The sequence below is a fragment of the Cerasicoccus sp. TK19100 genome, assembly GCF_027257155.1.
GTDB classification, from domain to species: domain Bacteria; phylum Verrucomicrobiota; class Verrucomicrobiia; order Opitutales; family Cerasicoccaceae; genus Cerasicoccus; species Cerasicoccus fimbriatus.
The window spans coordinates 1-42,529 of record NZ_JAPWDU010000012.1; the positions used below are offsets into that span (position 1 = coordinate 1).

The window sequence follows — 42,529 nt, forward strand, 5'->3', positions numbered from 1 at the left end:
CATCATCATGCTCAACGCCATCATCAAAAACCCAAACTATAAAATAGCATGAGCCAAAACAAAGACAGTTGCTCCAGCGGAGTGGCACCAAAGTGAGCCACGTGGTTGAATCAGCCTCGTGGATTGCGCAGTCAACAACCTTGCCATGGCGGCTCCAGGTTCCTTACTTAATACACCAGACACCCTTGGAAGATTCTGGCAGCTTTTGGTTGATTTCGTGCATTGGCTGGGCTAGTTTCGCGAAAAATCCGAAACGCGCCCCATGACGAATAAACAACGCCTCGACGAAATCGAGAAATTCATCCGCGAGCATAAATACGCCGACCTGCACACGCTCGGGACGAAGTTCGACATCTCCCTGTCGACTGTGCGCCGTGCGCTCAACGAACTGGAGACCAACGGTGTGATCCGCCGGCACCATGGCGGTGCCAGTTTGGTGGACGAGGATTCTGCCGCCAGCGACTACGATTTTATTACGCAGGACGACCGTCAATCGGAGGAAAAGCACCGTATCGCGCACAGCGTTGCCGCGAAGATTGAATCGGGGATGACGGTCATTATCGACGGCGGCACGACGAGCTATGCTGTCGCTAAGCTTTTGGTGGAGAAGCGCTTGGTTGTCATTACCAATAGCCTCCCGGTCGCGGCGCTCTTTAGCGAGGTGGGCTCGTGCGAGACGATTGTCACCGGCGGCACGGTTTACGCGCGGCTGGGGATTCTCTACGGGCCGACGTGCGAGCAGGCGCTTGGCCAAGTACATGCCGATATCGCCGTGTGCGGCGGAGCGGGGATCACGGCACAGGGCCTGTGGAACACCAATACCTTCATCGTCTCGTTCCAGCACCGCATGTTCGACTCGTCCGACGAGACCTTCTACGTGCTCGACAGCAGTAAGCACGACCGCCGCGCGCTGCATCTGACGACCCCCTTTAAGCCCAACCTCACCGTGGCCACCGATGCGCCGCCGCCGGACGACATTGCCCAGGCGATCACCGACAACGGTGCCAAGCTGCTCCTGCCCAACTAATTTCTCCCAAACCCAAACCGATTGCCCCTCAATCATGAAGAAAACCCATTGCGCCGCCGTTGACCTCGGTGCCACCAGCGGACGCGTCATCGTTGGTGCCTACACCAACGAGTCGCTCGAACTAACTGAAGTCCATCGCTTCCCGAACGCCTTTCACCGCCTCAACCAGCACGAATACTGGGATCTGGGCGGCTTCTTCAGCCACATTCAAAAGGGGCTGGTCGAGGCGAAAAAGTTGTTCCCCGATCTCGCCTCCTGCGGCGTGGACACCTGGGGTGTCGACTACGCGCTGCTCGATCGGGAAGGCCGCCTCGTGGCCCCCGTGCACGCCTATCGCGATGAGCGCACTGAGCCGATCCGCGACCGCCTGATCGCCAACGGCGAGGACAAGCAGCTCTACAACTGGACGGGGCTGCCGCCGGTAAATTACAACACCGTCATTCAACTGCACGAGTCGCTGACGGCCTTCCCGCATCTGCGCGACGCCGTGGACCGCTGCCTGCTGCTCCCGGATTATTTCAACTATCTGCTCTCGGGCGAGATGGTCAACGAGGTCTCCATCGCCAGCACGGGCCAACTGCTCGACATCAAGTCCGGCGAGTTCTCGCAGGCGACGCTGGACTTCTTTGGCATCCCCTCGCACTGGTTCCAGGGCCCGGCCAAGGCAGGGCAAAAGCTCGGCAAGGTCCGCGACATTCCAGGCCTGGAAAACATCGACGTCATCCTCGCGCCAGGGCACGACACCTCCTGCGCCTTCGAGGCAATCCCGCGCATCGGCAAGGACTTGTTTATCTCCGCCGGCACCTGGCTGCTCACGGGCGGGCTCACCGCACAAGCCGCCTCGGGCGATATCGCCTACGAGCTGGGGGTCTCCAACGAACGCGACGGTCAGGGCGGCTACCGCCCAAACAAAATTCTCCTCGGCCTGTGGATGCTGGAAAAGGTTATGCCGTCCTTCGACGGTCGCCCGACCAATGATGCCGAGTGGTCCGCCCTCATCGAGCTCGCGGACGACATCAGCCGCGCAGACGTCCTGATCGACACCAGCGACCGCTCGCTCTTCAACCCGGAGAACATGAAGGACGCAATCGACGCCAACCTGACCAAGCGCGGCGGCAAGCCACCGGCTGACCTGCCCGGCTACGTGAGCCTGATTTGCGACTCCCTCGGCGCCAGCGTGGCCGACACGGTCACCAAGTTTGAGACGATGACCGGCGAGACCTTTGACAACCTGATCATTGTTGGCGGCGGTTCGAAGAACCGTTTGCTCTGCCAGCGCATTGCTGACTTTGCGGGCATCCCGGTGACGAGTTACAAGCTGGAGGGCACCACGGTGGGCAACATCGGCTACCAGCTGCTCGGCCTCGGCGTCATCGATTCTCTGGACGAGTTCCGCCAGGTCGTCGCGCGCGACATCGCCAAGCACAGCTACCGTCCCAGCGCTTAGCCGGGCGGGATTGGCTGAAATTAGCGTTGATTAGCCACGGGGCAGGGGTGATATATTATATGTTTCCTCTGGCGCGTGGCGCTTTTCTCTATCTGCTTACTTTCGTTTTTCCGTGGGTGTTCGTTATAAAAAGAAGCGATCCAAGCTGCCGCTGATTCTCGCGGCGCTGGTGCTGCTGGTGTTGTTGGCCGTGGCGGCTTTGTGGTTTTCCCAGCAGTGGAAGCCCTCCACCGAAACCGTGGTTGTCGCCGAGACAGAGACCACGAATGAGGACTCCGGGGCGGATGAAGAAATTTCCTACGACGGCCCGCCGCGTAATCTGGAAGAGCTGATCGAGCGTTACGCGGCGACCCAGGGTGGCCCGGAAAAGATCAGCCAGATCAAGAGCTTGCGCTTGCGTGGCGAGATCATTCAGGGCGACCAGCCAATCGAGTTTCAGCAAATTAAGCGTCGGCCAAACATGAGCCGTGTGAGTCTGGAAACACCGTTATTCGAATTGATCACCACCACCAATGGGGACCAAGTGTGGCGGCAGTATGCTGGCCGGCCTGAGATTTTTGAAGTAACCGGCGTTGACCGCGAGCGCGTGCTCAGTGATTCGCGCATCGTTAGCCCTCTGTGGACGGAGCGCGACAATCCCGGCGCGCTCACGATGCTGTCCGACGAAATGGACGACGGTGTGCTTTATCACCGGATCAAGGTCGCGCTGCCCAACCGCCCGGAGGCCATCTACTGGCTAGACCCCGAGACCTATCTGGAGCATCAGATTACCAGCACGAACTCGGATGACAAAGAGGTCGTTACCCGCTTTGGTGACTACCGCAAGCTGGGCTGGCTGACGATTCCCTACAACATCCATTTCATCATCGACGGCGATCCCACCATGGAGATTCAGCTGGAAAAGGCGGAGATGAATATCGGCGTTTTTGAGTCCTTTTTTGACCCGCCGGAGATGACCGGAGGCGAGTGGCCGCCGAAGTCGCCCGCTGGCAGTTAACCGCCAGCGTCGGTGCTCTAATTAATGTCGCCGAGGTAGAGCGGGTCGATATGCAGGCCGCCCTCGCGAATGAACTCAATGATCTTGCGCGGGTAGAAGTTGGCTTTCGGCAGCTCGCTCATTGGGATCCACTCAATGCCGACCTGGTTGCGGTCGCCGTTGGTGCTCAGGTCGATCTCCACGCCTTCGGGCAGACGGCAGAAGAAGACCACCTCCAGTTGGTGAAAGTGCCGGTGCTTGTTGGAAAATGAGTGGTTGCGCCCAATGTATTCGCGGACGTAGGCCATGGATTCGACAATGGGCTCCACGCCAATTTCTTCGCGGCATTCGCGCATGAGAGAGGTGACCAGTGTCTCGCCGTGGCGCTGTCCGCCACCGGGCAATATGTAGAAAATCTCTTTCTCGCGAGGGCGCTTCATCTTGATTGCGAGTAGCTTGCCATCCTGGATGATCACCGCACGCGACGCGCTGCGCACGTTGCGGGAGAGAGGTGGGAAGATGTTGTCGCTGCCAGCGGCCATGAGGGTTACTGTTTACCGCCGCCGCCCTGCTGGCAAGCGCGGATTGAAGTGCGTAGAACAGGAAATGGTAGGGCGCAGTCCCGCTGAGCGGGACAAGCCGCTGCGGCGGAGTGGTATTTGCACAGTGTGCAAATCTATCGGTCCAGGCTTCGACATGCTCAGCCCAGGGCAGGATGCTGGCGGCTTGTCTGGAGACTGCGCCCTACCTTTAGCCAGATTGATTAGCCCATTTGCGCAATGCGCAAATCTATGAGCTCCCACGTTTATTGATCGGGCTGATCATATGCAAATGGGAGCAACCTTTGGTGTCATTTCTGAGTCTGTATTAGAGAGGTTTGGGGTCAGGAATTAAGCTGAAGTAGGTCACGTTGTGTCAGTATTTAGCTCGAGTTATGATGCTGGACGGATGACGCATCACATAGATCAAGGAGAACACTGTAAGGCATCGCAGCGTGGTCTAAGTAGCTCGCTAGGAATTATGTCTTTGATTATTTCTGCCTTTGAAGTATCGGTGTGGGGTTTGTTATTCTTGGTGGGCAAGCGCTAATTAATGAAACTGAATCGGGATCCATGGAGATGATCGCTCGTGGGGAGTGGAATGATTTAAATGCACATTGGTGGAATTCATTTGAGTCTAATCAGAGTGCGAGAGAAAAGATTCTTGAATACTCAAAGGAATGGACTGACATGGGGTGTGAGTTATTCTTAATTGAGAAATATTATGGCTGAAAAAGGTTTCAGCGCTACGCAACTTTTACTGTGTTCCATCCCTTTTGGGTGCATCACTATATATTTTTTTTCTACGGATGTAGTTGCATCTAGGCCGCTCGCTTTGCCTTCGTTTACCGCCTTTATTATCTTATTTTTTGGTTTTTTGTATAAGTTTTTTAAAGGTGGATAATCGAACGAAGGCTGAAGGGGCCAAACGTAGGGATGCAACCGCAGGTTGCTACGCATCCAAGACGGTGCCTTCTTTGATCTCCGGCTTGGGGTCGAGGCTTTGCCAGCGGTTGACAAACGCTTCTTCGCTGTCGGCGAACTTGGGCGTGACCTCAAAGGTGAAGTGCGGCATGCCGTTTTCGTCGGTCTCGATGTTCACGCCGGCTTTCTTCGCCCACTGAGTGAACTCATACACTTGGGCGTCCTTGGAAGTTTGTGGCGAGTCGACGCCTTCCGCGTTCTTGACCGGGGCAAAATCTTCCTCGCGCGTGGTGGCGATGATGACCGGGTTTTTCGCAAAGGGCAGGGCGTCGAAAACGAACATCTCGAACTTCACGCCGTTGGGCTCTTCGGGCTTGAAAGGCTCGCCGTTGGCGTCGAGCGCGGGCACCTTTTTATCGGCGCGGTGGAAGGGCAGGGCGGCGTCGGGATTGTTGCCACCCATGCTTTCCACGAAGTCGCGGTCGAGCACGTGGATGGCGATGGAGCCGGCGATGTAGCGCAGCTCGCCACTGTCGGTAGTCTGCTCAACGAGTTCGTCGGGCATGTCGCTGTATTCGACGACGACGGTTTTGCCGCGCTGCGTGCAGAAGTGGCCAACCTTTTCCTTTGGGTAAGCCTTGGGCAGCATCTTGGAGGACATCTCGCTTTGCGCGTCGAGGTGGAAGCCGATCAGTGCCGGATCGAGGAACTTCACGAGCGGATTATCCACTTGAAAATACGAAATAATGTCGATGCCGGCGGCCTTCATTTTCTCGACCGAGCCGCTGCGAACCAGCGCGCGGAGCGAGCCGCCGTGGCCGTCCGGGCTCATCGCGATCTCGCTCTTGCCAGAGAGGATGATTTTGCCTTCGAGGTCGACGGCGGGCATCAGCCCCTGCTTGAAGAAGTGCACGGTGTCCGCGCCCAGGCCGAAAAAGTCGTTCTCTTTAAAGAAAGCTTCGGTGGCTTCGTGGTTGAGGTTGCTCGTCATCAGGAACCACGGGATCGTGGCACCGTAGCGCGTGCGGGCGGCGACGATCTTTTCCGCGAAGATCTGAAACAGCGTTGCCTGGCGAACCGGGGAAACCGGGAAGGTACCCTTGGGGCCGTCGTAGCCGAGGCGCGTGCCTTGGCCGCCAGCTACCGTGAACGCCGCCACGCGGCCGGCCTTCAGCGCTTCCTCGCCCTTGGTGCGCGCGTCGAGCCAGGCTTGCTGATCGCCACCGCTTTCGGGGCGGGGGATGTAGGGTGCCGGTTCGAGGTCGCTGAGGTCGACGCTATGGGCGTCGCTGTCGCCGAGCACGAGGGTCTCGTTGAGGCGGTCGATTTCGGCAAGGTCGATTTGCTCGGCCTGCTCGATAAGGGAGCTTTTGGCGGCGTCGTCCAGCTCATCCCAGTATTGGAAAACCTGGCCCTGGCCAGCCTGCTTGAAAGAGTTAATGAGGGTCTCGGTGGTAGCGGAGTTCATGAAATCCACGCTAAAGAACCACCCGCGCTCAGGGCAAGCGCAAGGTAGCGAAATAAGTAGTCCTACAGAGTGACAATTCTGCCGCTAAAACTCCACCGCGTCTCCACATTCGAGAATACTGACTGCGACGCCGGTGGCGCTGGTTGCTTTGTCGGCGAAGGCTTCGGGGTCTTGGTCGATCATGCCGGGGAAGGTGTTGTAGTGGATCGGCACGACGTAGCGCGGGCGCAGGAACTCGATGGCTTTCACGGCGTCATCCGGGCCCATGGTAAAGCGGTCGCCAATGGGGAGCAGTGCCAGCTCGATGTCGTGCATGTCGCCAAGCAGCTTCATGTCGCCGAAGAGGCCGGTGTCGCCCGCGTGGTAGAAGCTGGTCTTGCCGGAGGTGACGATGATGCCCGCCGGTTGGCCCATGTAAATCGGGACGCCGTTTTCGTCGGGCGTGCTGGAGCTGTGGTAGGCGAAGGTAAATTTCACGCGGCCAAAGGGCAGGTCGATCCCGCCGCCGGGGTTGACGGGTTCCACCTTCACGCCGTGCTTGGCGTTGAGGTAGCTGGCGAGCTCGAAATTGGCGAGGATGGGCGCGTCGTTGGCGAGGGCGATTTCCACTGCGTCGCCCACGTGGTCCTGGTGGGCGTGGGTCAGCAGGATGTAGTCGCATTGGACGTCAGCGGGAGCGACGTTGCATTTTTCGTTTCCCGACAGGAACGGATCGAACAGGAGTTTGGCGCCGTCCACCTCGAGGAGGCACGCAGCATGGCCTAGGTATTGAAGTTTCATCGCATGGCGGTGTATCACGGAAAAAGCCGGTCGGCAATCTTGGATTAATTGTGTTTATTAAAACGCCCGTTTTGAATTGATTTGAGGGGAACGATTCCTACGATGGGGTCCAATGGCAGCGGTAAACTCCACGATGCTTCCCTTGGGCACACCAGCCCCCGAATTTGCGTTACCTGACGCAAACGGCAATACCGTGTCGCTGGGGCAGTTCGACGGAGCTTCGGCTTACCTGATTGCGTTTATCTGCAACCATTGTCCGTATGTGTTCCACATCCGCCGCGACTTCGCGCGCCTGGCCGAGGAATACCAACAGCGCGGCGTCGCCGTGATCGCCATCAACGCCAACGATGTAGACCAATACCCGGACGACAGCCCGGAGAAAATGAAGTCCCAGATCTTTGAGGCGGGCTACACCTTTCCCTATTTGTTCGACGAAGCGCAAACGGTGGCCAAGGCCTACCGTGCCGCTTGCACGCCGGACTTCTACGTCTTCGATCGCGACCGTTACCTGTGCTATCGCGGCCAGTTCGACGACTCCCGCCCGGGCAACGGCGTCTCCGTGACCGGCAGCGATGTCAGTGCCGCGCTAGATGCCACGCTCGAAGGCGAACGCATCCTCGACGACGTGCAAAAGCCCTCCATCGGCTGCAACATCAAGTGGAAGCCCGGCAACGAGCCAGACTATTACGCGAACGCTTAGCTGCCTCGATTGAGCAGGTAAATGGGTGGCGGCCGATATCCTTATCGGCCACAATGTAGGCAAGGAGTCATGATTGGCTGAGGGCCTAAATTCGCGAATATGGTTTAGCGCGGACTCATCCCATCTTTTCTTTAGGGGCTCTGGCCGATAAGGATATCGGCCGCCACCTTTTTCCGCAAAGGAATGCCCCGATGCCCCCTACACGTGCGACGGTATGCGCACGCGGAACTCAGCGCCATGGTTGACTTTGCCGATGGCGCGGATGGTCCAGCCGTGACGCTCGGCGATGGAGCGGCAGGTGGCCAGGCCAATGCCGAGACCGTTATTTTTGCTGTCGCCGTTGCGTTTGTAGGGGTCGAAAAGGTCCTTGGCTGAGCTGGGATCAAAGCCTTGGCCGTTGTCGCGGACAAAGATTTCCAGGGTGGAGTCGTCCAGCCGCTCGCAGCCGAGGGTGACGCTGAGTGGCCGCTCGTCATGGCGGAATTTGACGGCGTTTTGGAGCAGGTTTTGCAGGAGCTGGCGTAGCTGCTGGCGGTCGGCCTTCATCACGGGCAACAGTGGCGGTGCCACCAGCTCGCCGCCGCATTCGGTGAAGAGCAGGGAGAGGTCTTTTTGCAGATCGCTGATCAGTCTGGCCAAGTCGATGCTTTCGATGTTGAGCTCGGCGCGGTGTACTTGCGAGTGCTGGTAGAGGCTGTCGACGAATTCCACGAGGCGCTCGCTAGAGAGCTTGAGCTCGTTCATCATGCGGCGACTGAAGTCGAGGTTGTCGGCCTCGATTTCGTCGGGCAGCATGCCGAGTCCTTGCACGACGGTGGCTAGCGGTGAGCGGATGTCGTGCACCAGCACATCGACGAAGGCTTCAATTGCGCGGCAGGTGTCCTCGTGTTGGCGGGCCAGTTGGCGCTCGCGGTTGAGGGCGCTATGGATGGAGTGCAGTTCGTGGTTGAGGCGAGTAAAGCGGTTGGCGTCGTTCTGCGTGCCATGAAAGAGAAACAGCATGCGCCCGGCGTAGGTGACGCGGCTCACCAGGCCATGGAGCGCGTGTTTGCCCACGAGGGACTCCAGCCGCATAGGGATCGGGCTGGCAATGGTTTCTGCGGCGGAGATGCTGCGGTGGACCGCACGTGAATTGGCAAGGACGCTTTCCAGGTCGCCATTGACCGGCAGGGTGCCGCCCATTTGTTCCTCAAAGGTGGCATTGGCGAAGTGAATGCATAGCTCGTCGTCGAGCAGGGCGATGGGGCAGCCGATTTGTTCGAGTAAGGCGAACTGTTCCTGAAATGAATTGGCGCTCATATTTTTCCCCGGTGAAAGTGGACACTGGCCTGCGTGGCGACGTCTGGATTTAAGCTCACGATGACGCGACAGCGTTTGTCGCCCCGCGCGATGGCCTCGGTGATCTCGACATTGGCGTAGCCGAAATGTGCGGAGGCCACCTGCCCAAAGACAGACGAAGTCAGGTGGCAGAGTGCCGGGCGGCCCACGGCCAGCTCCGCAAATGGACAGCGGGAGTTGACCAGCACGATGCGATCTTCCTGAATGCTTTCGACGCTGAATCCGCCTTCGATTTTCGCCTTCAGGTCGATGAGCACATCGGCGAGGTCCTGCAAACTCCAGCGGCCGATGTCTTCCGCTGTGGTGTAGTCCTCGTTGATGCGCTTGCCCATCTGCAGGCCAACTATTTTCACGAAGCCCTCCGCTTCGTCGGCTCCGACCACATCTTGCAAAGTCGTGGCCACTTCGGCCACTAGCTCTCGCAGAAACTGATCCCGGTTGCGCCGGTTATTTTGCAGTTCAGGCATGATAGGCTATTATGTAACCAAATTACGCCTTAGGGCACGCCTAGCCTGAGCATTTCTTCGGGTTTTACATTATTTTACATCCCCATGGGGAGGATGGTTTAGGCTGCCAGCAGTGATCGCTTTATTGCTGAGACTACCTGATTGGCCTGATGCACGAGGTACGGAAAAATGGCATTAACCATGCCGGTTACGCGCTTAGCCACGCGTTGATGATTTTACCGCCCACACGGCTGGAATTTGCCAGCGCCGCGACCATGCCGGGGTAGTTCGGCTCGGCATCGCCGATTAGGTTTTGCACGGCGTCTTTGCCTGTGGGTGGCATGGTGAAGTTACTCCCCGCGCGCATCACCAGCACGTGGTCCTGCCGCGCGCGCTCCATGCGCTGTAGCTGGCCAATGGCGTGCATCGTGCCGGTGTCTTCCATGGCCGAGGTGACGAATTTTGACTGGCCGTCGGTCCAGTAGCGTATCCAGTGCTCGGCCCACTCGTTGTGATGCTCGCCGTGCCAGAAGCGCGCGGCGGAGAGCGTCCCGCCAATCGCGACATGAGGTGCCTCGACCGCTGCGGGGAACTCCTGGAAATCCGCACTCTCACCTGCGAGCTCTGGCGGGTTCTCGAGCGCCAGGTCGGCGGTTTCGCTCATTGCCCAAGCCAGCAACTCGGGGTTGATTTGAAAACGCTGATAAGGCCGGCCGAACAAGCCACTTTCCAGGGTGCTCGGGCCATAGGGCTCCTTGGCACCAAGTGGGAAAATGCCGATGGGCCAGTCTTGGGGTGCGCTGCGGAGGTCCACCTCGTGTCCCAGATCGCCGTCGACAACCCAGTCCGCCCAGTAAACGCTGCCCAGCGAGCCCTCACGTGGGTTGACCCCCGCAATGCCGCTGACGAGCCAGTGTGCCGTGGAGAAATCGAACATGCCGCAAAGCCCCAGCGCCATGACGGACACGGCGGTATTGGCCGTGCCGACGCCCGCCACGATGGCGATCAGGCTGCGGTCGGCATTGGCGAACACGTGGTCGAGCCCGGCACCGGGGATCTCAATCGGCTCCAGGCCGAACAAATCTATGTAGGGTGACAGCTCACCGGGCTGGCCACCACCGGGTTCAAACATAGTGACGAGGACCGCTTTTACTCGCTCAGGCATAGGCTGAGAGCATCACGGAATTCCCCCAAAGGCACGCAGAAAAGTTCGCGATTGAGTAGGTGGGTCTGTTGTTTAGCAAAGCCCGCCGTTGGCACCGATGGCGATGCCGCTGACGACCTCGCCCTGCATATTAAGGATGGGGTGGTAGAATTCGGCGATTTCCTCGGTGGTTTGGTCGACGTAGTGACCGATGAAGGTGCGGCGGTAGCGGTCTTGGGTGCGGTTGGGGCCCGAGCCGTGGATCGTGTGGCCGTGGAAGAAGAGTGTCTGCCCGCGCTTGACGGGGATCGCGACAGGCGGGTATTCGCGCGGGTATTGGCTGATGTGGCTGTCCCCGTATTCGTAGGGATTGCGGGCCAGCGTGCCTTTGGCACAAAAGATATCCAGCTTGTGGGAGCCGAGGGCGACGCGCAGGCAGCCGTTGTCTTCGTCGGCGTCATCGATGGGGCTCCACACGCCGATGCACGCGGCGGGCTTGGTGGCGAGGGGGTGGTTGTCCTGGTGCATGGCCTGACCGCTCGCGCCGGGTGGCTTGTAGTAATACATGGTCTGGGCACCCAGCGCGGGCCTCCCAAAGAGCGCCTCGAGCACATGGGCAACACGCGGCTCCAGGAACCACGTTTTCACCTGGCTGCTGAAGCGGTGGGGGTGCAGGGCGCGGACCTGCCGCTGCGCCTTGACCTCCTCCGTGTAGTGCTCGGAGCCGTCAAAGATGGCCTTTTCGTTCTTAAAATCCTCAAAAAACTGCTCCATTTGGCTGAGCTGATCTTCGGTGTAAACGCCGTCAACGAGCACGACGCCGTTCTCGTCGTAGCAGGCTTTGATGGCGGGGGTATCACGGTAATGGATGGGTTTCATTAGTGGCCATAATACCAAAAGCTTGCCTTGGCGTGAATGTTTCCCTTTGCTTTTTGCCTGGATTATCCTGCTGTTTAGTTAAATGAGTCGCACGCCCGATATCCACACCAACATCCAACTTATCGGGCCTGGCGCGATGGAGCGGGGAACGGGCTACACGACCTGGAGACCGGAGGGCTCCGGAGATTGGCTGCTTATTTACAGCCGATCGGGGCGCGGATACTGCGAAACTCATGACGGACGGCGCATCTTGCTAAATCCCGGCTCAGTCGCTCTATGGGAGCTGGGTGCCTATCAGTCCTATGGAACGGATGCGGCTCACGGCACATGGAATATCATCTGGGCGCACTTTAATCCACGGGCGCACTGGCGGCCCTGGCTCGCCTGGGCGGAGCGCGCGCGAGGCGTCCGCATCTTCGAGTTGACCCCTGTCCATCGACCAGCGGTGGACGAGGCGATGGAGACCACGATTCGACTCGGTCGCTCGGGCCTGCCGCTGGCACCGGAGCTCGCGATGAACGCCCTGGAGCGCGCGGTGCTGGAAATCCACAACGCCTACAGCGAGCTGCCCGGCAGCGGGATGGACCCGCGCATTCGCTCCGTCGTTGAGTGGTTGGCCACCTTGCCGCGGGAGGATTTCGACAGCGACTCGCTGGCGCGGCGTTGTGGTCTGTCCGCCTCGCGCTTTGCACATGTGTTTCGCGAGCAGACCGGCACGACGCCTCAGCGCATGCTGGAGAGCAATCGCCTGCGCGTGGCCGCCGAGCTACTCCGCAACACCCGGCTGGACGTGCAGGAAGTCGCCCATGAAGTCGGCTACGAGGATGCCTTTTATTTCAGCCGCCGGTTTAAAATGGCGCACAAAAAGTCCCCCAGCGATTATCGGGGCGGTTAGATATCAACGCATTTGGTTTGATCATAAGCTTTGATTCGCTAAAGTCCGGGCATGCGATACCTCCCCCTGTGTCTGTTGCTGGCGCTGACCCCGCTCTTTGCCGAGCCGCCAATTATCAACGCCGCGTATGTCGATGAGCACTTCGATTCGCTGACCGATGCGGAGCTCGACCAGATGCGCGAGCTGAAGATTATCCTCGCGAGCCGTTCGTTCGGCCTGAACCTCAAGGACGGCCTCAACGCATTGAAAAAGGAAGACCCTCGCTATGACATCATGGACGGCTATCAGCTGTGGAATGTTTTTCGCGCTGCCGGGGATCCGACGATCATCCCGCCCGACGCGTTCGACGAGCACCGCTTTGTGCATTTTCTCGCCACGCCGCACCCGCAGACCAAGCGCATCGGGCAGTTCGAGCAAGTGCTCCGCGAGCCGCCTCACGAGTTCGCGAAAAAAGCCGATGTGGCGGTGTTGTTTTACGCGCAGGCCAAAGGTGACCCCTTCCAGCAATACGCGGACTTCGTTGACGGCCTCGCGCGGGATTACCCGGACCTGACGGTTATTTATGTGACGAGCGGCTTCATGGGCCCGAGCAAGGCCGAGGGTAATGCGCAGGCGGCGGAGTTTAATGAAAAAGTCCGCCAGCGCTACGGCGGCAAGGCGGTCATCTACGACCTCGGTGCGCTGCTTTCCGCCGACCATCGCGACGGTAATTTCATCGCTCCGGAACACACCAATGACCCCGCCGACGTCCACCCCAACTCCTACGCGGGTGAGCTGATTATGGGCAAAGGCTTCCTGCTGGCTCTCCGCGAGTCGCTCAAATACGGCAATGCGACCGACATGGACACGATCAGTGCCCAAAAGAAGTCCGTGGAAACACTGCCCGCCAGCCATCCGGAAATGCAGGCCGTGCGCCGAATCCTCGACGCTAACGGGCTGACTCAAAAACGAGTCGAGGACGCGACCTATGTCACCAACGGCCACATTACGCAGCTCTATTTACAGGAGGATGGCGTGGTCGAGATCACCGACGACATTGGGCAGCTGACTCGGTTGGAGGTGCTGCATTGCTACGGTGACCCGCAGCAGGGCTATCCGTTGCTCAAGAAAATTTCGCCTAAGATCGGCCAATGCCAACAGCTTCGCGAGCTGGTCTTGACCGACAACGAACTGCAAAACCTGCCCGACTCGCTGATGAGCGTCCCCGTCAAGCAGCTCTCGGTCGGCGGCAATCCGCTGAGCCAAATCAGCCCGGAAATGCGCGCCTGGATCATCGCGCATGATCCGAAGTCGGGACTGAAGTAGTGATTGCCAATTCGGCATATTTCGAATTTATGGAGCGCCATGGAGATCTCATACCGAATCACTGAAAATGATTTCGTCGACGGCCAGATGTTTCACTCTGCACATGATGCTGGTAGCTCTAGGCGTCGTTTAATCGTAAGGGTTCTGGCATCTTTATTCTACTTAGGCTTTGCATTCGTTGCTTTCAATAAGGCTGAACCTTCTATTGCTGCTTTATTTTTTGTGGGTGCCATCCTACTTTTTCTCTTCCTGCCCAAGTGGACGCATTGGCGATATCGCAGACACTTCGCCAAGCATTACCAAAGACTCTTCCAAGGGCGCTTAGAAGGTGAATCGAATCGCATCATCATCGAGGAGGATGGTATCCGCACATACGGTTTTGATGGCGAGAGCTATATTAAATTTAGTGGAATCATTGGGCTCAAGTATGATGACAAATTGGGCATGGTTCGCATTAAACCAGGGCAAATGTTTCTTTTGCCGATTTCAGAAATTGGCCAGGAAAAGACCGTGGCGTTCCTGCAGGAGCTTTCCCGTCTAACGGATATCTCGGTGGAAGATCATCGTGGTTGGAAATGGCGATAGGCCGTGCGCTGCTGCCTTGACACTGCATTCCAGGTGGATGGCATAGCGGGATGGTTGGTTATGCGCTGCGCAAGTCTCTGCTGTTGCTGGCGCTGTTTTTAACGGCGAGTGCGCTGCTGTTTGCCGCGTCGCGGCTGGCGCTGGGCGATGGCGTGCTGCTCGCGCAAAAGGCGCCCAACCCGGAGCGCGCGGCACAGATCGAGGCCGAGCTGGGGCTGGATAAACCCTGGCCCACGCAATACGTTGGCTATCTGGGCAACTTCCTCCGGGGCGAGTGGGGCGCGAGTATTTTGAACCAACGCCCGGTGGCCGATGAGGTGAAAAACCGCCTGCCCGCGACGCTGGAGCTGAGCCTGTCGGCGCTGGTTATCGGCGTATTGGTCGGGCTGGGGACGACGCTCATGGGCGAGGCCCTGCCGTGGCGCTGGGCGCGGCGACTGCCCGAGGCATTGGGGGCGCTGGGGCTGACCGTGCCGATCTTCTGGCTGGGCCTGCTGCTGATCATTATTGGCGCGGCCTGGCTGGGCTGGTTTCCCGTTTCGGGGCGGTTTGACTACGTGTTAATTCGGCCCCGGGGGACGGGCTTTTTGATCATCGATTCGCTCACGGCCGGAGATTGGCCAGCGCTGAGATCAACGCTTCACCATCTGGCCTTGCCGGCGTTTTGCCTGTCGTTTTTTCCCGCTGCGGTGGTGAGCGGCCTGCTGCGTGCGCGCATCCAGGAACCCCGCTGGCAGCGCCTCGTTATCGCGCTTCGGGCCAAGGGGCTCTCGCCGGTAACGATCTGGCTGCGCCATGGGTTGCGGCTGCTCGGGGCACCGTTGATTATTGCGCTGGGGACCAGTTTTGGGCTGCTGCTGGGGGGCTCGGTGTTAACGGAGACGGTCTTTGCCTGGCCGGGCATGGGCCGGTATTTGGTGGGTGCCGTGCTGGACCGCGATGTGTTTATTATCCAATACGGCCTGCTGTTGGTGATGTTTCTCATCTTTGCCGTGGTCTGGCTGGCGGAGCTGCTCGCCGTGGCGTTGAACCCGCGCCTGGCGCAAACGGAGGAGGGCAGTGATGCGCGTTAACTGGCTGCTGGTCGGGGTGTTCGCCGTGGCCGCCGTGGGGCTCGCCTGGACGCCCTATGATCCGCTGGCGCAGGACTTCCGCGAACTGCGTTTGGGCGGTTTTGGCGCGGCGCATTGGCTGGGCGTGGACGGCTTGGGGCGCGATGTGTTTAGCCGCCTTTGGCGCGGCCTGGCGAACACCGCCTTTCTCAGTCTCGCGGCGCTCGCGCTGAACTTCGTCGTCGCTGCCTGCATGTTGGCGATTGAGGAAAAAACGGGTAAATTTGGCCGCGCAACCATCCCGCTGATCGCGTCAGTCTGGCTGGGGCTCCCGGTTATTTTCCTGAGCCTGATTTTGCTCGTGTTTCTGCCACCCGGTGGGGCGACGCTGGTGCTCGCCGTCGCCCTCGGCAATGCCCCCATCAGCTACCGGCAACTGCGGATCAACTGGCGCGAGCAGATGCGCGCGGCCTACGTGGAATCCAGCGAAGCGCTGGGCGCGACGGGGTGGGGGCTGTTCCGGCGTACGTTGTGGCCCAACCTCGCGCCCGACGTCGCGGCGCTGGCGCGTTTGGTCTTTGCGCTGTGTGCGCTGGAGCTGAGCGGTCTGGCGTTTTTGGGGCTGATCGGCGACCCGGATTTTCCCGAATTGGGGGCCATGCTGCGTCAAAATCAAGCCTACCTCGCGAACGCCCCGTGGCTCGTGCTCGCACCGGGTTTGGCGCTGAGTGGGTTGCTCTTAATTATCCACTTATGTAGAGGGAAAAAAGGGGCCGATAGCTGAAGCCCTCTATTTTCGAGTTACATTAATCTTGCCTGGGTGGGGGCTTGTGCCTATGCTTGTGGATACTATGAAACTGCTAGTATATTCCTTGTTTAGCCTATCCACGCTGTCTGCCTCTGCGGCATTCATTACCTACCAGAACGGAGTTACGAACACGATCAATGCCGATGGAGACCCTTGGGTGACCGGCACCAGTATGTATCTAAACATTGTCGATGACTACGGCAGTTCGCCGCTCGGTCCCAGTGGTGCGACTGGTAACACCACCGACTTGGATACCTTTTCCCCTGGAGGCGGCGGTTTCGATATTTCCCTGCTGACTTGGGAATTTGGATCGTTGGACTTGTATACCGGCCCGGGTTCCGTAACGCAATCACCTGGACCCGCTTCGCCCGGTTTTGAGGACTACCGCATCAGTGGTGCCGGGCCCAACCTGACTTTTTATTACAATGGCGATGAATGGGTCACGGGTGACCTTACTCGTTTTATTACTGCTGTTGATAACGTAAATGACTTTGAAGCTACCGGTACGGGTGAGGCGACGATCACCAATTTCACCGTGGCCGGCACGGCCTTCTTCAACGAAATTATGTCGCTGACCGGAGGCACCGGCGTGATCACTTTTACGGCCGATGGGTTTAGTGCTGTTCAAGGGCCGGATCCGGCAACTTTTACCAGCGATGGCACGATTAGCATCGTTCCGGAGCCGGGTGTCACCGCCGCAGGCATTGGCGCAATCGTTTTGGGCGCGGTCCTAATCCGCCGCCGCAAGTAGTTACTATCTTAACGACAACAACTGGAAGCGACGGCTCGTAGGAGCCGTCGTTTTTTTTGTCAGTGGCGGCTATCTTAGCCAAACATGTCGCCCTTCCAGCCCCACATGGAGCGCTGGACGTCGTTGAACTTCACGTAAATGCGCTCGGGCGGGATGCTGGCCACGGAATGAACCAGCTCACAGAGCTGCTGGCAGATATCTTTGGTTTTGTTGGCGGGGATGCCGACGGACTTGATTTCGAGAAACGCCGTGGGGCCGGACTTACCGCCAAATAACATGGGAGTATCGTCTTTGATGGAGACCATCATGAACTCTTCGCTTTTGCCGAGACCTTCGGCGACCAGCTTGGAGCTTTCGACGAGTAACTTTTCGCGGTAATCGTCGCTCAGGGTCTGGTTCGTTTGGATATTTAGGTAGGGCATAAATATCAGTTTAACCGCTCTTATAAGAATGTCCAGCCGGCTTAATTTTATACGGAAAATGCGATTTATCGCTTGAGCCTTGATGGACAATTGCTTATATTACATTCAACCAAGGAAACCCCATGTCCGAAACCCGCTTGTTTGAAAAATGCCGGGCTTACGTTACGAGCTCGGCGGATACCCGTGGCGGACTCCGCCCAACCCCGGCCAGCCTGCCTGCCATTACCCTTTCGCGGCAGGTCGGAGCCCGCGGAACGACCATTGCCAAGCTGCTCGTGCAGCACCTCGAACAGGAAGACGCCGTTACCGACCCGCCGTGGACGCTGTTCGACAAAAACCTCATCCATCGCGTCCTCGACGACCATAACCTGCCGCGCTATCTGGAAAAATTCATGACCGAGACCAAGGTCAACGAGCTCCAGTCGGCGATCAACGAAATCGTTGGTCTGCACCCCTCGATGTGGGAGCTGCACGAGAAAGTGGGCGACACAATCGTCCGCCTCCTGGGGCGTGGTCACGTGATTCTGGTCGGGCGCGGTGCCTGTGTGGTGGGTGCAGGGATGCGCAACGTGCTCAATGTGCGCCTGGTCGGCTCGGTGAAGTATCGGCTGCTGCACATGGAGCGGCTTTTCGACCTGTGCGAAAAAGAAGCCGCCGACCGATTGCTCAAGGACGACCGTCGCCGCCGGGAGTTCTTCCGTTCGCACTTTGGCCGGGATATTGAAGACCCCGAGCTTTACCACCTGATCATCAACACCGATATGCTCAGCGACGATGAGATCGTGCGTATTATCGCTTCGGCAGCGCTGCGGCGGGCACGGCCTCAGGCTGCGATTGCGGTTTAGGCGGCGGCTACTCCAGCACGCTTTTGTGGAAGACGGTCCAGTCGTCGATGTTGTTGAGCACGGCGGCGGTGAGCATGCTTTTGTCGTCCTGAATGCCGGCTTCATCGAGGATCTGGGCGCGTGTCTCGGGGTCGTGCTGATAGGTCTCGATGATGCGGTTTAGCGTGGCAATCTTCATGGGGTCGAGCCCGTCGCCGTAATTTTTAATGATCCAAGCTTCGAGCTCGATGTAGGTGGGGCGGTCTTCGGCGATGTAGTGCTCAAACTCCTCCGCTGGCACGCCGAGGGTATCGAGGGTCATCCGGTCAAAGCCGGGGCCGATGCTGTGGTAGTCGTCCTGGAGTTTGTCCTGGGTGCGCAGGGACACCTTGAGCCAGAGGCGGGGCAGGTGTTTGACCCCCAGTGGGCCGCAGGCGGTAGATGGGATCAGGGGAACGTGCTTCATGGTAAGGAGCAGGATATTGGCATTCGCGCGGGCGTCAATCGCGGGTGATGGAATGTCGTAACGATCATTATTTTGTTACGGGCCGTCAGACTAAAAAACGGGTAGGGTAGGCGCGCGTCTCCTGCTAAGTGGCGATCTCGCGCCGCACTCGATGCTGAGGGCGTGCGCGGTTGGCTTCAGCCATCCGTATGTTGGCAATGAATTGCCATTCAGCCTGAAATACATGTCGGCCACTGAAGTGACTGACCCACGCCACGCCAATACCCCGGAGAATTCGACCCTGCATTGAACATTTCTTCGGCATTGCGGTCTGACTTCCAATCATCTACGGTAGAGAATAATGGTTGAACCCACTTTGTTTGATATGCTGTTCAGCAGCGCTTGGGGCGTCTTTTGGGTGCTCCTGCTGTTCAACGGTGCAATTGTCGTCCACGAATACGGCCACTACATCGCCGCGCGCTGGCGCGGGCTGAAGGTGGACCGCTTTTCCCTGTTTGGCCTCGGACGTAAGCTGATCAGCTGGAAGGGCCGCGACGGCGTGGAATATTGCATCTGCGCAATCCCCTTTGGTGCCTACGTGACACTGCCGCAGTTAGCCGAAATGCGCGGTATCGAGGGCGGTACCGAGGACGACGAACGCGACAAACTGCCCCCGATTTCTTACGCGGACAAAATGTATGTCGCCTTCGCGGGGCCGCTTTTCAATTTCATGTTGGCGATTCTCATCGCTCTGGTCGGCTGGTATACCGGCTATCCGAGTGACAAAGGCGCGGAGGGCCGCGAGATCGGCGTCGTGCTTGAGGAGCTGGATAACGGTGCCCCCGGGCCAGCTTACCAGGCAGGACTGCGCGCTGGAGACAGCATTATCGCCGTCGACGGTGAGCCGATTGAGTCCTTTATGGACGTGCCGGAAATGGTCGCCCTCGGCAAAGGCCGCGACAGCGAAGGCAACCCGCAAACGATTTTCACGATCGAGCGTGATGGCCAACAAAAGGATGTTTCGATCCAGCCGGAATTGGTACAGATCAACTCCGGCTCCAAGGACCTGATCCGCCAGATCGGGATTGGTTCAAGCGGCTCGTTGGAGGTCATTGGGCTTCAGGATAATTCTCCGGCGAAGGCAGCGGGACTCCAGTTGGGTGACACCGTCCTTTCAGCCGACGGTGAGAAGCTTTACAGCGTTGAACAGCTTTCCCAAATCCTGGGGAAGCGGCGGGGCGAAACGATCCCTGTGGTCGTGGATCGCGCCGGTCAGGAAGTTACTTTGAATATCGATGCCTTGCCAGTGCCGACTACGCGCCCGGTTGCGGTAGTCACGCTGCCTGGCGGAGAGGAGCCCGCCTTTGAAATTATCCCGCAATACCCGCTCGATACCAAGGAAGATCCTTCGCTGCCAGAGACGGCTTCGCTGCTGGCGGTCTTCACCATGGAGTCCGGAGAAAAGATGTTCCAGAGTGACGGCGATTGGACGATTGAGTCCGTCAATGGTCAGCAAGTTGGTTCGCTAGCGGCCTTACAACAGGCCTTTGCACAAGCGGCTGGTGGCGCGATTGCCTTGGAGCTAACCAACGGAAAAGGGCAAACGCGTAAACGCGAGCTGCCTGCGGAAACGACTTTCGCGATCACACCGCCCAACGAGCGTGTGATGCTCGGCTTTATCACTGCGCGGCAGATGGTGCTCATCCATCAGAATCCGCTGGTTCAGTTTCAAGAGCACATTGAGCGCACCTTCCGGACGCTTGGCAGCTTGCTCAGCCCGAAGTCAGACATCGGGGTGCGCCACCTTTCCGGCGTAGTCGGCATCACGACCAACCTTTACAAGATCGCCCAGTGGGACTGGCGTCGCGCCATCTGGTTCGCGGTGTTATTGAACATCAACCTCGCGATCTTGAATCTCTTGCCAATCCCCGTGCTCGACGGCGGCCATATGACCATTGCCACGATCCAAAAGCTCAGCGGCCACAAGTTGCCGGCTGGCTTCATCTTTGGTATGCAGTATGCGTTTATGTTCCTGCTGCTCGGCGTGATGTGCTACGTGATGTATTTCGATACGATGCGCGAAGTCGGCTACCACGAAGAGCGTCAGGCCTACGAGCGCACGCAGAGCAAGGAAATCCGCTGGGAGTTCCGGCCGGATCGGTATGAGAACTAGGCGGCCAAAGGCCGCCTAGGAAAAAGGAAAAAGATTAAAGGAAAAAGTTTCAGTTTGGTGGATTGGATAAAGAATTTCCAGATGCCAGCACCAACACTAGCTGCTTTGCCCGCATCCTACGCCCTGACCCTTTTTCCTTTAATCTTTTTCCTTTAATCTTCCGCGCCGCGACCCGGCGCGCGGCTACAGAATCTTCCCGGGCTGCAAATCCTTGGCCTTCGGGTAGCGCTCGCCCCAGCCGCGGGCCTGCTTCATGAAGGTCTCCACTTGCGGATGCGCGGCACCGGTGGCTTGTCCGGCAGTGGTCAGGATGTGCTTCAGGTATTCCGGGCTCAGGCCAAGGCGCTCGTCCTTGCCGAGGCGGTCGAACAGGTCATTTTCCGAAATGACGCAGCTACGCAAATCCTTGGCCGTGGCGACGGCGTGCTCCTTGATGACCTCGTGCGCGGTCTCGCGGCCCACACCGTTTTTCACGGCGGCCATGAGCACGGTAGTGGTCAGGAGGAAGGGCAGGTAGCGGCGGTTCTCTTGCTCGATCATCGCCGGGTTGGCACCCATGTTGTTGAGCACGGTGAGGAGCGTTTCAAAGAGGCCGTCGATCGCGAAAAACGCGTCGGGCAGCATCACGCGGCGGACGACGGAGCAGGAGACATCGCCCTCGTTCCACTGGTCACCGGCGAGCCCGGCAGCCATTTCCATATAGCCGCGAAGGATAACGTGGAAGCCGTTGATGCGCTCACAGGAGCGGCTGTTCATTTTGTGCGGCATCGCGGAGGAGCCGACCTGACCAGGCAGGAAGCCTTCGCCTGCGAGCTCGTGGCCCGCCATCAGACGGAGCGTCTTGGCAAAAGAAGACGGCCCGGCGCCGAGCTGGTAAAGCGCGCTGACGACCTCGAAGTCCATGCTGCGCGGGTAAACCTGGCCGACGTTACTCAGGCTTTGCGGAATGCCCAGGTGCTTGACGACTTCGTCTTCCAGACGTGAAACCTGGCTGGCGTTTTGCTCGAAGAGATTGAGCTGATCCAACTGCGTGCCAACGGCACCCTTGAGCCCGCGCGCGGCGTACTGGCGCATGGTCTGCTCGTGGTTTTCGATGGCGCGGAGCATATCCTCGCCAAACATGGCCAGGCGCTTGCCAAAGGTGGTGGTCTGCGCGGCGACGTTGTGCGTGCGGCCAGTGATCACGAGGCCCTTGTATTCCTCGGCGCGTTTGGCAAAGGCCAGCAGCGAGGCCGCTGCCTTGGTCGCGACGAGCTCCAGCGAACGCCAGACTTGCAGCTGTTCGACGTTTTCCGTGAGGTCACGGCTGGTCATGCCCTTGTGGATGTGCTCCCAGCCGGCGAGTTCGTTAAATTCCTCAATGCGCGCCTTCACGTCGTGCTTGGTGATGGCCTCGCGCTCGCGGATGGAGTCGAGGTTCACCTGGTCCTTGACTTTCTCGTAAGCTGCGATGGCTTCAGCGGGGATGCTCAGACCGAGGCCGCGCTGGGCCTTCATGACGGCGATCCAGAACTCACGCTCCAGGACAATGCGGCCCGTGGCGGACCAGATGTCCTGCATCGCTTGAGATGCATAACGATCAGCTAAAATATTCGGAATGGGTGCGCTCATTGGCCCCACGATTCACGCCTTGGCTGGATGAATCAAATTCTTTTCCGCGAACTAGCGTTTTTTACCGGTTTTTGTGCTGCGCAGACCCTATTTTGCTGTGGGGCCATTTAGGAAACCGATCGCAGCAGCACGTAATTTTGCTTTCTCAGGATGTTGCGATAAATGGGAAGGACGAGGTTCTTGGCGATGCGGGCCGGCTTGCCCCAGGCGAACCAGTATTTGTATTGTAGGCGCAGGGGCAGGGCGACTTCCTCCATGCCGGCCTGGGCGGCCATCACGGCGAAACTCTCACGGCGGTAGCAGTTAATGTGCTCCAGCGGAGCAACGGCGTTGAGCGAATTGCGGTGCTTCCGGGGTGCCTGCCAGTCCATGGTTTCAAGGCTACGGTCGATGCCTTCGGCGTCCGGCACGCTGATTTTAATCACCCCGCCGGGCTTGAGCGCCTTTTTGAGGTGGCGCAGCGTCTCAAGGGGCTCGGGGATGTGCTCAAAGACCTGTTCGGTGTTGATGAAGTCGAATTGCTGGCCCGGAATCTCGTTCCACGTGATGGTTTTCAGGCCGTTGGCGTGTGCGTGGTTGATGCGGGCTTCGGAGAGCTCGGCACCGGCGGTTTGGCAGCCAAAAGCCTTGGCCATGAGCAGCCATTGCCCCCAGCCCATGCCGAAGTCAAAAAACGCCAATTCCGCCGGCTTGCGCCCAAAGTAGGCGATGAGCTGCAGCATCTCCTGCGCGTGGTGCGCGTAGAGATCGAGGTTATCCTGCTGACGGTGGCGCTCCCGGGCCTTCTCCGGGTCGATCCATTGCTCATACAGGCGCACCATGAGCGCGTCATTGGGGATGTTCTGCTGAAAAAGCCCCCGGCATTGCGCGCATTCGCACAGGCGATATTCGGCACCTTGCATGATGTCGAACTCGACGCCGCCGATCTCGTCGTAGAGCTTAAAATAGTCACGTAGCGGCGGCTGATCAAAAGGTGCTGCATGCACCAGGCGAAACTGACTGCCATGGCAGATCGGGCATTTTTCGCGCTGGTCGAACCAGCTGTCAGTCGCGTGCATGGATCGGAACGCTAACGATGGCTGCGGTTAAATCAAGCCCGTCGCAAGCGGTTCTGTCAGGATTCCGCTAAGCGCCTAGAGCACTTTCACTTTAAATAGTCCGCTCAGGTGGGAGCGAAAATGAATGCAGCGCAAGGCGGAGCCGATTGAGCGGGCTGGCCTGGCCTGAGCCTGTGGGAAGCCCGTGATTGAGGCTCCAACGCCGCGACCTTTCATTTGCGCCCGAAGCTTGTAACCGTGTGCTTTTGTGCGCCAGCAGCGTTACTCGTCGCTCACGGGCTTCCAGCCCGCTTTGCTCCTCGTGCCTTGCTGGACACGCAAAATCACAGCGGCCTGAACAGACTATTTAAAGTGAAAGTGCTCTAGCAGAGCGAGGGCAGCGTGTCGGGGTCGTCGACATCCCAGTCGCCATTGGCGATGATGACGCCCTGGTAGCCGTTGATGCGCTCCAATTCCATCATGTAGGTCCAGGCGGTGCCGGCGGAGGTGCCATCTTCCAAATACACGCTGACTTCGACGCGCTCGTATTCGTTTTCAGATGGGCAGCGGCCAGGCTCGTAGTCCTCCAAGGTGTCGAAGCCGCGCAAAACGGCCTCGTCATGCAGAGTCAACAAATAGCCGTGAGCCCAGCCGTCTCCCGCCGCCATGGCGGGATAGCCAACCGGCAGCGCATAGAGGTTTCCTTTCACTTTTGCTTTTACCGCATTGGAGACCCGGCCTTCGCAAAAGCGGTGCCAGTAGTATCCGCCCGGCTTGAGGGTGCCGTAAACAAAGACTCTTGGTTGTATTTTAGAACTCATCCCCTGCAAACGCATGTCTATATGAATAGGCTATATAGCCTAGTTAGTCAATTCATAGTTTCTTTATAAACAACACCTGAATTTCCCTACATGATACCTTGGATTTTTAATTTTCGCTATTACTTATTTTCGGCCTCTTTATAATCGGTAGTTTCAGCATGGAGCAGGACCAGGCGCTGCATGGATCGCTCTTTTGATTGGCCCAATCCGAGTGGCATGATCGGGATAAATGCTTGGCGTGGCTGGCTTTCCTCTTGGTTAAAGGTGAACATCAATGCGCCACCATCGGGGATCATGCTCGTCGCGAATACCCTTCCTTGCCCGGTTTCATTTTCTCCGGCCAACGAGGGCGATGTATGGGCTAATTTAAGCTCAATTTCGTTACCCATAAGGCGGGGGATAACACTCATTTGCGTGACCGCTGGCGGGCGTGGGCGGTTAGGGTCGAAATAGGCGGGCTGTGACTGCAATGCAATGCGGGCGGGGAGGTTATTTTTTGTGATCACGCTTTGCTGGCCGGTAAGTTCGGCCTGACTGCTGCCAACGAGCAGGGGCAGCAGGCGGTCGTAGTCGTTGGGGCTGAGGCCGTTACGCCCTGCAATGCCGAGCTTGACCAGGAATGCCGTCTCCACGTCGACCGTGGTCACTTCGACGGTGATGTTGGGCTCGGCGCGGTCGAGCTGGTTGATGATCGTGTGTAAATTCTCCTTCAGCTCGGCCGGGTAGGAGACGATGAGGCTGTTCGTGCGGGTGTCGGCGGTGACCCGGGCATCCGGTCCGAGCGCGCTGGCAATCACGGGTACCAAGGACTCGGCGTCGCGGTTTTGCAGCTCAAATACCTCCATTTTCTGGATGCCAAAAAGCTGACTGGTCAGGAAGAGGACCAGCAAAATGAGGGATATACGACGCACAGGCTTGGTTGTAGCAAGAAATGTGAGAATAGCGAGGTTCAGTTATTCACATTGGCTAGGCCGAATTGCCTGAAGCAATGTCTTCTACTATTTGTAGATTCGCAAACGGACTTCATCGTTCAGTCGCTTGGCCGGCCTGCTCTGAACTGTAGGGCTCGCGCTTGCGCGATGCCGCATCCTGCTGGCGTAGGGGCAGTGGCGGCGTCGCGCAAGCGCGAGCCCTACATTCCGAAGTGGTTCTCCATTCAGAAGCAATCGCGGCGTAAAGCCGCTTCTACTGGGCGAGCAAAAATGTGGGAGCGGCTTTATGCCGCGATGCCTACAGCCCAATCTTGACCCGACCACGATAAGCCTTCATCCTGCGCGGTTTTCTCGATTCTAATGAACCGCGTGCACATCAAAACCTACGGGTGCCAAATGAACGAGCGTGACTCCGATGCCGTCGCGGCAATGTTGCGTGGGCGCGGTTATAGCATCGTGGCGGACGAGGCCGACGCCGACATCGTCCTGCTCAACACCTGCTCTGTGCGCGAGCTCGCCGAGCAAAAGGCCCTCGGCAAGGCCGGCCACCTGCGCAAGCGCCGCAAGAAGAACCCGAATTTCATGATCGGCATCATGGGCTGCATGGCCCAAAACCGCGGCGAGAACGTCCTCGACCGCCTGCCGGATCTCGACCTGCTCGTGGGCACGCAAAAGTTCCACGCCGTCCCCGACCACCTCGATGCGCTCATTGCGACGCGCCAGGGGCAGGGGCCGCGCCCGAGCACCATTATCGACCTCGACGCCGAGGAGGGCAGTCAAAACACTATTCGCACCCACAGCAGCGAGCGCCAGGTCAGCGCCTTCGTGAGCATCATGCAGGGCTGCAACATGAAGTGTAGCTACTGCATCGTCCCGAAAACCCGCGGCGAAGAGCGCGCCCGCCCGATGGACCACATCGTCGCCGAGATCGAAGAGCTCGCCGCCAACGGCACGAAGGAGGTCACCTTGCTCGGCCAGATCGTCAACCAATACGGCGTGCGCGAGTTCCCCTTTGTCGACGGCAAGAGCCCGTTCGTCCAGCTGCTGGAGCGCGTCAACGCGATAGACGGCATTGAGCGCATTCGCTTCACCAGCCCGCACCCGGTCGGCTTCCGCGAAGACCTGATCAACTGCTACGGCCGCCTGGAAAAGCTCTGCGAATACATCCACTTCCCGCTGCAAAGCGGCAGCGACGGCATCCTCAAAGCGATGCGCCGCCCCTACACCGTGGAGCGCTTCAAGCGCATCATCACCGCACTGCGCGAACGCTGCCCGGACATGTGCATTTCCACAGACGTCATCGTCGGCTTCCCCGGCGAGACGGAGGAAGACTTCGCGCTCACACGCCAGGCCTTTGCGGACATCCGCTTCGACATGGCCTACATCTTCAAATACAGCGTCCGCCCCGGCACCACCGCCGAGCCGCTGGGCGACCCGATCAGCGAAGAGGTCAAGGCTGAGCGCAACCAGCTCCTGCTCGATCAACTCGGCGAATACTCCCTGGCGCGCAACGAATCGATGATCGGCACGGTGCAGGAAATCCTGATCGAAGGCCCGGCCAAGCGCGGCGAAAACATGTTCGTCGGCCGCAACCGCGGCTACCGCAAAATCATCGTCCCCGCGAGCGAGCGCCTCGTCGGCGAGCTGGTCAAAGTCAAGGTCACCGAAGCCAGCGCCACGACCGTCATCGGCGAGCTGTTGCTGGAAGGCGTGGAAGCGGGCGTGTAGTTTGGCGCGCCTAGTAGTGGTAGCGTAGCTGAGCGATTTCTATCTGGTCTTCGGTGATGCGGTAAACAATCCGGTGCTCCTCGTTTATCCGCCTCGACCACCAGCCGGAGAGCGAATGCCTTAAGGGCTCTGGTTTGCCGAGCCCCTCGTTGCCGTTGCGGTCAATGTCCCGGATTAGCTCATTAATCTTTTTGAGGATCCGCTTATCCGTTTTCTGCCAGTATAAATAATCCTCCCATGCCCGATCGGAGAAGACCTTCTTCACTCGGATAACTCTCTCTCTTGGCCTTGGCCGCTGTTTAATTGCTCAATCGAATCCAGCAGCCGCTTGGCATTCTTCGGGCTGCGGAGCAGGTAAGTGGTTTCCGCCATCGACTCGTAGTCTTCCAAAGACATCATGACGACAGCGTCGGTATTCTTTCGGGTAATAATGACCGGGTCGTGATCCGCGCACACACGCTTGATCGTCTCGGCAAGATTCTCTCGAGCGTGGGAATAGGTAATCGCGTTCATAGTTGTCCAATATGTTGGACGGGTTGCTATTGTCAAATTTTTCCTGTGGAGTAGGAGGGCATGTGAGGAGCGCTAACCGGAGTTGTATCGACAGCGTTGTTCGACCTCTATGTGTTATTTTCATAGAATCGTTTTTGAGAAGCGGATAAGCACTTCCAGATTGCCCTGACTTGAAAGTCCTTCAGAGTGAGCAGCTGATTTTTTTCTCTATTTCTTCGAATCGTAAGCTTAAAGTCTGTTGGTTTGTGCTCCACTCCAAACTTTTCGAGCCGCCAAAGAAGTACTGCCAACTGCTTAGGGGTGAAGGCTTTTCTTTCTCCATAGTAAGATATGAAAGAGTCGATTTCAAAATCCTGATCTAGTGATCCGAGTCTCACAAGTGACGTAAACATCCTTTTCTCTTTGGCGTTTGTGATTAGTTTCCGACGGTCTCGTTGGACAGTTTTTTTCGTGGTTTCCGAGTCTAGCTGGTGACCCTCTTCGTCAACTGCACGAATGTCGAATCGCGTAATGCATTCTGATCCGATTAACAAATCTTTTTGGGTGAAACTGTTTTCTATGGTGAATTGAAATCTAATGTCTTTATGTCCGCAAAGTTCGCAATCGGCTGATGGATACTCGAGGTCGTAGGTATCTCCTGTATAGAACCATTCGGAAAGTGCAGCTCTAATGTCGCTTTTTTCTCTGCTTCTCGGAAAAATCGATGCCTTTACTCGTTGTAGCCAGTTTTCCATTTTATTCCATCTAATGCAAAGGTTGGGGCGCGCCTTAGCTCGTTCCTTGGATCATAATATTCTACTTCTTAGGTGGAGGCAAAAGCTTAGGTAGATATTCCAATGCCTTGGAGTCTTTACCGCTAAAATAAACCTGGGCCTTCTCTCTTAACCAAACTTGGTCAACATACTCTATAAACAATGGAAGCATATCGTTTGGATACTGGTAAGCATCTATATCAAATCCTTCTGGTATCCTATGTTTATATTTTTTCCTGAGACCAACCAAGTCAGGATGATTTTCTTTTAGCCATTTAGAAAATAATTGACCAACACTATTATCAGGTCTCATCTCTTTTCCATGGGAACCCCTGTCTGGTAAAGTGTATCCAATTTGTTCAAAACGGCCATATAGTCTGACAAACAATTCACTGATGACAGAGAAATAGCCGCGATCAGTCCTATCCCAATTATCGTTAAATCTTCTAACGAAAGCTGGTAGTCCGACAGCTCCAGTAGAGTACGATCCAGTCTTTCGTATAGACGGGAGAACCTCTGCTGTGACCCATTTTCTAAAACGCTTAGCCTCCGGCTTGCGACTCTGGAATATCAGATTATACATTCCAGATTCCGAAACGATAGACTGCCTTTGCTCTCTGCCGATGGCGTCGGTAACACCGACGGCATCCTTTTCGTCATCGTCTAAACGCCCCAGTGCATCACGCGAGTTAGCAATGCCGATGGCGTCACACAGGTCTTTGGCCACGAACCATGCTTCACCGTCGATATTGATCGAGCGGACTCGATTGTGGTTTTCGTCTTCGAATATTTGGAGAACTTGTTGCATGGTATAATATTTGTAGAAAAGTGTTATTGATTACGCCTAAAAACATACGGACGGGCGACTAGGAGAGCATGGAGCATAGCTTAAAATGGGTGGATATCTCTTGTTCGTCAAGGATTGAAGATGTTTGAAGTTAATTACCAATATTTTTGAATGTGGGCCCAGATTGTATGTCTTCTGCTTCAAGTATGGGGCCATGAATTGCCGCTATGCGGCGTTTCATTTGTTGATTCGTCTCCCAACATTGCAACCAACACACGCCCATCTCTCACACCAACATAGGCACCTATGTCAGAGTAACCCCAGTGCTTGTACCTGCCGAAGCGTCGGCGACGCTCCGGGGAAGTGTCGGCGATACTTCGAGCTACCGTCGGCGACGCTGGGTCGCGCAGTCGGCGATACTTAATCGGCCCTGTGGGCTGCTGATCGCGCGACTTTTCATACTGAAATCATGCCCGAATGCCCGCGTGAAGGCAAGGCTAGAGCGTGTGTCCCGGAAAGGTTTTCGGGGCGATGGTGGTGTTAATTTTTCGCGTCGGCTTGTTTGGCGGCGTCGGGGTGGAGGGCGTGGACGCCGGTGCCGACGATGTAGCGCTTGCCGCGGTAGCTGGCGATTTGGGCGAACCACCACTTGGGGATGCGGTCGCTGGCCCTGTCCGAGGGCCAAACGGCGAAGGTCCAGAAGCCCTTGGGGTGATCCAAGGCGCCGGAGATCAGCCCATAGACAAAGGCTTCCTGATCCTGGGTGAATTTGCGGTTCACGGAGTCTTCGTAAATCGGGTCGAAGAGCAGTGTGCCGTCCTCGCCGATCACGAAGATGTGCGATTTCTGATAGTCAAACAACCACTCGCCCTTGTCGAGGGAGTCGAACGCTTTCTCGCCTTGGAGCTCAATCAGGGCGACGGCGTCTTTGACGATGTTGTGGACCATGAGGCGCTCCATCTGCCAGTTGTTCTGGGCGGCGCACAGGACGTAGTCCGGCTCGTTGTGCTCGGGCAGGGTGAGAATGTAAAAGTCGCCGTAGCCGAGGTCGTAGGGGTCGTGCTCGATGTGGATATTGCGCACGTAGGTCTTGGTGCTGGCATCGATGGTCTTAATGATCGACGAATGGGCAAAGGGCTTGGCGTTGATTTCTTCCGCCTTGAGCAGGAGGCCGTCGTCCTCGTCGGTGCTCGGGTAGGCGAGGAGTTCGCCGGTCTTCGCATCCAGCAAATACAGGCCAAAGCTGCGGCGATTCCATTTGCCGTTCTTGGTGTCCTGAAACTGCGCAATGGCGGCCTGCGGGTCTTTGCGAACCATCTCGGAGGCCTCCTTGAGGCTGTAAAGGATCTGCGCGGCCGTCATCCTGTTATCCGAATAGGCATCCGAATCCATGAAGATCTGGCTGATCTGGGCCTGAGCGGTCAGCGCAAGGAGCGTAAGCGTGGTGAGCAATAACTGGCGGTGCATGCCTCTATGGTTCAGAGAAAAATCCCCCAGAGACAACCAATCCTTTGTTACATTTCATTGACCGATAGCCCTGCCGGGAGCTCCGCACGGCTCGACTTATCATGTCGAAATGCCGTCGTTAAAAAAGCAGTGTAGGGCAAATCAAGGACGCCGACGCTATCACCCAGCCTAAGGAACCTTGATTGTGTCCAGGGCTTCCACGCTGGCGTAGGGAACGAAGCCGAGTGCGCGTTGCTTGGCGTAGCCGTCGGCGATGCAGGTGGGCTTCGTGGCGTAGTCCACTCCCAGCACGAGCTTACCGGCCTGGCGGATGGCAACGGCGTTGTCGCGATTCTCCTGGCACCAGTCTTCGTCCGCGGGTTGATTGTGCGCGATGTAGAAGACGGACTCCAAGCCCAGGCCATCAATGGCGTTGATGTATTGCTGGTTGGGTTGCGGCGTCCAGTAAGACCACGTGTAAAGCTCCGGGCAGTTCTGCGGGACGATCTTGAAATCGGGGTTCCGGCTCTTGGCGTACTCGGAGATGCGCGCGATCAGGGCCACCATGCGGCGGGCGCGTTCTTCGGAGCTGAGGCCGGTATTGGGGATCTCCGCGTAGGTGGTGACCATGTCCAGATACGCGCCGTCGAACCCCGCCTTGAGCGCCTGATCGATGCGCCCTTGGACGACGGGCCACCAGCGCTCATCCCAAAATTTCACATACTGCTCCTTGGGCCAACCGCCGACTTTGCCCGCCTTGAGCTCTTGGGGGACCGCGTCCCACTCCGGGCGATAGTCCTCGATGGCGCCGATCTCGAAGTAGGCGAGCACGATCTTGCCCGACGCCTTGAGGGCCTCGATCTCCTGGCGCTCAAAGTAGCCGCTTTCGCCATCGCGGGTGAGGTCGATCACGGCGAGGTCGAAGTCGGTCGCGGCAATGGCGTCGAGCCGGTCATCCTGGTAGTTGCACAGCTGATAAACCCAGCTCTTAACCGACGCCCAATCTCGCTCGCCCGCAAATGCGTTGGAAGCAATTGCGACGAACGCCATTACCATGATCATTACCAGCTTCATATTGGCAACAGGGTATGCGCGAAAGCTCGGCCTATAGCAAGGCTGCTTGCTGTTTATGCAGTTAACTGGTGCCGCGTGCTTGCTGGCTTCCAGGCGGTGGGCCAGCTTTGTTGTTGCTTGGGCACTAGGGCCCTACTAGCTGTATGGCAATGTATCAGGAAGTGGAGATCATGGGCGCGTATTTTCCGGGGTGGTTGCTGGCGGCGATTGCGGGCATCGTCCTGAGCGCCGTGAGCAAAGTGGTCCTGGCGAAGCTTGGGCTGCATCGGGTGCTTGTTGCGCCGCTCCTGGTGTATTGCTGTCTGGCGTTTTTGTGGTCCAGCGTGTTCTGGCTGTGGATCATCCGCTCTTAACTGCGTGCTTGAATTGGTATGACTGAAGAAACTTCCTCCAACGCGCCGAGTGCCCCAGAGTCCAAGAGCAACAAGCTGGCCGGTCGGCTGATCAGCGCGCTCGTGTTTGTGGGCGCGGTGCTGATGGCCTTGTATTTGTTGCAACAGCGGGAGCGCTATCCGCAAACCAGCGACGCCTACGTGATGGCGCGCTACATCACAGTGTCGTCCGAAGTGCCGGGGCGCATCAGCGCGCTGCCGGCAAGCGATGGGCTGTCCGTCGAGCCGGGCGATCTGCTGGTGCAAGTCGACCCCGAAAGCTACGCCCTCGGGGTGGCCGAAACGAAGGCGCAGATTGGCGTGCTCGAAGCGCAGATCAACGAAGCCGAGCGCCAGCGCGCGGCCTCGGAAGCGATGGTCCAGATGTCCCGCGAAAACACCGAGCGCACGCTCGCGCAAGAGGCGCTGGCCAAGTCCACCTACGAGCGGATGACGCCGCTGGCCGAACAAGGCTTTGTCACGCAGGAGAAATACGATGCGGCCACCTCGGCCTACGAACAGGCGCGCGCCAGCGTGCTCATGGCCCAGAGTAATGAACTCGCGGCTGAGCTTTCCGTGGCCTCGCTGGAGACGCTCCGTGCCGAGCTGCAAGCCGCGCGCATTGGCCTGCAACAGGCAGAGGTCGAGCTGCAGCGCACGGCGATCCGCGCGCCGTTTGACGGACGCGTGGTCAACTGCGATCTGGCGCCCGGCATGATGGTGATGCCCGGCGAATCGCTCTTTACGCTCGTCGACACGAGTGAGTGGTTTGTCGTGGCGAATTACCGTGAGGGCGATTTGGAAAACATTGCCGTGGGCGATGTGGCTAAGGTGCGCGTGCTTACTTTGCCGGGCAAAGTATTCACGGGTAAAGTGGCCAGTATTGGTCTGGGCGTGCAAACGCAGGACGGCTACAACTTTGGCCCGCTGCCTTCGGTGAAAAATAACCTCAACTGGATTCGCGTGGCGCAGCGATTCCCGGTGCGCATCCGGATCGACAGCCCCGAGCCCGCCGACGCGTTTCGCATCGGCGCCTCGTCCATGGTGACGATTGAAAAACCATGACGGGCCGGCTCACATGGGCCGAGCTGCGGCGCGAGTTGACGCCCTATACCGGTCGCGATTGGCTGGTGCTGCGCATGGTGCTGGCGGTGCTCTTGTCCACCGTGCTGGTGATGGCGTTTCAGATCGAAAACGGCTGGCTGAGCCTTTACCTGTGCTTCGTTTTTGCGAAGCCAACCACGAAGCAAACGCTCGTCCTCGGCACGGCGCTGATCGTGATGGTGCTGCCGATTGTGATCCTCGCGCTGTGCCTGCTCAACTACGTGGCCGATCCGCCGGGGCTGCGCTTGCTGGCGATGACGCTCGTGATCTACGGCACGTTTTACGGCTCCAACATCATGACCGAGGGCGACATTATCCGAAACCTCTCGCTGGTGTTTTTAACGGTGCTCATCCTGCCCGACAGTTATGCGGATCCCGGCATCTGGATCGAGGGCGCGATGTGGCTTGTGCCGATGGTGCTCGCTGGCTTGCTGCCGCTGATGTTTATCACGGTGCTTGTGCCGCCGGAAAAAGCGCTGCCCGCGGAGTTGCGCCCGCCGTCGGCGAAGTATGGCTTCCGCCCGAATTGGAAGACGAATCCCGAGCACCACATCTACGCGCTCAAGGGCACGTTTGCCGCGATGGGGACGTATATCATTTACACCACGCTGAACTTTCAGGCGATCCAGACCGCGCTCATGACGTGCATCGTGTTAGGCCTGCCGACGACCGAGCAAATCATCCACAAGACGTGGCTGCGCATCACCGGCGCCGTGATCGGCGCGAGCCTGGCGCTGGTTGGTGCGATCTGGGCGATCCCGCAGTCCAATGAACTCTGGATGCTGCTACTGGTCGTGGGCGCGGGCAGCGCGCTTGCCGCGTGGGTCACGCTCAGCTCGCCGCGGATTTCTTATGCCGGCCGGCAGATCGCGCTGGCGCAGTTTATGTTGATCACGCATTCGTTTGGGCCGGCGACCGACTTGTCGGTGCTGGTGGATCGCTTGTTGGGAATTTTGCTGGGCAATGTCATGATGGGCCTCACTTACAAATATCTTTGGACTGGAAAAACGCGCAGCGGGGCGGCGCTGCAAAGCGCCTTGCCCGTGCTGGCGGTGGCGGCCATTGCGCTGATGATGACCGGCTGCGAAGGCTCGGCTTCGCTGGCACCCACGACTCCAAGTCGCCCGTGGAAAAACACCACTGCCGAGAGCTACCCGCTGCCGACCAACTACGGCATGGGCGCGCAGATGGTGGAGTTCGATCCCGGGCATGAATACACGCTGAGCGAGCTGGCCGACCTCGCCCAGCGCAACAACCCGAAGACCCGCGTGGCTTGGGAGCGCGCGCGGGCGATGGCGGGCGGCGTAGGCGTGGCCGAGAGCGCTTACTACCCGCAGATTAATTTAATGGTGGCCGCCGGTTATGAGCAGGTCGCCTTTCCGCTGCCGCCGAACATTTTCCAGCAGGGGTATTTTTATTCGGAGATCGCGATCCTGCGGCCGGAGCTGCAGCTCGATTGGCTGCTCTACGATTTTGGGCGTCAGGACGCCATCGTCCAAGGCGCGCGTGAGTCGGCCATCGCGCAAAACTTCGCCTTCAACGAGACACATCAGCAGGTGCTGTTCAACGTCTGCTCGGCCTACTACAAGCTGATCAGCGTGCGCTCGCAGCAGAAGGTGTTGCAGGCCACCTTGGACGAATCCGAGCTCGTGCAACGCTCGACCAAGGCCGGGCTCGAGCAGGGCTTTGCCACCAAGGCGCAGCTGCTGCAGGCGGAGATGTTTGTCGCGCAGTGCGTTTACGACGTGACCGTGCTCAAGGGCGAGCTGCGCAAGGCGCAAATCGCGCTGGCTGAGAGCATCGGCGCCGACCCGGGCGAGATCATTCAAGTCAAGGATTTGGCCGACTCGCCCTTGCCGGAAAACTTCGACCGCTCCGTCGATTCGTTGGTGGACTTCGCCTTGGCCCACCGCCCGGACCTCCGCGCCAAGGTGGCCGAGCTACGCGCCGCCGAGGCCTCGGTGGATCAAGTTGACGCGCAGAATTATCCGGTCATCATCGCCTCCGGTAACGCGGGTCCCGTTTACAGCGCTTTCAGTGCGGACGACACGCCGTGGGTGGACAGCTTTCAGGCGCAATACGGCGTGGGCGTGGCGCTGCAAATGCCGGTCTTCGACGGCTTTCGCCAACAGAATTTAAAGATCTCGGCGCAGGCCGATCAACGCGCGGTCGAGGCGTCGCTGCTGGAGTCGCGCAACGCCGCGGTTAGCCAAGTCTGGTCGGCCTACACCGACTACGAAAATGCGCGCAGTCGCCTGCTCGCCGCCGAAGCGGTGATCAAGGCCAGCGAGGCGTCGCAGGAGGCGGCGTTGGCGTCCTTCAAGCAAGGCTTCGCCGACGTGACCGACGTCCAGGCGCAACAGCTGAGCCTCCTCGAAGCCCGCGAAAATTACAACACCGCGCGCACGGATGTCTTCCTCAGCGCCAGCCTGCTCCAGCTCGCGACCGGCCAGTTGGCGGTAGATCGATTGCAGTAGTGGAGCGAGTAGTCGCTTTATCGCAAAGCCAACTTAATAAAACGGCCGCACCTCGACATCGCCCCGGCAGGCGACCGCCGCCTTGCGTCCCCATGTCAGCGCGGCGTCCATATCGCTTACGTCGAGTACCCAGAAGCCGTCCACGAATTCATCGGTGCTGAGATAGCCACCATCGCTTTCCAGGATTTCGCCATCGGGCTGTAAGCGCAGGGCTTTGGCTTGGTCCAACGGCCGTAATCCGCCCACGAAAACCCGCACCCCAGCCGCGACCATTTCGTCATTAACAGCGTCAATGGTGCGTCGCATTTCAGCGCTTACCTCGGACGCGACGAAGCCTTTGGGCCGGTGAATGGAGACTTGGAATTGCGGCATTGGTGTAGTGTGGTGATGCTCAACCTTCGTTGGCAATAACCTTCATTGTGTTTTCTCGTTTGCTCAAGCAATCTGTGATCTCAATTAATAATGCCCCAACGGGGCATGGGTGCTAGACACTGCGGTAATCGCCGATAAGCCTATCGCCAGCAATCATACCTTCTCCAATGAAAGTCTCTCTATCACCCTCGCTCCAGGTGACACTAAATATCCCTCTTCGGCCTGGTATTCGCTGAATCGATAATCGCGCTGTTCGGCTTTCTACATTCTCTGTCCAAGCTGAATTAAACTCACCAATAAATCCGTTGTCAGCATCTGCGATTGATTCAGGTAGCCTCTTTGCGGCTTCGACATCAATGTCAGTTGATATGTTATTTGAATATTCACCAAGTAAATTACCATTACTCGTGAGTTGAAGGTAAAACCGCCCGTTAACTGCGCACACGATGTTTAATATTTAGAGTTCTTTGTATTCACAAAGAGTGTTTTTCAAATCTGTAAAAAAATGATTTCGATACGTAGATTATCATTAATCTGGTTGGATATGCCATTTCATTGACGTTCGAAATTGCGCCACAGGCCCAAACTCTCCGGTGCAGCGGGACGCTGCCTACCAAGTCTCCACGCACGCCGCGAGCGCGTCGTCGGCGATTTGCAAGGCGGCGTCGATGTCGGCATCGGTGTGGGCGGCGCAGAGGAACCAATTGTGGTGCGGGTGCAGGAAGGCGCCGCGCTTCATGGCCTCGGCGCACCACTGCTGCTGGCGCACGAAGTTGGTTTCTTCGGTGAGGCGGTAGAAGGGGACCGCAGGCGGGCCGGAAAAACGGATTCTGTGCCCGTGCTTTTCACCGATTTTGACGAGGCCGTCGGCGAGGCGTTGGCCGGTTTGCTTGAGGTGGGCGATCACGCCGTCGCGCTCGATGATTTCCAGCGTTTTAAGGGCGGCAGCCATCGGGACGGCGCTGTTCCAATAGCTGCCGGTCAGGAAGACTTTACTCGCCGCGACGCGCAGGTGCTCGGCCCCGAGTGCGGCGGAAATCGGGTAGCCGTTGCCCAAGGCTTTGCAGAAGCAAACGATGTCCGGTGTGTAGCCGTACTCGGCGTGGCTGCCGCCGATATTTAAACGGAAGCCGCCACGGATGTCGTCACTGATTAAGACGATGCCGTTTTCGCGGCAAATCTTCTCGAGGCCTGATAGAAAGCCGTCGGCACCGAATTCACTGTCGGCGAAAACCGGGTGGTGCCACGGGCTGACGATCAGGCCGGCGATCTGGCCTTTGTATCGCTCCACGAGCCCCTGGAAAGCCTTCAGGTCGTTCCACGCAAAGCTGTGGATGTGCTCGCGGTCTTCGTCGATCAGGCCGCCATGGCCCGGCGTGCACCAGGGATCGACTCCGTGGTAGGAGCCTTTGAGGCGGATGATTTTCTTGCGCTTGGTGTGCTCGCGCGCGACTTGGATGGCCCACGTGGTGACGTCGCCGCCGTTCTTGGCCAAGACGCCCCAGTCGGCAAAATCCACCAGCGACACGAGTTTCTCGACGAGCTCCACGAAGCGCTCGGTGGGGTGGTTAAAACAGTTGCCGAGCTCGCGTTGTTTGGCGGCGGCTTCGTCGACCTCCGGGTGATTGTAGCCGAGGATGATCGGCCCGTAGCCGCACATGAAGTCGATGTATTTGTGGCCGTCGACATCCCAGTAGCGGCAGCCGTCGGCTTTGGCCGCGTAGTAGGGGCTGGCGCCGGGCAGACACGCCGCCGGGCTCATGTGGCCGTAGATGCCGCCGGGCGCGACCTTGGATGCGCGCTCAAACAGAGAAAGTGATTTTTCGTAGTGCGACATTATTTCGGCGGATCGATGAAGCCCTGCAAGCGCTCCATCAGGGCGTTGAGGTGGTCGGCCAGTGGGGCCATGCCAACGATTTTTATATCGCCGCGGCCGACAGCGGCCATCGAATCGAGGCGTTCCAGGACGGCCTCGGCAGCGACTTGGGAGTTCTTAAAAATGATGCGCACATCGGCCGGTTTCGGAGGTTGGCCACTGCCGGATTCCAGCTGGTTCGACACGAGCTGAATCCAGAGCTGCTTGCCGTTTTCGCCAATCTGAAACACGGCGACGCCTTGCGGACCGCTGGCCAGCCACTCGCGGCTCTTGCGCTCGGAAACGCAGAGCTGGCACACGCCGCGCATCGCGAGCGCGAGGGACATCGGCGCGAACACGGCGCGGAAATCCTCGTCGGCAAGTTTGGCTTCCTCGGGCTTGAGCCAGGACTCCAGCTCCTTGGTTAGCGCGATGAACGTTTTCATCTTGCCCAATGTGCCGAAGCCGCGCGTCGGTATGGGCGGCGGGCCGCCTTCTTCGAGAAATGTCTTGGCCGCATGGGCGTCACTCAGGAAGAACAGCTCGATCATTGTGCGGCTGTCCCCCGAGGTGTATTCGCAGCCTTTATCGCTGAAAAAGTACCGCGCATGGAGGCCTGAGCGCGTGCGAAAGCAGAGCGAAAATTTATTGTCCTTGAGCAGCGCCTGCGCCTTAGGCGATGCCTTGATCATGCAGTCCAACGTGGGAAACACCGCGTGCAGGAACAGGCGGGTCTGGATGTGCTGGAGGGCAACGACGGACTTCATTACGGGCAGATTGTTTTAAACCGAGCTTGATGGGGCAAGAGAAACCAGCAGACGCAAAATATCCAGCGGGTGCTGCTTGGGGCGGACGAGGACCATCTTGGCCTTGGTTTCGGCGAGCAGGCGGGCGTCGCTCATCAGCGGCTGGACGAGCTTGGGCAACTGCGCGGGCTGGCCCATGACGAGGTCGATGCCGTGCGCGCGCATGAACTTCACCGTGATCCACTCCTGCGGCATGATGCCGCCAAGGCCGTTGAAAATAATCGGGCAGCCCGCCAGAATGCTCTCGCTGGTAGTGCCGGTGCCGGGGCGGGCGACGACGGCGTCCGCGCATTGCAGCAGCGTAAACATCTCGGTGAAGTAGGGGAGTGGCTTGACCTTGATCGTCGGGTGGGCAACGCCCCACACGCGGACTGCCTCCAGCGCCATTTCGTTGCGACCGCAGAGGGCAACGACTTGGGGGCAGACGTTTTTGCGCTCCAGCGCGTCGAGCAGGTCCAAGTGGTTGTTGGCGCTGTTGGCCCCCGTGGCGAGCACGAGGATAAACTGGTCGGGGTCGAGCCCGAGCGTATCGATGATCCACTGCCGCCGCGCCTCGGGGCTGATGGGGTCCGCCCAAAAACCGGGGTTGAGCATGAAGCCGCCCACGTGGTTTTTCGCGTCCGCCATGCCGAGCTCGGTTGCCCATTCGCAGGTCTCCTCGACGGCGCCGATGAAGCCATCGCTCTCGGGGTTGACCCAGTGCTTGCTGAAACCGTAGCCGCCGTACAGCTCGCCGCAGTAGGTGACGCATTTCACCTTGTCCGCGCCAAGGATTTCCTTGGCCAGCGCGAAGAAGCCGTGGTTCAAGTGAGCGTGCGTGCTGACGATGACGTCCGGCTTGACGCGCTCCAGCTCGGCGGCAAAGCGTTCGCGACCCTTGATCGCCGAGGCCTTGCGGTGCATCGCGGCGACCTCCAGAAAATTGAAATACACGTGGTGCAGCCAGGGCGCGTTGAGCTGAATCCAGTTATACGTTTCGACGCCAAATTTATACAGCCCGTCGAGGCTCTCCAGCGTCTGAAAAATTTCCACATCGATGCCGAGGCTAGCAGCGGACTCGTGCTCGGCCCATGCCTTGAGCGACCGGGCGCGCATATCGTGGCCGCCGCCGGTGCTCGATGTCAGGACGAGGAGCTTCACGATTTCTTCTTTTTCTTTTTGGCGGATTTCGCCGCCTTGTCGGCCTTGGGCTTTTTCGCGGCCGCCTTCTTGGATTTCTTCTCAGCGGTCTTTTTCGTTTTCTTGGCGGCCTTCTTTTTCTTCTTCGCCGAGGCCTTCTCGTCCTCCTTTTTCTTCTTTTTGCGGAGGAGCTTTTTCAGCTTCGGGCGGCTGTCTTTGGCGACGATGTAGCCGACGCAATTATCACTGCCGCAGCGGCACGGGTGGTCGAGAAAGCACTCGATGTCGTAGCCGTAATCGAAGGACAGTTCCTCGTCTTTTTTGATGTCCTTCTTGGCGTAGATGAAGATGCGGTCGTCCTCGTTGATGGCCTCACAATTTTCATCACAGCTGTGGTTGATGAACTTGGCGGGGTTGTCGTCGGTGTTGCCGTCGAGGTCGTATTTTTCGTTGAGGTCGAAAATGTAAACCAGGCCTTCGCCGGACTTGCGGGCCTTGGCGTCCCACTCCAGACAGCGCTTTTCGGACTCCGCCTTGGGGACGAGCTCACCGACGTATTCGATGACTTTCTCACCCGCCTTGATGTTCACCCGGGCAAACATACCCTGGTTATGGATGGAGGAGCCGCGCAGTTCCCAGACCGGTTTCTTTTTCTTTGCCATAGTTGCCAGTATCGCGCGCATTGAAGCCGCTGCGGCCCCATTTAACAAGCGCAAATCCCAGCATCCTGCGCTCGACTGAGCTGGCCGAAGTCTGGACCGGAGGATTTGCCCACTGGGCAAATGGGAGGCGGTTTTTTTGAACAGAAGGCAGCAAAGAGAGCTAAGCCAGCATGGCGTGTGAGGATGGGGATTCGTTAAATGAAGATTCCTGTAAATAATTTAGTTCAATCGTCTTGCTGGCTTAGCTCTCTTTGCTGCCTTCTGTTCATTAATTATTTTCGCTGTTTTTCCTGTTTTCGGTGCCAGAGGTATTTCAGGCAATCGTAGATGCCCGCGAAGCGGTAGCCGGAGTCGACGTAGCGCTCGATCACATAAAACATGAAATAATAAAGCCGTGCGGCGCTCCAAATAACTAAGAATATGACCAAGGCCCGCACCCAGATCCGCGCATCCAGCACCACGATCAGCGATGACATCAGCAGGATGACCGCGAACAGCGCGGCCTTGACGAATATCCACCGAGGGCTCAAATCTTGAGAAAGGAGCATGTATTTAAATATCACCACAAAACGGCCGATAACTTGCTTAGATAGAATTGTTCGATGAACTGGCTCGCGCACGTAACCCTCTCGCCGCCGAATTGCGAAATGCAGCTCGGTAACTTGCTGGCCGATCTGCTCAAGGGGCGCAAGTGGCCGGAGATGAGCAGCGATTTCGGTGCGGGGATCAAGCTCCACTACCGCATCGACCACTACACGGATTCCCATGAGTTGTGGAAGCGCAGTTGTCGCCGCTTGTCCGAGCGCGGTTATTTGCGCGGGGTGGTGATCGACGTGGTGTATGATCACTTCCTCACGAAGCACTGGCGAAACTTTGCAACGCAAAGTATGCGTGACTTTCTCGACAACTTTTACCTGGAAACCGAGCAATACACCGAGGGCTTGCCGGACGATGCGCGCTCGTTTGTGAAGTCGGTGGTGGAGAGTGATCGGCTCGGACGCTATGGCGATCCGCTGTCCGTGCATCGCGCGATGGAGCGCATTGACGAACGGCTCTCCGACCGCATTCGCCGCCGCGAAACCACGAGCCAATACATCCCGCTCCTGGCGGATGCCTACGATGGCATTGAAGAAGATTTTCTGGAGTTCTTCCCGCTGTTGATGGAGCACGTCAGTTGAATCCTTTTGGTTTGCGCATCCAGTTGATGCCCTACTGCTTCGTAGCTTATCCGGTATTCCTTTTGAAGGTATTTGGCTTATGACTTGCCAAAAATACTCTACTTGTATAAGGGGAATGTATAATGAAAATTATACCTACTGCTATTGCTATATTCACTTTGGCCAGTGGTTTGAGGGCTGGTCTCGAAATTCGCGTTGATTACGGTTCAACGCTGTCCGGTGGTAACTGGAACAATGTTACCGCGAGTCTTACGGACTACAATTTGGTCGATTATAATACTGGGCTGGACACAGGAATTGTTGCTGGTAGCGGCGGCACGCCAGCCAGCGCTGGTGGATTTTTTTCCAAAGATTGGGTAACTGCCGATGCTAGCACAGACCTTTTCTTCACCACTCAGCATGTTGCCAATATTGCTTACTTTAAGGATGTGACGCCTGGAGTTTACACGTTGGAAGTGCTGCTCTCCGCGAATTTTGCGGATGACCAATACGGCGCCACTTTTACGATTAACGGCCAAGCTCCGAGTAGAACATTTGAAGGAACCGCCGTGCCTTCTGGCGATTGGAACTTCAAGACCGATGGCTTCATCCCGCAGAATTGGCTTATCTGGGATGATATTTCACCCGATTTAAACGACCAATTTATCATCCGAAGCACTAAAGAGCCACTGACCTTTAATTCCACTGGCATCAATGCCGTGGTGATGGCCGAGGTGATCCCCGAGCCGTCTACTTACGCATTACTGGTTGGCGCTTCCTCGCTCGCTCTGGTTGCCGTCCGTTGTCGGAAGCGCTAGGGCTAGCGGACATTCATATTGTATCTTGATTGCTGCAAATACTGCCCCAACGGGGCTACGCAACCATAGCCCAGGGTTAAATCGAACCGCTTGCGGGAAGCGCTACCCTGGGAAACTGGATGCTCGGTTATCTCCCAGCCCCAACGGGGCTGCGCAAGA

At 57.9% G+C, this 42,529-nt stretch carries 43 protein-coding genes; 18 read left to right on the top strand and 25 right to left on the bottom strand.

The window, feature by feature from the left end; all coding sequences use genetic code 11:
• The first annotated feature begins 262 nt into the window (after positions 1 to 262).
• The 3 genes from O3S85_RS20965 (at position 263) to O3S85_RS20975 (ending at position 3,471) form a co-directional block, all read left to right on the top strand.
• Positions 263 to 1,027: a DeoR/GlpR family DNA-binding transcription regulator gene (locus O3S85_RS20965; protein WP_269543171.1), complete on the top strand. Its 765-nt coding sequence runs from the start codon at positions 263 to 265 to the stop codon at positions 1,025 to 1,027.
• A gap of 34 nt (positions 1,028 to 1,061) precedes the next feature.
• A complete protein-coding gene (locus tag O3S85_RS20970; protein WP_269543173.1) occupies positions 1,062 to 2,474 on the top strand; it encodes a rhamnulokinase in 1,413 nt (470 codons plus the stop codon).
• A gap of 112 nt (positions 2,475 to 2,586) precedes the next feature.
• On the top strand, positions 2,587 to 3,471 hold the full coding sequence (locus O3S85_RS20975; protein ID WP_269543174.1) for a hypothetical protein: 885 nt from the start codon (positions 2,587 to 2,589) through the stop codon (positions 3,469 to 3,471).
• Between the two features lie 17 nt (positions 3,472 to 3,488).
• Here O3S85_RS20975 and O3S85_RS20980 read toward each other — a convergent pair whose 3' ends face one another.
• The 3 genes from O3S85_RS20980 to O3S85_RS20990 form a co-directional block, all read right to left on the bottom strand.
• Positions 3,489 to 3,992 (bottom strand): NUDIX domain-containing protein, encoded by a 504-nt coding sequence (locus O3S85_RS20980; protein ID WP_269543175.1) that lies wholly within the window; start codon positions 3,990 to 3,992, stop codon positions 3,489 to 3,491.
• A 949-nt stretch (positions 3,993 to 4,941) separates the two neighbouring features.
• A complete protein-coding gene (locus O3S85_RS20985) occupies positions 4,942 to 6,381 on the bottom strand; it encodes a UDPGP type 1 family protein (RefSeq protein ID WP_269543176.1) in 1,440 nt (479 codons plus the stop codon).
• 84 nt (positions 6,382 to 6,465) lie between these two features.
• Entirely contained in the window at positions 6,466 to 7,161 is a 696-nt protein-coding gene (locus tag O3S85_RS20990; RefSeq protein WP_269543178.1) for a metal-dependent hydrolase, read from the bottom strand.
• Positions 7,162 to 7,273: 112 nt separating this feature from the next.
• Here O3S85_RS20990 and O3S85_RS20995 point away from each other — a divergent pair, with 112 nt between their 5' ends.
• Positions 7,274 to 7,861: a thioredoxin family protein gene (locus O3S85_RS20995; protein ID WP_269543180.1), complete on the top strand. Its 588-nt coding sequence runs from the start codon at positions 7,274 to 7,276 to the stop codon at positions 7,859 to 7,861.
• 198 nt (positions 7,862 to 8,059) lie between these two features.
• On the opposite strand, the gene O3S85_RS21000 is transcribed toward O3S85_RS20995, so the two are convergent.
• The 4 genes from O3S85_RS21000 to O3S85_RS21015 form a co-directional block, all read right to left on the bottom strand.
• Positions 8,060 to 9,160 (bottom strand): sensor histidine kinase, encoded by a 1,101-nt coding sequence (locus O3S85_RS21000; RefSeq protein WP_269543183.1) that lies wholly within the window; start codon positions 9,158 to 9,160, stop codon positions 8,060 to 8,062.
• Positions 9,157 to 9,666: a methanogen output domain 1-containing protein gene (locus O3S85_RS21005; protein WP_269543186.1), complete on the bottom strand. Its 510-nt coding sequence runs from the start codon at positions 9,664 to 9,666 to the stop codon at positions 9,157 to 9,159. The genes O3S85_RS21000 and O3S85_RS21005 overlap by 4 nt, the downstream gene beginning before the upstream one ends.
• Before the next feature lie 187 nt (positions 9,667 to 9,853).
• On the bottom strand, positions 9,854 to 10,810 hold the full coding sequence (locus O3S85_RS21010) for a purine-nucleoside phosphorylase (RefSeq protein ID WP_269543188.1): 957 nt from the start codon (positions 10,808 to 10,810) through the stop codon (positions 9,854 to 9,856).
• A 72-nt stretch (positions 10,811 to 10,882) separates the two neighbouring features.
• Positions 10,883 to 11,668, bottom strand: coding sequence for a phytanoyl-CoA dioxygenase family protein (locus O3S85_RS21015; RefSeq protein ID WP_269543190.1), 786 nt, complete (start codon positions 11,666 to 11,668; stop codon positions 10,883 to 10,885).
• A gap of 82 nt (positions 11,669 to 11,750) precedes the next feature.
• On the opposite strand from O3S85_RS21015, the gene O3S85_RS21020 reads away from it, so the two are divergent.
• From O3S85_RS21020 to O3S85_RS21045, 6 genes are all read left to right on the top strand, one after another.
• On the top strand, positions 11,751 to 12,563 hold the full coding sequence (locus O3S85_RS21020; protein ID WP_269543191.1) for a helix-turn-helix domain-containing protein: 813 nt from the start codon (positions 11,751 to 11,753) through the stop codon (positions 12,561 to 12,563).
• 51 nt (positions 12,564 to 12,614) lie between these two features.
• A complete protein-coding gene (locus O3S85_RS21025) occupies positions 12,615 to 13,868 on the top strand; it encodes a leucine-rich repeat domain-containing protein (RefSeq protein WP_269543193.1) in 1,254 nt (417 codons plus the stop codon).
• A 39-nt stretch (positions 13,869 to 13,907) separates the two neighbouring features.
• A complete protein-coding gene (locus O3S85_RS21030) occupies positions 13,908 to 14,453 on the top strand; it encodes a hypothetical protein (RefSeq protein WP_269543195.1) in 546 nt (181 codons plus the stop codon).
• Between the two features lie 50 nt (positions 14,454 to 14,503).
• Complete coding sequence (locus O3S85_RS21035; RefSeq protein ID WP_269543197.1) at positions 14,504 to 15,526, top strand: ABC transporter permease; 1,023 nt, start codon at positions 14,504 to 14,506, stop codon at positions 15,524 to 15,526.
• Positions 15,516 to 16,289: an ABC transporter permease gene (locus O3S85_RS21040; RefSeq protein ID WP_269543199.1), complete on the top strand. Its 774-nt coding sequence runs from the start codon at positions 15,516 to 15,518 to the stop codon at positions 16,287 to 16,289. Before O3S85_RS21035 ends, O3S85_RS21040 begins: the two co-directional genes overlap by 11 nt.
• Before the next feature lie 67 nt (positions 16,290 to 16,356).
• A complete protein-coding gene (locus tag O3S85_RS21045; protein ID WP_269543201.1) occupies positions 16,357 to 17,064 on the top strand; it encodes a hypothetical protein in 708 nt (235 codons plus the stop codon).
• Between the two features lie 74 nt (positions 17,065 to 17,138).
• Here the strand turns inward: O3S85_RS21045 and O3S85_RS21050 are convergent, their stop codons facing one another.
• The gene (locus tag O3S85_RS21050) at positions 17,139 to 17,486 is read right to left on the bottom strand and encodes a phenylpyruvate tautomerase MIF-related protein (RefSeq protein WP_269543203.1); all 348 of its coding nucleotides are present in this window, start codon (positions 17,484 to 17,486) and stop codon (positions 17,139 to 17,141) included.
• Positions 17,487 to 17,608: 122 nt separating this feature from the next.
• On the opposite strand from O3S85_RS21050, the gene O3S85_RS21055 reads away from it, so the two are divergent.
• Positions 17,609 to 18,331 carry a cytidylate kinase-like family protein gene (locus O3S85_RS21055; RefSeq protein WP_269543205.1) on the top strand — a complete coding sequence of 241 codons (723 nt, stop codon included), beginning with the start codon at positions 17,609 to 17,611 and terminating at the stop codon, positions 18,329 to 18,331.
• Positions 18,332 to 18,338: 7 nt separating this feature from the next.
• On the opposite strand, the gene O3S85_RS21060 is transcribed toward O3S85_RS21055, so the two are convergent.
• Positions 18,339 to 18,776 carry a hypothetical protein gene (locus O3S85_RS21060; protein ID WP_269543207.1) on the bottom strand — a complete coding sequence of 146 codons (438 nt, stop codon included), beginning with the start codon at positions 18,774 to 18,776 and terminating at the stop codon, positions 18,339 to 18,341.
• A gap of 364 nt (positions 18,777 to 19,140) precedes the next feature.
• Between O3S85_RS21060 and O3S85_RS21065 the strand changes: the two genes are divergently transcribed.
• Positions 19,141 to 20,928, top strand: a complete 1,788-nt coding sequence (locus tag O3S85_RS21065; protein ID WP_269543209.1) for a M50 family metallopeptidase — start codon at positions 19,141 to 19,143, stop codon at positions 20,926 to 20,928.
• A 183-nt stretch (positions 20,929 to 21,111) separates the two neighbouring features.
• Here the strand turns inward: O3S85_RS21065 and purB are convergent, their stop codons facing one another.
• The 4 genes from purB to O3S85_RS21085 all read right to left on the bottom strand — a co-directional run bounded on the left by purB (position 21,112) and on the right by O3S85_RS21085 (position 25,308).
• Entirely contained in the window at positions 21,112 to 22,539 is a 1,428-nt protein-coding gene (gene purB / locus O3S85_RS21070) for an adenylosuccinate lyase (RefSeq protein ID WP_269543211.1), read from the bottom strand.
• A gap of 107 nt (positions 22,540 to 22,646) precedes the next feature.
• A complete protein-coding gene (locus O3S85_RS21075; protein ID WP_269543214.1) occupies positions 22,647 to 23,597 on the bottom strand; it encodes a class I SAM-dependent methyltransferase in 951 nt (316 codons plus the stop codon).
• A gap of 362 nt (positions 23,598 to 23,959) precedes the next feature.
• Positions 23,960 to 24,397, bottom strand: a complete 438-nt coding sequence (locus O3S85_RS21080) for a gamma-glutamylcyclotransferase family protein (RefSeq protein WP_269543216.1) — start codon at positions 24,395 to 24,397, stop codon at positions 23,960 to 23,962.
• Positions 24,398 to 24,516: 119 nt separating this feature from the next.
• Entirely contained in the window at positions 24,517 to 25,308 is a 792-nt protein-coding gene (locus O3S85_RS21085; RefSeq protein ID WP_269543218.1) for a secretin N-terminal domain-containing protein, read from the bottom strand.
• Positions 25,309 to 25,689: 381 nt separating this feature from the next.
• On the opposite strand from O3S85_RS21085, the gene miaB reads away from it, so the two are divergent.
• Positions 25,690 to 27,057 carry a tRNA (N6-isopentenyl adenosine(37)-C2)-methylthiotransferase MiaB gene (miaB, locus tag O3S85_RS21090; protein WP_269543220.1) on the top strand — a complete coding sequence of 456 codons (1,368 nt, stop codon included), beginning with the start codon at positions 25,690 to 25,692 and terminating at the stop codon, positions 27,055 to 27,057.
• 10 nt (positions 27,058 to 27,067) lie between these two features.
• Here the strand turns inward: miaB and O3S85_RS21095 are convergent, their stop codons facing one another.
• The 6 genes from O3S85_RS21095 to O3S85_RS21120 all read right to left on the bottom strand — a co-directional run bounded on the left by O3S85_RS21095 (position 27,068) and on the right by O3S85_RS21120 (position 31,605).
• A complete protein-coding gene (locus O3S85_RS21095) occupies positions 27,068 to 27,322 on the bottom strand; it encodes a Txe/YoeB family addiction module toxin (protein WP_269543222.1) in 255 nt (84 codons plus the stop codon).
• The gene (locus tag O3S85_RS21100; RefSeq protein WP_269543223.1) at positions 27,319 to 27,570 is read right to left on the bottom strand and encodes a type II toxin-antitoxin system Phd/YefM family antitoxin; all 252 of its coding nucleotides are present in this window, start codon (positions 27,568 to 27,570) and stop codon (positions 27,319 to 27,321) included. Before O3S85_RS21100 ends, O3S85_RS21095 begins: the two co-directional genes overlap by 4 nt.
• Before the next feature lie 107 nt (positions 27,571 to 27,677).
• Entirely contained in the window at positions 27,678 to 28,304 is a 627-nt protein-coding gene (locus O3S85_RS21105) for a hypothetical protein (RefSeq protein WP_269543225.1), read from the bottom strand.
• 61 nt (positions 28,305 to 28,365) lie between these two features.
• Positions 28,366 to 29,130, bottom strand: coding sequence for a BRO-N domain-containing protein (locus O3S85_RS21110; protein ID WP_269543227.1), 765 nt, complete (start codon positions 29,128 to 29,130; stop codon positions 28,366 to 28,368).
• 519 nt (positions 29,131 to 29,649) lie between these two features.
• Positions 29,650 to 30,576, bottom strand: a complete 927-nt coding sequence (locus tag O3S85_RS21115) for a hypothetical protein (protein WP_269543228.1) — start codon at positions 30,574 to 30,576, stop codon at positions 29,650 to 29,652.
• A gap of 168 nt (positions 30,577 to 30,744) precedes the next feature.
• Positions 30,745 to 31,605 (bottom strand): glycoside hydrolase family 191 protein, encoded by an 861-nt coding sequence (locus O3S85_RS21120; RefSeq protein ID WP_269543229.1) that lies wholly within the window; start codon positions 31,603 to 31,605, stop codon positions 30,745 to 30,747.
• A 167-nt stretch (positions 31,606 to 31,772) separates the two neighbouring features.
• Here O3S85_RS21120 and O3S85_RS21125 point away from each other — a divergent pair, with 167 nt between their 5' ends.
• The 3 genes from O3S85_RS21125 to O3S85_RS21135 are packed head-to-tail and all read left to right on the top strand — an operon-like array spanning position 31,773 to position 35,581.
• A complete protein-coding gene (locus O3S85_RS21125) occupies positions 31,773 to 31,982 on the top strand; it encodes a YtcA family lipoprotein (RefSeq protein ID WP_269543231.1) in 210 nt (69 codons plus the stop codon).
• 18 nt (positions 31,983 to 32,000) lie between these two features.
• On the top strand, positions 32,001 to 33,065 hold the full coding sequence (locus O3S85_RS21130; RefSeq protein WP_269543232.1) for an efflux RND transporter periplasmic adaptor subunit: 1,065 nt from the start codon (positions 32,001 to 32,003) through the stop codon (positions 33,063 to 33,065).
• Entirely contained in the window at positions 33,062 to 35,581 is a 2,520-nt protein-coding gene (locus tag O3S85_RS21135; protein ID WP_269543234.1) for a TolC family protein, read from the top strand. Before O3S85_RS21130 ends, O3S85_RS21135 begins: the two co-directional genes overlap by 4 nt.
• A 33-nt stretch (positions 35,582 to 35,614) precedes the next feature.
• Here the strand turns inward: O3S85_RS21135 and O3S85_RS21140 are convergent, their stop codons facing one another.
• From O3S85_RS21140 to O3S85_RS21165, 6 genes are all read right to left on the bottom strand, one after another.
• Positions 35,615 to 35,953 (bottom strand): YciI family protein, encoded by a 339-nt coding sequence (locus tag O3S85_RS21140; protein WP_269543236.1) that lies wholly within the window; start codon positions 35,951 to 35,953, stop codon positions 35,615 to 35,617.
• A gap of 610 nt (positions 35,954 to 36,563) precedes the next feature.
• Positions 36,564 to 37,790: an aminotransferase class III-fold pyridoxal phosphate-dependent enzyme gene (locus O3S85_RS21145; protein WP_269543237.1), complete on the bottom strand. Its 1,227-nt coding sequence runs from the start codon at positions 37,788 to 37,790 to the stop codon at positions 36,564 to 36,566.
• Complete coding sequence (locus tag O3S85_RS21150) at positions 37,790 to 38,575, bottom strand: hypothetical protein (RefSeq protein ID WP_269543238.1); 786 nt, start codon at positions 38,573 to 38,575, stop codon at positions 37,790 to 37,792. The genes O3S85_RS21145 and O3S85_RS21150 overlap by 1 nt, the downstream gene beginning before the upstream one ends.
• Positions 38,576 to 38,590: 15 nt before the next feature.
• Entirely contained in the window at positions 38,591 to 39,754 is a 1,164-nt protein-coding gene (locus O3S85_RS21155; protein ID WP_269543240.1) for a glycosyltransferase, read from the bottom strand.
• Positions 39,751 to 40,395, bottom strand: a complete 645-nt coding sequence (locus O3S85_RS21160) for an SET domain-containing protein (RefSeq protein ID WP_269543242.1) — start codon at positions 40,393 to 40,395, stop codon at positions 39,751 to 39,753. Before O3S85_RS21160 ends, O3S85_RS21155 begins: the two co-directional genes overlap by 4 nt.
• 272 nt (positions 40,396 to 40,667) lie before the next feature.
• Positions 40,668 to 40,943: a hypothetical protein gene (locus tag O3S85_RS21165; RefSeq protein WP_269543244.1), complete on the bottom strand. Its 276-nt coding sequence runs from the start codon at positions 40,941 to 40,943 to the stop codon at positions 40,668 to 40,670.
• Positions 40,944 to 40,997: 54 nt separating this feature from the next.
• On the opposite strand from O3S85_RS21165, the gene O3S85_RS21170 reads away from it, so the two are divergent.
• Together O3S85_RS21170 and O3S85_RS21175 are read left to right on the top strand one after the other, a co-directional pair.
• Positions 40,998 to 41,573, top strand: a complete 576-nt coding sequence (locus O3S85_RS21170) for an acyl carrier protein phosphodiesterase (RefSeq protein ID WP_269543246.1) — start codon at positions 40,998 to 41,000, stop codon at positions 41,571 to 41,573.
• 122 nt (positions 41,574 to 41,695) lie between these two features.
• Positions 41,696 to 42,370 (top strand): PEP-CTERM sorting domain-containing protein, encoded by a 675-nt coding sequence (locus tag O3S85_RS21175; RefSeq protein ID WP_269543247.1) that lies wholly within the window; start codon positions 41,696 to 41,698, stop codon positions 42,368 to 42,370.
• Positions 42,371 to 42,529: the final 159 nt, after the last annotated feature.

What these genes read in the sequence shown, in the direction of transcription:
- O3S85_RS21145 (WP_269543237.1), bottom strand. Translation starts at nt 37,790, where the DNA reads ATGTCGCACTACGAAAAATCACTTTCTCTGTTTGAGCGCGCATCCAAG.
- O3S85_RS21035 (WP_269543197.1), top strand. Translation starts at nt 14,504, where the DNA reads ATGGTTGGTTATGCGCTGCGCAAGTCTCTGCTGTTGCTGGCGCTGTTT.
- O3S85_RS20990 (WP_269543178.1), bottom strand. Translation starts at nt 7,161, where the DNA reads ATGAAACTTCAATACCTAGGCCATGCTGCGTGCCTCCTCGAGGTGGAC.
- O3S85_RS21025 (WP_269543193.1), top strand. Translation starts at nt 12,615, where the DNA reads ATGCGATACCTCCCCCTGTGTCTGTTGCTGGCGCTGACCCCGCTCTTT.
- O3S85_RS21040 (WP_269543199.1), top strand. Translation starts at nt 15,516, where the DNA reads ATGCGCGTTAACTGGCTGCTGGTCGGGGTGTTCGCCGTGGCCGCCGTG.
- O3S85_RS21050 (WP_269543203.1), bottom strand. Translation starts at nt 17,486, where the DNA reads ATGCCCTACCTAAATATCCAAACGAACCAGACCCTGAGCGACGATTAC.
- O3S85_RS20970 (WP_269543173.1), top strand. Translation starts at nt 1,062, where the DNA reads ATGAAGAAAACCCATTGCGCCGCCGTTGACCTCGGTGCCACCAGCGGA.
- O3S85_RS21100 (WP_269543223.1), bottom strand. Translation starts at nt 27,570, where the DNA reads ATGAACGCGATTACCTATTCCCACGCTCGAGAGAATCTTGCCGAGACG.
- O3S85_RS21105 (WP_269543225.1), bottom strand. Translation starts at nt 28,304, where the DNA reads ATGGAAAACTGGCTACAACGAGTAAAGGCATCGATTTTTCCGAGAAGC.
- O3S85_RS20985 (WP_269543176.1), bottom strand. Translation starts at nt 6,381, where the DNA reads ATGAACTCCGCTACCACCGAGACCCTCATTAACTCTTTCAAGCAGGCT.
- O3S85_RS21020 (WP_269543191.1), top strand. Translation starts at nt 11,751, where the DNA reads ATGAGTCGCACGCCCGATATCCACACCAACATCCAACTTATCGGGCCT.
- purB (WP_269543211.1), bottom strand. Translation starts at nt 22,539, where the DNA reads ATGAGCGCACCCATTCCGAATATTTTAGCTGATCGTTATGCATCTCAA.
- O3S85_RS21140 (WP_269543236.1), bottom strand. Translation starts at nt 35,953, where the DNA reads ATGCCGCAATTCCAAGTCTCCATTCACCGGCCCAAAGGCTTCGTCGCG.
- O3S85_RS21080 (WP_269543216.1), bottom strand. Translation starts at nt 24,397, where the DNA reads ATGAGTTCTAAAATACAACCAAGAGTCTTTGTTTACGGCACCCTCAAG.
- O3S85_RS21060 (WP_269543207.1), bottom strand. Translation starts at nt 18,776, where the DNA reads ATGAAGCACGTTCCCCTGATCCCATCTACCGCCTGCGGCCCACTGGGG.
- O3S85_RS21110 (WP_269543227.1), bottom strand. Translation starts at nt 29,130, where the DNA reads ATGCAACAAGTTCTCCAAATATTCGAAGACGAAAACCACAATCGAGTC.
- O3S85_RS21045 (WP_269543201.1), top strand. Translation starts at nt 16,357, where the DNA reads ATGAAACTGCTAGTATATTCCTTGTTTAGCCTATCCACGCTGTCTGCC.
- O3S85_RS21115 (WP_269543228.1), bottom strand. Translation starts at nt 30,576, where the DNA reads ATGCACCGCCAGTTATTGCTCACCACGCTTACGCTCCTTGCGCTGACC.
- O3S85_RS21130 (WP_269543232.1), top strand. Translation starts at nt 32,001, where the DNA reads ATGACTGAAGAAACTTCCTCCAACGCGCCGAGTGCCCCAGAGTCCAAG.
- O3S85_RS21170 (WP_269543246.1), top strand. Translation starts at nt 40,998, where the DNA reads ATGAACTGGCTCGCGCACGTAACCCTCTCGCCGCCGAATTGCGAAATG.
- O3S85_RS21055 (WP_269543205.1), top strand. Translation starts at nt 17,609, where the DNA reads ATGTCCGAAACCCGCTTGTTTGAAAAATGCCGGGCTTACGTTACGAGC.
- O3S85_RS21030 (WP_269543195.1), top strand. Translation starts at nt 13,908, where the DNA reads ATGGAGATCTCATACCGAATCACTGAAAATGATTTCGTCGACGGCCAG.
- O3S85_RS20995 (WP_269543180.1), top strand. Translation starts at nt 7,274, where the DNA reads ATGGCAGCGGTAAACTCCACGATGCTTCCCTTGGGCACACCAGCCCCC.
- O3S85_RS21160 (WP_269543242.1), bottom strand. Translation starts at nt 40,395, where the DNA reads ATGGCAAAGAAAAAGAAACCGGTCTGGGAACTGCGCGGCTCCTCCATC.
- O3S85_RS20980 (WP_269543175.1), bottom strand. Translation starts at nt 3,992, where the DNA reads ATGGCCGCTGGCAGCGACAACATCTTCCCACCTCTCTCCCGCAACGTG.
- O3S85_RS21005 (WP_269543186.1), bottom strand. Translation starts at nt 9,666, where the DNA reads ATGCCTGAACTGCAAAATAACCGGCGCAACCGGGATCAGTTTCTGCGA.
- O3S85_RS21075 (WP_269543214.1), bottom strand. Translation starts at nt 23,597, where the DNA reads ATGCACGCGACTGACAGCTGGTTCGACCAGCGCGAAAAATGCCCGATC.
- O3S85_RS20965 (WP_269543171.1), top strand. Translation starts at nt 263, where the DNA reads ATGACGAATAAACAACGCCTCGACGAAATCGAGAAATTCATCCGCGAG.
- miaB (WP_269543220.1), top strand. Translation starts at nt 25,690, where the DNA reads ATGAACCGCGTGCACATCAAAACCTACGGGTGCCAAATGAACGAGCGT.
- O3S85_RS21125 (WP_269543231.1), top strand. Translation starts at nt 31,773, where the DNA reads ATGGCAATGTATCAGGAAGTGGAGATCATGGGCGCGTATTTTCCGGGG.
- O3S85_RS21175 (WP_269543247.1), top strand. Translation starts at nt 41,696, where the DNA reads ATGAAAATTATACCTACTGCTATTGCTATATTCACTTTGGCCAGTGGT.
- O3S85_RS21065 (WP_269543209.1), top strand. Translation starts at nt 19,141, where the DNA reads ATGCTGTTCAGCAGCGCTTGGGGCGTCTTTTGGGTGCTCCTGCTGTTC.
- O3S85_RS21165 (WP_269543244.1), bottom strand. Translation starts at nt 40,943, where the DNA reads ATGCTCCTTTCTCAAGATTTGAGCCCTCGGTGGATATTCGTCAAGGCC.
- O3S85_RS21120 (WP_269543229.1), bottom strand. Translation starts at nt 31,605, where the DNA reads ATGGCGTTCGTCGCAATTGCTTCCAACGCATTTGCGGGCGAGCGAGAT.
- O3S85_RS21015 (WP_269543190.1), bottom strand. Translation starts at nt 11,668, where the DNA reads ATGAAACCCATCCATTACCGTGATACCCCCGCCATCAAAGCCTGCTAC.
- O3S85_RS21000 (WP_269543183.1), bottom strand. Translation starts at nt 9,160, where the DNA reads ATGAGCGCCAATTCATTTCAGGAACAGTTCGCCTTACTCGAACAAATC.
- O3S85_RS21010 (WP_269543188.1), bottom strand. Translation starts at nt 10,810, where the DNA reads ATGCCTGAGCGAGTAAAAGCGGTCCTCGTCACTATGTTTGAACCCGGT.
- O3S85_RS21150 (WP_269543238.1), bottom strand. Translation starts at nt 38,575, where the DNA reads ATGAAGTCCGTCGTTGCCCTCCAGCACATCCAGACCCGCCTGTTCCTG.
- O3S85_RS21135 (WP_269543234.1), top strand. Translation starts at nt 33,062, where the DNA reads ATGACGGGCCGGCTCACATGGGCCGAGCTGCGGCGCGAGTTGACGCCC.